We start from the raw sequence: 57,671 nt of genomic DNA on the forward strand, positions 1-57,671 counted from the left end.
TCGTTAGCTCAGTTGGTAGAGCAGTTGACTTTTAATCAATTGGTCGCAGGTTCGAATCCCGCACGACCCACCATTATATCAAGTACCTCTGAACATCCCCCAAGCTCAGAAATCACAGACTACCCGATGCGTGTGGGTGAGACCCTGCGTTCAGGTTCGAGCCGAGCGAAGCGAGACAGCAACGCGCGAGCGTTGACCCGAAGGGCGAGTCCGCAGGACGAGTCATCCCGCACGACCCACCATTTATCAAGTACCTCAGCACATCCCCAAGCTCAGAAATCACAGACTACCCGATGCGTGTGGGTGAGACCCTGCGTTCAGGTTCGAGCCGAGGATGCGAGACAGCAACGCGCGAGCGTTGACCCGAAGGGCGAGTCCGCAGGACGAGTCATCCCGCACGACCTATTATTATGCTTTCAGTTAACATTCCTTCTCAGATTTGTCCGCTTCAATAATCCTTTCTTCTTGTTCTGAATATAAACCCTATAATCTTCTAATATCTCTCTTGTCATTCCGTTTTTTAGCTGAGTTTTAACTCTATTAAACATTTTTGCCATTATCAGACGAATTCTGGCGACTTTTTGCTAAATATTGAGTATTTTGTTTAGGATAAAAAACAAACCAACTTTACTGGCAGCCTAAGGCATACCGTGGCTCCAGAATAACTGGCAATTAGAGACGTGAGCGATGAGCGAAATTTTTGATGTGAATGCGGCTATTTATCCTTTCCCTCCGCGACCAGTCCCGTTGGATGTGGATCAAAAAGCCTTTTACCGTGAGAAAATCAAAACACTGTTGAAGCAACGTGATGCCGTGCTGGTCGCTCACTACTATACTGACCCCGAAATTCAAGCATTGGCCGAAGAGACTGGCGGCTGTGTCGCTGACTCCCTTGAAATGGCGCGATTTGGTAACAACCACCCCGCATCGACGCTGCTGGTTGCTGGTGTGCGCTTTATGGGAGAAACCGCCAAAATACTGAATCCAGAGAAACAAGTATTGATGCCAACGCTCAATGCCGAATGCTCATTGGATTTAGGTTGCCCAGTGGATGAGTTTGCTGCTTTTTGCGATAGCCACCCAGATCGTACTGTCGTGGTCTACGCCAATACGTCGGCAGCAGTCAAAGCCAGAGCGGATTGGGTGGTCACCTCCAGTATTGCGGTTGAGCTGATTGAACATCTTGATAGCTTGGGCGAGAAAATAATTTGGGCGCCAGATCGCCACCTTGGCAGCTATGTACAGAAGAAGAGTGGTGCGGATGTGTTGTGCTGGCAAGGGGCTTGTATTGTCCATGACGAGTTTAAAACCCAAGCACTGGCCCGGATGAAAGCATTACACCCAGATGCTGCCGTATTGGTTCACCCGGAATCACCGCAGGCGGTTGTTGATATGGCTGATGCCGTTGGTTCAACCAGCCAACTGATTCAGGCTGCCAAAACGCTGCCGCAGAAAAAACTGATTGTAGCCACCGATCGGGGCATTTTTTATAAGATGCAGCAAGCTTGCCCTGATAAAGAATTATTTGAAGCACCCACGGCCGGTGAAGGGGCGACATGTCGAAGTTGCGCTCATTGCCCGTGGATGGCGATGAATGGCCTTAAGGCCATTGCTGAGGGGCTAGAACAGGGTGGAGTGATGCATGAGATACATGTTGATGAAGAATTGCGTCAGCAGGCGCTGATCCCCCTAAATCGCATGTTGGATTTTGCCAACCAGCTTAAATTGCAGATCAAAGGCAACGCTTGAGCGGTAAATGGCACGTAGCGACCTAATATTTATTCTCTCTTGAAAAGGACTGGCAGATGGATTTCTTCAGTACAAGCAACATATTGGTGCATATTCCTCTGGGGGCAGGGGGCTATGACCTTTCATGGATAGAGGCTATAGGGACACTGTTCGGGTTATTGTGCATCTGGTTTGCCAGCAAAGAGAAGATTATCAACTACCTGTTTGGTTTGATTAACGTGACCTTATTTGCGGTTATTTTTTTCCAAATCCAACTTTATGCCAGCTTGCTATTACAGTTGTTCTTCTTCGTGGCCAATATTTACGGTTGGTACGCTTGGAGCAAACAAACTCCCGATAACCAAATTGAATTGAAAATTCGGTGGTTGTCTTTGCCTAAAGCATTGGCATGGGGGGCGGTTAGCGTGGCCGGTATCGCCTTAATGACTCTGCATATTGATACAGTATTTGCCTGGCTTACCCGTGTGGCGGTGACTGTAATGCAAAGCTTGGGAGCGACGGTACAAATGCCAGAGTTGCAACCCGATGCCTTCCCATTCTGGGACTCCACCATGATGGTGTTGTCAATTGTTGCGATGATCCTGATGACTCGTAAGTATGTGGAAAACTGGCTGATTTGGGTAGTCATTGATGTCATCAGTGTCGCTATTTTTGCTTATCAGGGTGTTTATGCCATGGCGCTGGAATACGTATTACTGACGTTGATTGCCCTGAATGGTTCTTGGCTATGGATTAAGAGTGCGGCTCGAAATCATTCGCGCCCGCTGTCTACCCAAGGTCATTAATAACTCAGTTAAATAGCTTTTGATTGGAAACCGGAGTCAGGGGCGATTCTGTGGATAATTCGCAACAGAGCCTCCCCGCCTCCCCTGATGGTGCCCGTTATTTATTAGTGATGGTGATGATGGTGCTCTCCGGCACTGCTAGCCTGATTGATACCACAGTCCGGTGCGTTACAGTGCTGATATTCCATCTGAACAGTGGCATGACCAATGTTGTAATGGTGTAGTAGGTGGTGCTGAATACGTTGCAATAACTCATCATTATCTCGCGGTGGAATGACTTGCACGTGCAGAGTCATTACCCGCTGGTCACCCACTTGCCATAAGTGTACGTGATGGGCATCGCGTACTTCATATATATTGGTGCATAAATCTTTGCGCAATTTCTCGATATCAATTTCCTGCGGTGCGCCTTCCAATAGTTCGTGGAAACTTTCTTTCAATAGCCGCCAGGCACTGCGCAGCACCAAGACCGAAACCAAAACAGATAAAATTGGGTCAATGGGGGTCCAACCGGTTGTCAGGATCACCACCGCGGCCACAATAGCCCCGACAGACCCCAATAAGTCACCTAGCACATGTAAGGCTGCAGCTCGCACATTGATATTCTTTTCTTCCTCTCCTCGATGAAGTATCCAGAAGCAGAAAATATTCGCGAATAACCCGATGACAGCGATGATTAACATCGGGATTCCCATGACTTCATGGGGAGAAAAAAAGCGTCGAATGGCTTCCCAAACAATCAATACCACAATCAGCAGTAATGCAGCCGCATTAACAAAAGCCGCCAGAGTGGTCAGGCGTAAATAGCCAAAAGTGTGGCGAGAGTCTGGTTTTCTCTGCGAAAAATGTACGGCCATTAATGCGATAAATAGTGCAGCAGAATCCGTCAGCATATGCCCAGCATCCGCCAACAGTGCCAATGAGCCAGATAACCAACCTCCAATGGCTTCTGCCACCATAAAAACAGTGGTGACGGCGAAAGCGATTAGCAAGCGCTTACTGTTGCTGTCTTGCGGAAAAAATGATGATGCAGCCATATTTATCCTTGTAACCCGAAATGTGAGCGCAGAACCTGAACTGTCTGTCTATGTTAACCCTGATAGGATTTCATTCAATAATTGATCCACATTATAGATTGATGCTTAGGTTGCTGTTTATCTGCGCTGAACCCCCAATGCAATAAAGTAGATTTACAGCGGTCAATTCACCAGCTAGATTGGTTGAGATATACGTTGTGCGATGATCGTCACAAGACTTAATGGAAGAGCTATGAATTACCTGAATGATGACCTACGGATTAATGAAATTAAGGAACTCCTGCCACCTGTTGCTCTGTTAGAGAAGTTCCCCGCCAGTAACAATGCAGCAGAAACCGTCGCCAAGGCCCGAACCGCCATCCACAAAATTTTGCGAGCTCAGGATGATCGTTTGCTGGTGGTGATTGGTCCATGTTCGATTCACGACACTCAGGCGGCCAAAGAGTATGCCACTCGTTTGCTGAAATTACGTGAAGAACTAAATGGTGAGCTTGAAGTGGTAATGCGGGTTTATTTTGAAAAACCGCGCACGACAGTAGGTTGGAAAGGTCTGATTAACGATCCGCACATGGATGGCAGCTACGACATCAATGATGGTCTGCGTATTGCACGTAAGTTGCTATTGGACATTAATGACAGCGGCTTACCGGCTGCGGGTGAATTCTTGGATATGATTACCCCGCAATATTTGGCTGACCTGATGAGCTGGGGAGCGATTGGCGCACGAACGACAGAATCTCAGGTTCACCGTGAGCTGGCTTCTGGTTTATCTTGCCCGGTTGGTTTTAAAAATGGTACTGATGGCACAATCAAAGTGGCTATCGATGCAATTAATGCAGCCAGCGCGCCACACTGTTTCCTGTCGGTGACCAAATGGGGCCACTCTGCGATTGTCAACACGGCGGGTAATGATGATTGCCATATTATTCTGCGTGGCGGTAAAGAGCCGAATTACAGCAGTGAGCATGTTGCAGCAGTCAAAGATGGGCTAAGTAAAGCAGGTCTGGACCCGCAAATCATGATTGATTTCAGTCATGCTAACAGCAGCAAACAATTCCAAAAGCAGATGGAAGTCGGCACCGATGTTTGCCGCCAGATTGCTCAGGGCGAAAAATCCATTATGGGCGTGATGATTGAAAGCCATTTGGTGGAAGGCAATCAGAATCTGGAAAGTGGCGAACCACTGACTTACGGCCAGAGTGTCACCGATGCTTGTATTGGCTGGGAAGATACTGAAGTGCTGTTACGTCAGTTGTCGAACGCGGTGAAAGCGCGTCGCCAATAAGTTATCGAGCTTGTCATGTTGAACAGGCGGATAACTAAAAACCCCCGACATCAGCTATGTTCGGGGGTTTTTTAATGGTGCTAATCAGGTGTAATTACTTGGCCTTACCCTGATTGGCAACCGCTGCTGCTTTTGCAGCGATTTCATCAGCATCGCCCAGATAGTAGTGTTTGACCGGTTTGAAGTTTTCATCAAACTCATACACCAATGGCACGCCAGTTGGGATGTTCAGTTCAAGAATAGCTTCTTCGCTAATGTCATCCAGATATTTTACCAGGGCACGCAGAGAGTTACCGTGGGCTGCGATAATCACACGCTCACCGCTCTTAATGCGAGGTAAAATCACCTCGTTCCAGTAAGGAACAACACGATCAATGGTCAGAGCCAGGCTTTCAGTCGTTGGCAGCTCGGCATCAGTCAATTTTGCATAGCGTGGGTCATGGCCAGGGAAACGCTCATCGCTTTTATCCAGCGCTGGAGGGGTGACAGCAAAGCCACGACGCCACTGTTTCACTTGCTCATCACCGTATTTCGCCGCAGTTTCTGATTTATCCAGACCTTGCAAAGCACCATAATGACGCTCATTCAGTTTCCAGGATTTTTCAGTTGGTAGCCAAGCTTGATCCAACTCATCCAGAATGTTCCACAAGGTGTGGATTGCGCGTTTCAATACAGAGGTGTAAGCGAAATCAAAAGTGAAGCCTTCGTCTTTTAACAGCTTACCCGCTGCTTTTGCTTCAGTACGGCCTTTTTCTGACAAGTCAACATCATACCAACCGGTGAAGCGGTTTTCGTTGTTCCATTGACTTTCGCCGTGACGTACCAGAACCAGCTTTGTTACTGCCATAGTTCGAACTCCTCAGATAACTCATTTGTTCAATGATAATTATTATCATTATATTGCGTGATTGCCGCAGACATCAATCGTTTGTGTTTAACCATAGCCAATTTTTTACGTTAGCGTAAGACTGGAAGTCGAATCGATTCTGCAAAATCTGTAACTAATTAATATATGAGGGCTTATATGGGGTATTAAATACCCCATAGAGATGAAATGTGGATACTGTCTAGCGAGGTTTAAGCCGCTTTTTTCAGGCACGTGCTCATGAAGGTTTTTCGTTCATCACCTTTTAACGCTTTAGTTGCCGCTTCTGCGTTGCAGCTTTTCATTTTTTGCTGCTGCGGTGTCAGCGCCTTCTCATCCGGATGTACCTGCGCCTTTAGGCACTGACTCATAAATTTTTTCCGATCATCACCTTTCAGCGATTGAGTCGTCGCCTGCTGATTACAATCGGTCATTTTTTTCTGCTGAGCCGCCTGAGCGGGTGAGGGTGTTTTCGCGGTGTCTGCTGCCATCACATTGGCACTCAGCAACAATCCTGCTGAGAGCAGCCATAAGGTAGTTAGACGCATAGGAGTTCCTTTATTTAAGCTTTGTTTATATCAGCCAAATTGGAATCTGAAAGGCATGAATACGGCTGCCTGACAGATGCTTTTAAGCGTAGTCGGCAGCCGTAAATAAAAACAGTCACAGCGCGATAAAGTGGTAAACGGTGGTCGCGTGGTAGGTTTTCCCCGGTTTTAGCCAGCAATCGGGTTGTGGCCATTCAGGGTGATTGGGGCTATCGGGGAGAAATTCACTTTCTAGCGCGACGCCCGTGTAGCTGGCATAAGTTTCGCCATTACGCGAAGGCGTTCCGCCTAGGAAGTTGCCACTATACAGTTGTAATGCCGGGGCAGTGGTGTAAACGCTCATTTGGACTTGATTGTCAGATGACCATAAATGTGCTGCTGGGCTTTCTGTAGCACCACAAGTACGATGCAGCAGATAAGCATGGTCATAACCTTTAACACGCTGCTGGCAGCGGTCTTGTAAGAAATCGCGAGCCAGTGTTTTTGCCTGACGAAAATCCATACCGGTTTTTTCGACACTCTTAAGCCCATCGGTTGGAATACCGTCACTGTCGACTGGCAAATATTTGTCGGCAAACAATTGTAACCGGTGAGCACGGACATCGTGCCCCTCGCCATCAAGATTAAAATAGGCGTGATTCGTCAGATTTACCGGGCAGGTTTTGTCAACTTGGGCCTGATAGTGAATTTCCAGTCGATTATCTTCGGTCAATAGATATTGGACTTCGGCGGTCAACGTGCCGGGAAAACCCTGATCGCCATCGGGAGAGTGCAGTTGGTAGGTCACCTGCTTTTCATCCTGCTTCACTTTTTGCCAACGCCGGGCATGGAACCCTTCAGGGCCGCCATGCAGCTGGTGAACACCTTGATTGGGTATCAGATGAAGAATTTCCCCCTCTACCGTGATTTGCGCGTTAGCAATGCGGTTAGCGTAACGACCAACGGTAGCCCCGAGATAGGCTCCCTGATGCAGATAATCCGCGGGGGTTTGGCAGCCCAGCAGTAACTCGCGTTTTTCTCCCTCTTTAAGCGGTAATATTGCAGATAACCAAGTTGCGCCCCAATCCATCAGCGTCACACTCATACCTGCTTTATTATGTAGCTCGGTCAATTCAAAAGGGTGACCATCCGGTGCTAACTGGTCAACACTGCCTAATGATGCAGCGTCGTTTTTCAGCATAAACCCGCTCCTTGTGAAGCCTGACAGACGTAGAAAGTTTCTGTTCGGCCATCGCTGTACTTCGGATATTCCTGAGCCACGACAGCACGAACTTGCTCGACCAGTGACGTTGGCATCAGTGCAACAATACAGCCGCCAAAACCGCCACCTGTCATTCGAACCCCACCTTGCTCCCCAATCACCGATTTCACAATATCTACAAGACTGTCGATCGGCGGAACTGTGATCTCGAAATCATCACGCATTGAAATATGAGACTCGTGCATCAATTGCCCCATTAATTTCAAGTCCCCAGAAGCCAGTGCATCTGCCGCCGCCAACGTCCGTTCATTCTCGGTAATGACATGGCGAGCGCGTTTCGCTACCACAGGGTCCAACTCATCTTGAATGGAGAAAAACAGATTAGGATCAACATCACGTAGGGCTTTGACACCAAAGAAACGCGCCGCAGTTTCGCATTGCTGGCGGCGGGTGTTGTACTCGCTATCTACCAAGCCGCGTTTCACATTGGAATTAATTATCACCACTGCCACGTTTTCTGGCATCGGTACCGCGCGTGTTTCCAATGTTCTGCAATCGATAAGCAACGCACTATCTTGCTCACCCAGTGCTGAAATAAGTTGATCCATAATGCCGCAGTTACAGCCGACAAATTGGTTCTCGGCTTCTTGGCCATTTAGCGCCAGCTCCACACCATTGAGAGGAAGCTGATAGAGTGATTGTAATGCTTGGCCGACCGCCACTTCCAAGGAAGCTGAAGAACTCAGACCCGCGCCTTGTGGCACATTGCCACTGATAACCAAATCAGCACCGCCAAAATCGGCATGACGTAATTGCAAATGCTTCACCACACCGCGGACATAATCGGCCCAGCGATACTCTGGATGTGGAACAATGGGCATATCTAGCGAGAATATGTCTTGCTGATTTTCATAGTCAGCGGCAATCACACGAATCTGTCGATCAGCACGTGTGCCGCAACTGATAACGGTTTCGTAATCAATGGCACAGGGCAGCACAAAACCATCATTATAATCAGTATGTTCACCAATAAGATTGACGCGACCCGGCGCTTTAATGGTGATGTCAGGCTCATGACTAAACTGTTGGCGGAAAATAGCCTGGGTATGCTGTTTTAAACTCATTAGTTGACTCCTGCTTCTCGATAATGAACATCACTTACTGCCCGCAGGTGTTCAGCCGCCTGTTCTGCTGTAAGGTCTCGCTGGGTTTCAGCCAGCATTTCATAACCCACCATAAATTTCCGCACTGATGCCGAGCGCAGTAATGGTGGGTAAAAATGTGCGTGTAGTTGCCAATGTGTGTTGTCATTACCGTTATAAGGCGCGCCGTGCCATCCCATTGAGTAAGGGAATGAGCATGAGAATAAATTGTCGTAGCGGCTGGTCAGTTTTTTTAGCGCAATCGCCAAATCACTGCGCTGCGCATTCGATAATGCTTCTAATCGTAGGATATGGGCTTTCGGCAACAACAAGGTTTCAAATGGCCATGCCGCCCAGTAGGGCACCACCGCCAGCCAGTGCTCGGTTTCAACCACGGTTCGGCTACCGTCGCGGCACTCACGTTCAGCATAATCGAGCAACATAGGCGACTGATGTTGTTGAAAATATTGTTGCTGTAAGCGGTCCTCTCGTGCAGCTTCATTTGGCAGGAAACTATTCGCCCAAATTTGCCCATGAGGATGCGGATTAGAGCACCCCATTGCCGCCCCTTTATTCTCAAACACTTGTACCCACGGATACACTTTACCCAGCTCGGCACCCTGTTGCTGCCAGGTTTGGATAACGTGTTCCAACGCTGGTAAGGTCAGTTGCGGTAAGGTTTTGCTGTGATCCGGAGAGAAGCAAATAACTCGGCTGGTACCGCGCGCACTTTGGCTGCGCATCAGTGGATCATCACTTTGCGGTGCATCAGGCGTGTCAGGCATCAATGCAGCAAAGTCATTGGTAAACACATAGGTTGACGAGTAGTCGGGATTCACATCACCAGTCACCCGTGTATTGCCGGGGCATAAGAAGCAATCAGGGTCATGCGCCGGTAGGCTCTCGGTGGCCGGGGCTTCTTGCTGGCCTTGCCAAGGGCGTTTGGCTCGATGAGGCGAGACCAGGACCCACTGGTCACTTAACGGATTGTATCTGCGATGTGGATGATCCACAGGGTTAAAATCAGTCATGAAAATACCTTAATCGGGATAGCCCTGAGGATTATTGGATTGCCAGCGCCAGGTATCTGCCGCCATGTCATTAAGTGTGCGGCTGACGCGCCAGCCTAATTGCTCTGCTGCCTTAATTGGGTCTGCCCAGTAAGCTGGAAGGTCACCCTCACGGCGTGGGGCAAAATAGTAGGCCAGTGGCTTACCACAAGCTTTACTGAAGGCTTCAACCACTTGTAAAACACTGTGACCGACACCAGCACCAAGATTGAAAATATGTACGCCGGGCTGGTTGTGCAGTTTTTTCATCGCGGCAACGTGGCCGTCAGCCAAGTCAACCACATGAATATAATCACGCACCCCGGTGCCATCGGGGGTGGGGTAATCATTACCGAAAATGGCTAATGATTCACGACGACCCACAGCGACCTGCGCGATGAATGGCATCAAGTTATTGGGGATGCCCTGTGGATCTTCCCCCATCAGTCCTGACGGGTGTGCACCAACCGGGTTGAAGTAACGTAAAATAGTCATATTCCATTGAGGATCAGCTAGTTGCACATCTCGCAAAATTTGCTCAACCATCAATTTACTCTGGCCATATGGGCTGGATGGCGTGCCCGTAGGGAAGCTTTCTTTATACGGGATTTGTGGTTGATCACCATAGACTGTAGCCGAAGAGCTGAAGATAAAGTTTTTGACCTGTGCGGCGCGCATGGCCTCCAGTAAGACTAAGGTGCCATAAACATTATTATTGTAATATTCCAAAGGCTTACTGACAGATTCACCCACAGCTTTTAGGCCAGCAAAATGAATGACTGCATGAATAGGATGGGCGGCAAATATTTTGTCGAGTAGCGCGCGATCACGGACGTCACCCTGATAAAGTTCAGGTGTGTAGCCAGTCAAATGGTTGATTCGGGCTAATACGCTGGATTTGCTGTTGCAAAGGTTGTCGAGGATAACCGGCTTGTAGCCCGCTTCAATCAATTGCACACAAGTATGGCTACCTATGTAACCGCTACCACCTGTTACCAGAACGTACATAAAAGACTCCTCGAATGACTATCGTCTATAAAAGATAGCACGCCATTATCTGAGAAAAGGTGATCTACGCTCAATAATGGAATCGCTTACATTTAAATTTTTCTCAGCTTCATATCTGTGGGAGCATAAATACAGGGGAATGAATAAGAATAGGCAAAAAAATGAAGAAATCTCAGGTATGGCAAAGATAACTGAGGTGGTAGCGTTCTCATCCATCAATTTAGCAGGAATGTCCTCCCCCCCTTCGTCCTTGGCGCTACAGCGTTGTTAGCTGCTCTCACACCCCCGAATCACTGACGTGGGTCAGCTCATCGGGATGCGTTCGTTTATCGGCTACCAACAATATCAATGGCTTTGAGGATAGGCAGTCATTAAAAATTAATGCGCCACATACAACGGATAGGTAAAGAACAGCAGGTGCATCAAATTCAGGCCGAAATGGAAGGCGACCGCCACCCACAAACGACCACTCCACAGCCATGCAAGACCATAAATTATCCCAGCCAGCGCGGCAAACACCATCAGCAGTGGGCCGCCAGCAATATGTGCGGCACCAAAAAGCAGGGCAGTGAGCAGCAGAGCTGGGTAATTGCCAAGGCATTGGCTTAGGCGTTGTTGCAAATAACCACGGAATAGCGCCTCTTCAGCTAAACAGACAAAGAAGACATTTGCGATAACAAAAGAGCCAATCCATGCCGGGGTATGCATCTCAATTTTCAAGCCACCTAAGGCGACAGCCAGCAGCAGTAAAGCCGGTACGCTGACAATCAACCCCACCCAACCCAGCCGACTAATAGATAGATGCTTCTTGGCGACAAATAAGGTGGGTAAGCAGGCGAGCAAGATAAAGGGGATGAGCGCCTTATCCAGATTGTAGTACATGCTAAAGGTGGCACTAAGTGGCCCCACGTCCACTTTATCCAATACTTTCAGGTTGTTGAAACCGGGGATGAGATGCAGGAACAGAGCAATGGAGGCGAATACCAAGAGCAATTCCAGCCCAACAGCCAGCCATTTTCGCTGACGATATTTTTGCAGCAGCAGTGCAACCACCAGCGTGAACAGTAAAAACGCCGCTGACGGTAATGTGAGAACACCGTGATAAAGCGCAATTGATAAGGAAAGCGCCAAGAGAAACAGGGAGAGTACCCGGTTAATTGATAAGAAAAGCAGCGATGCAGCAAGTATGCCCCACATAAATCATCCTTTTACTATTAAGTCCATATTCTGAGTCAGATAGTAGCATAGGTTAATGTGAATAAACGCTGCGTCACTTGGGTGCTACTCTCATTATTTCTCAGGATAATATAATGAGATGTCAGTTTTAATCATGTTTAGCAGGATAATTTCTCTTGCGTGTAGCGATAAATTTCGCCATCAGCAACAAAAGTTAGACGATGAGTAATACATTGTGGTGCGTCTTCTGCGTGGTGAGAAACGAACAGTAATTGAGTGTCGCCTTCGCCGATCATCACATCAATAAAACGGCGTACTAATAAACGGTTAAGTGGATCTAAACCTTGCAAAGGCTCATCAAGAATCAATAGCGCGGGGTGTTTTACCAGCGCTCTGGCGATCAGTGCCAGCCTTTGCTGGCCCCAGGATAAACTATGGAAAGGCTGATTAGCGGCATCAGCAGAGAATCCAAGTAATGCGAGCCATTGATCTGCAAGCTGTTGTTGGCGATCAGAGACGGCCTGATAAATCCCAATTGAATCGAAAAATCCGGACAAAATCACGGTGCGCAAATTAGAGCTGACGCGATAATCCAAATGCAGGCTGCTGCTGACATAACCTATATGACGTTTGATGTCCCAGATGGTTTCACCACTTCCTCTACGGCGACCAAACAGCGTTAAATCATTGCTATAACCTTGCGGGTGATCGCCAGTAATCAGGCTAAGTAAAGTTGATTTACCCGCCCCATTCTGGCCGATAATCTGCCAGTGTTCACCGGGGTTAACTTGCCAGCTCAGATTGTGCAGGATGGGGCGATCGTTGTACTCAACTACGCCATTTCGCAGAGTAATCAATGGTTTGTCTTGTGGTAAACGGGCCTGCTGTTGCGGGTTTTCTGTTTCCGGCAGTGATAAACCATCAAGATTTTCACTGTGTGCCAATTGAGCAATCAGGGCTTCGGAAAGAACTTGCTGGCGTGGACCGGTGTGGCTCAGATGGCAATCCGCTAGCACGCCAACATGCTGTACAAAATCAGGAATATCATCAAAACGATTGAGGACTAAAACCAGTGTGACGCCTTGAGCAGAAAGCGTCGATAACATTTCTGCCAACTGAGCACGTGCAGAAACATCCAGACCATCAAATGGCTCATCCAGAATCAACAGGTCGGGCTGTGGCATTAATGCCCGACATAACAATGTCTTGCGTGTTTCACCGGTAGAAAGGTATTTAAAACGGCGTGGCAGTAAGTGGCTGATGCCAAACTGTGCTGCCAGGTTCTGGCACCGCAGTGGGTTGCTCACTTCTTCCTGAATAATTTCGGCGGTAGTGCGGCCGGTATCATCTTCATCAGCGCTGAGTAAATCGGTGTTATTACGCTGCCACTCTTCACTTATCAACTGTTGAAGTTGCTCGAATGACAGTCGCACAATATGGATGAAATTGCTCTGACGGCTACCGTTAAGGAGGGTCAGTTCCCCAGATAATGCTTTAGCGAGTGCAGATTTTCCGCTGCCGTTGGCCCCGACAAACGCCCAGCTATCTCCCGACAAAACCTGTAGTGCTGGCAGGGTGAGTATCCGTGTGTCACTCAGGCGAAAACAACCTTGCGATATTTGCAACTCAGACATTATCTTTTCCATAATCTGCAACACAATAAGGTGTTAGGGATATGCGGAAAGGGCAAAAATGTCAACAGGTAATAGGTTGCTAACAGTTAATAACTTTACTAAATAAATTAGCAAAGTGTTGCGATAATGACGCGATCTGAATTGAATTGTGCAATAACATTACTGCCAACTCGTAAATTCAGTTTATGCAGCTCGCTATTGTTTTGTGTCGAACAAAGCGTGGCTCCCCCTGTCAGTGTCACAATAACTTCGCTGTGCTCATTACCCGGTTCAATACTGGTGACAGTGCCTGGCAATGAGTTATCCGCGGCACCTGCCAATGCTTGATCAGTGACCAGTTTTATCCAGGGTGCCTTAATCAGAGCTAATACTTCTTTGCCTGTCGAAAGTTGCAGCCGATCGGCACTCTGCTGGGTCAGGGCCGCAGATAAGCGGGTTTTGCCATCAGCCAGTAGAATATTGACGTGTTGCTGAACTTGCTGATGGTCGCGCTCAATCACTGTGCCGAAAAATTGATTACGGGCGCTGGTTTGCAGTGAGAAACGGGAAATTGCGGCCAGTAAACTATCCAATGGCATTGAATCGTCTTTTAGGGTGTCGAAGGCTTTTTGCTGAATTTTCGCCAGTAAATCATAAAGCTGAATAAGGCGTTCGCCATAGCGGGTCAGCGAAGCACCGCCACCGCCTTTGCCGCCAGTTGCCCGCTCGACCAGTATCTCTTCTGCCAATATATTCATTTCATTAATGGCATCCCAAGCACTTTTATAGCTAATGCCTGCCAGTTTCGCCCCCTGACTGATAGAGCCAGTATTCTTTATTTGTTTCAGAAGTGAAATACGGCGAGGGTCGGCAAACAGTCGCTGCTGAAGTTTTAGAGTGAGTAAGATTTCGGCCTGCATGTTTTTTGCTCCAGCGGGAAACGGTTAGTGTGACTCGACAGTCGGTGTATATCCAATGAACGCCATGTATGTAGGGTAGTGGCTCAAACCGCACGTTTGGCAGGTTACATTTTTTTATTGTTGGTTAGAATAACTCGATTCATTCACTGTCTGTATAATTTACAGTGAATACATATTGGTTATTGTGATAACGTGAGTTATCGCTCTATTGTCGTCATTTGAGAGGCTGGCATGTTAGAACTATTGAAAAGTCTGCTCTTTGCTGTGGTCATGGTTCCGGTAGTGATGGCAGTGATTCTGGGTATGATCTACGGGCTGGGTGAAGTGTTTAACATCATTTCTAAGACCGGTCACGGGAAAGAACGCTCTTAATGAATCTTTCTTGCGGAAAGTCACATTAAGTAGAGTGGTTGCATCTGATTTCTGAATGCCTGGCGTGTAAACGCTGGGCATTTTCGTTTTTGTCTTTTGTTTCATTTCACTGCGCGATTCCGATAACTCAAGAAAGCTCACATCTTGCCGATAAACTGCATGACCTGCCTATGATGTTACGTTATATTTCCAAGTATATAGCGATTTCATTAACGCGGAGAACAACATGAAGAATCAATACGGAAAAGTGGGCAAGTGGGTAGCTGGTGCAACGTTGCTGGCCGCTTTTTCTAGCCCGAGCATGGCAGATGACAATATTACGGTTTTTGCTGCGGCCTCACTGACCAATGCACTACAAGATATTGCCGCGCAGTATAAAAAAGAGAAGCAAGTGGATGTTGTTTCTTCTTTTGCCTCATCTTCAACACTGGCACGTCAGATAGAGCAGGGCGCGCCGGCAGATCTGTTTATCTCTGCTGACCAGCAATGGATGGACTATGCGATTGATAAACAGCAAATAGTGACTAATACGCGCTATACCTTACTAGGTAATGAGTTAGTATTGATTGCGCCGCTAGACAGCAAAATAACTAAAGTTGAGATTGATAAAAAAACCGACTGGAAGAAATTGCTTGATGGTGGTCGTCTGGCTGTCGGCGATCCTGACCATGTTCCTGCGGGGATTTATGCTAAAGAGGCTCTGGAGTATTTAGGTGCTTGGGAAACGTTAGCACCGGTAATGGCGCGTGCTGATAACGTACGTAATGCTATGACTCTGGTTGAGCGGGCTGAAGCACCGCTGGGTATTGTTTATGGTTCAGATGCGGTAGCCAGTAAGAAAGTTAAGGTTGTTGGGATGTTCCCGGAAGCGAGTCACAAACCGGTTGAATACCCAATGGCAATTGTTAAGGGCCACGAAAATCCGACCGTTACTGCTTTTTATGATTATCTGAAAACCCCAGCCGCGGCGGCTATTTTCAAAAATTATGGATTTACCCCACGCTAATGATTTTGAGCGAGTATGAGTGGCAGGCTATTATTCTTAGCCTGAAAGTTTCTGGTGTCGCGGTGGTGTGGAGTCTGCCATTAGGTATCCTAATGGCATGGATTCTGGTGCGCTGTCGCTTCCCCGGTAAGTCGTTGTTAGACAGTATTATTCACCTGCCGTTAGTGCTGCCCCCTGTGGTCATTGGTTATCTATTACTGGTGAGTATGGGCCGGCGTGGTTTTATTGGTGAATGGCTGTATAGCTGGTTTGGTATTAACTTCAGTTTCAGTTGGCGCGGTGCGGCGCTGGCTTCGGCGGTGGTTGCTTTTCCGCTGATGGTCAGGGCTATTCGTTTGGCTCTGGAGGCGGTTGATACTCGTCTGGAACTTGCGGCGCGCACATTAGGTGCGAACCCGTGGCGAGTTTTTTTCACCATTACGCTACCACTTTCTTTGCCTGGCGTGATTGCCGGCACTGTTTTGTCTTTTGCTCGTTCACTGGGGGAGTTTGGCGCGACTATCACGTTTGTGTCGAATATTCCCGGTGAAACCCGCACTATTCCTCTAGCGATGTATACCCTGATTCAAACACCAGGAGCAGAAGCCGCAGCGGGGCGTCTGTGCATTATTGCCATCATTCTTTCATTGGTTTCTTTGCTGCTGTCTGAATGGTTGGCCCGCTGGGGCAAAAAACGCATGGGGGCGCCATGCTAGAGTTGGATTTCAGTCAACAATTGGGAGCGTTGCATTTGCACGTCTCCACAACGCTACCGGCGCAAGGCATTACCGCTATTTTTGGTTTATCGGGTGCAGGCAAGACCTCGCTTATTAATGTTATTGGGGGGTTGACCCGTCCACAACAAGGCAAAGTCGTGCTAAATGGCCGAGTGCTGGTGGATGCCGAGCGGCAGATTTATCTGCCACCGGAAAAACGGCGGGTGGGCTATGTGTTTCAAGATGCCCGTCTGTTCCCTCATTACAGCGTGATTGGCAATTTGCAGTACGGTATGAACCCGTCAATGCGCGGGCAGTTTGAGACTATTGTGGGGTTGCTGGGGATAGAGCCGCTGTTAAAGCGTTTTCCACTGACGCTTTCCGGTGGTGAGAAACAGCGAGTGGCCATTGGCCGTGCGCTGTTGACTGCGCCGGAGCTGTTGCTGATGGATGAACCATTAGCCTCACTGGATTTACCGCGTAAGCGCGAACTGCTGCCTTATTTGGAGCGGCTGGGGAAAGACGTCAATACGCCTATTTTGTACGTCAGCCATAGTATGGATGAAATCTTGCGTTTGGCTGATCAAGTCGTGGTGATGGATGCCGGTAAAGTTCGTGCTGTCGGTGGGTTGGAAGAGGTATGGGCCAGTAGTGCACTGCGTCCGTGGCTGCAACGGGAGGAACCGAGCAGCATATTGCGGGTGAATGTGATTGGTCACCATGATCGCTATGCAATGACGGCGCTGGCCTTAGGTGATCAGCGTTTGTGGGTTGGCAAGCTGGATGCGCAGGAGGAAGACTCAATGCGTATCCGCATTAATGCGGCGGATGTTTCATTGGTATTGCAGCCGCCGCAAAACAGCAGTATCCGCAATATCTTGCCGGTGAAAATAGCCGAGTGCCTTGAAGTTGATGGGCAAATTGATGTCAAATTGGCTATTGGCGAGCAATGGTTATGGGCGCGGATTACACCATGGGCGCGGGATGAGTTAGGGCTGAAACCAGGCCAGTGGGTCTATGCGCAGATAAAAAGCGTATCGTTTAATCGCAAGAACTAACCGCGGCCTCCGATTATCAACAAAGCAAAAAAGCGCCCTTAATAGAGGCGCGTTTTATTTATTGCTAGCATCGTTACAACGCAATAATGATGGGGATCAAGCCAAAATATGTTGATGGATAACCGCGGCAATCCCGGGCTGTTCATTATCGGCAATCACCAAATCGGCCCGCTGCTTGATAGCATCGGCGCTATTACCCATAGCCACCCCTAAACCTGCACTTTCTAGCATACTGAGGTCGTTAAAGTTATCACCAAACGCGACCACATCCTTCATGCTCAGACCTTGAGACTCTACCCATTGTTGCAAGCGGTGACCTTTACTGTTCCCCACTTGTGCAATATCCACCTGATCATGCCATGACCACTCGCAAGCCAGCCCCATTTCGTCTTCAACCATGGTGGCAAATGCTTTTAGCTGATTGATATCAGCATGGGAGGTGGCAAATTTCCAGATAGCGTTGGCACTATGGGCTGCATCGAACAGGCTATCGACATGGAGGAGTGTCGGGCGTTGTGCCGGAGGTAATGACTCTGCCCAATTTAGGGAGCGAACAACATGCCCGTTAGTGTGCTGATACAGCATCGCATCATCTACGTACATCAGCCCATGGATATGAGTTTGTTCTAGTAACTGTAAGACTTGAACTGCCTGCTGAGGCCGTAATGGATTGGAATCCAAAACTTTTTTAGCATGATAATCATAAATATAGGTGCCATTACAACAAATCGCCGGCGTATCTATCTCTAATGCTTGATAAAACGGGTGAATCGCTACATGGTGGCGGCCAGTGACCACCACAACTTTCACGCCCTCAGCGCGTGCTTGCGCTAATGCGGATAAGGATTCCGGCAGAATACGTTTCTTACTGTCTAACAGTGTCCCGTCCAAATCCAATGCAATTATACGGTATGTCATAGCAGCCCTAATTCTAAGTATGAGAATAATATGTCCGTGCAGTATTTTCTGATAATACACCGGATAGGGGGCTGATTAAACCAGAGTGAGGTGAGTGAGCATGATTTACCCATGACAATCCAGAAAACAGATAATGTCATTGTCTTCATACTCATATAATACTAATGGGGGTTAAAATGTTATTTTCTCCCGTAAAAATCATAAATAACCCACTCAAGTGGTAGGTTAGCTTTTAAATGATCTTAATCAAATAATCTTCATATTTATTATTTTTCATCATTCGCCTTATTAGGTCAATTGATTGAATTTAAATTAAATATTTTAGTGTGCATTTCCTTGTAGGAATATTCACACATTGCAGGGTCTTTCTTCCTAAATTATTGAGTGATACGGACATGGTATATTTTACTCAGAATTTATCTATTTAAAAATATATCTCTTCAAGCTTTTTATAAAAAAATAGACGTGATTCTAATAAAAATAAAGTGTTGATGAAAATGGCAAGTTTTCAATTTTTTGATTTTTGTACGGACCAACCAGGACATTAATATGAATATTTCCCCGGCTAAAATTTTCGAAAAGAAAAGAATTGCTATTGTTGTTTCATTGGCTATGGGTCTGTTGACCGCTCAAAGTTATGCTGGGTGTAATTTAACGATATGCACTGATACGACATTCTGGGACGGTATCTATGGTGACAATTATTCTATTACCAATACATTTGATTTAGTCTCAAGCCCAACGAATGCGGTTGTTGGATTGTATAAAAATCAGGCCGGGGAGATGAAGTTTGGTCATAATCTGTTTATCAGTGTCTCGGGTAACAAAGCTGATGCAATACAAATAAAATCAGGTGCGCCAGCGAATAATCCGGCCATCATTACTATTGGTGATAATGCTATCATTTCAGCATTAGGGGCTTCTGGGGATGGTATTAATGCGGGAAATAACACGGGGTCAAGTCTCATTACACTTGGCAGTGATGCCGTAATATCTGCTAAATATGGAATTGGTGTCCGTGCCAACCTCACCAATACCGCCGGGCAGTACAATAATATTGTCCTGGGCGATAGAGCTCGTATTACGACCGAAGGCTCGGGGGCAAATCTTGTCGACGGTCTGGGCTACGGAGTCTATGCCGGTAACCGTGAAATGGGGGATTCGGGGCAAACAGGGTCTGCCAGTGTGACGCTCGGTAAGGAGAGTCGCATTACCACCTCAGGCAGCGCTGCGGATGGGGTTTTTGCCAATAAAAGAGGTGTCGTCAATTTAGGTGATGGCACTACGGTGATGACGACGGGTAATAATGCGAATGGCTTAAAAGCCGCAGTGGGGCTTTATACCAATACTAATGGCGGCATTATCAATATATTAGGTGGTTTAACCATTAATGTGAGTGGCACTAATTCAAATGCCATTTATGCGACAGGCGTAGGTTCAGAAATAAAGTCTTATAATGCGGATAATAATCTCTCTACTACCGGTATTTTCCATATTGATGGCAACGTGTTGGCAGAGAAAAGTGGTTTAATTGACTTGAGACTTGCTGATGGTTCTGTTTTTAATGGGGTCACCAAAAGTCTTGCTAGCACTAGTAGCAATGATGGAGTGATTAATTTGGCCATCAATGGCGACTCCAGTATCTGGAATATGTCCGGTGATTCAAATTTAACCTCGTTGAATTTATCTAACGGTGCCATTGTTAATTATCTTGATAATAGTTCGACGTTCAAAACGCTGACCGTTACCGGGAATTATCACAGTGACGGAGGGTATATCTATTTTAATACCGCACTCAATGATGATACTTCAGAGACGGATAAGCTCTTAGTCGAGGGCAACACCTCCGGAACCACTTACGTCGTGGTGAGAAATGCTGGAGGGTTAGGTAATGAAACATTGGAGGGTATTGAGCTGATTCGGGTTAATGGTGATTCCGAGGGGGAATTTATCCAGTCGGGGCGTATTGTCGCTGGTGCTTACGATTACAGTCTGAATCGCGGACATGATAGCAGTGTAGACCGAACTCAAAACGGTAATAGCAACCACTGGTATTTGACCAATGCCTCTACGCCGATCATTACGCCGATCGATCCGCCTGAGATTATTGACCCAGTTGACCCAGTTGACCCAGTTGACCCGGTTGACCCGGTTGACCCGGTTGACCCGGTTGACCCGGTTGACCCGGTTGACCCGGTTGACCCAGTAGACCCAGTAGACCCAGTAGACCCAGTAGACCCAGTAGACCCAGTAGACCCAGTTGATCCGGTTAACCCAGTAGACCCTGTTAACCCAGTTGACCCCGTCGACCCAACCGCTCCCTCTGAGGTTCATCCCGGTCAAAAACAGAAAATTGAGCGCCCAGAAGCCAGTGGTTACTCCGCCAATCTGGCGGCAGCAAATAATATGTTTGTCATGCGCTTGCATGATCGTTTAGGCGAAACTCAATATATTGATGCATTAACAGGCGAACGGAAAGTAACCAGTATGTGGATGCGCAATGCTGGGGGGCATACTCGTGTTAGGGACAGTGATGACCAATTGGGCACCCAGAGCAATCGCTATGTGTTGCAGCTAGGAGGCGATATTGCTCAGTGGAGCACTAATAATTTAAATCGTTTCCACTTGGGTGTCATGGCTGGCTACGGTAATAGTAAAAGTCGCAGCGAATCTCGCTTATCCGGATACAGTGCCCGTTCTTCAGTCGATGGCTATAGCCTTGGCATGTATGGCACGTGGTATGCCAATGAAGCCGACAAGTCAGGTTTATATGTGGACAGTTGGGCGCAATACAGTTGGTTTAATAACCGGGTTGAAGGACAGAGTCTGGCGGCAGAAAGTTATAAATCTCGTGGTGTGACGGCCTCTGTTGAGACCGGCTATACCTTTAAGGTCGGCGAAAGTCTAAATAGTAGCTACTTTATACAGCCTAAAGCTCAAGCCGTCTGGATGGGGGTGAAAGCGGACTCTCATAAAGAAGATAACGGTACTCACGTTTCAGGTGTGGGAGATGGCAATATCCAAACCCGCCTTGGGGTGAAAGCTTTTATGCACGGTTATAGTCAGCAAGATAAAGATAATGATCGGGTATTCCAACCATTTGTTGAAGCCAATTGGATTCACAATACTAAAGATTTTGGCACAATAATGGACAATGTCACCGTTAAGCAAACCGGTACAGCTAATATTGCTGAGTTGAAATTGGGTGTTGAGGGCCAGGTTAATAAGCGGCTCAACCTTTGGGGTAATATTGGTCAGCAGTTAGGGAATAAAGGCTACAGCGACACCAGCGCAATGCTGGGTGTGAAATACAACTTCTGATTACTTTCATTTAAGGGAGCAATAGTAACAATTGCTCCCTTTTTATACTGATTTCTCCCTCTCTTGCCTTATCGTTCCCTCAAATATTAATCAAAAAGTAGGATAAGTTTGAGCCACAGAGTGGCGGACTGTTGTTATGTCTGTTCAGTCAGGTAAGCTAGGCTAAAATGATGAGTTAATGAAAAAACATTTGGCTAAGGAGTAAAGATGAAGCAAGTGGTTTACGTGGCAAGCCCAGACAGTCAGCAGATTCACGTCTGGCAATTAGATTCCGCCGGTGAATTAACCTTACTGCAAACAGTCGAGGTGCCGGGTCAGGTACAGCCAATGACAATCAACCCGAACCAGCGTCATCTCTATGTTGGGGTGCGCCCTGATTTCGGTATTGTCAGCTACAATATTAGCGATGAGGGGACGTTGACCGCAGCCGGTATGGCGCCACTTCCTGGTAGCCCGACACATATTGGTACGGATTTGCAAGGCCGCTTCTTGTTCTCTGCTTCTTATAGTTTCAACTGCGTGAGCATCAGCCCTATTGATGAACATGGCGTGGTGCAGGCACCTATTCAGCAATTAGACGGCTTACCTGCGCCTCATTCGGCAAATATTGACCCAACTAATCAGATTCTGTTGGTGCCTTGTCTGAAAGAAGACAAAGTGCGGCTATTTGATTTGAGTGTTGATGGCAAACTGGCCCCACATGCACAAACAGATATCACTGTTGCTACCGGAGCGGGTCCACGTCATATGGATTTCCATCCAAATCATCACGTTGCATACTGTGTCAATGAACTGAATAGCTCGGTTGATGTTTATCAGATCAGTAATAACGGGCAGGAATATCAGTTAATTCAAACTGTGAATGCGATGCCAACTGACTTTACCGATACCTGCTGGGCGGCTGATATCCATATCACCCCAAATGGTCGCCATTTATATATCAGTGACCGTACAGCCAGCTTGCTCAGCATTTTCAGTGTCTCTGACGATGGGCGTGAAATTTCGTTGGTGGGGCATCATCCGACAGAAGCACAACCGCGCGGTTTCAATATCGACCACAGCGGTCATTTCCTGATCTCCTCCGGGCAAAAATCTGATCATATTGCCGTGTACCGAATCGATCAGAACAGTGGCCAACTGACAACCTTAGGCCGTTATCCGGTAGGTAAAGGCCCAATGTGGGTAAGTATCCTGGCGCGATAGGCTATTTTACTTGTCATTTTGAATTTGGGCAGTGCCTGTCGTCCTCACGTATTCTGTGTAGATTCCGGTTACTGTGCGCTGCCCGCATTCCGACTGACATCGACAATTACACCTATTAAATTATGTTATTAGCGCTTATTTACTGCGTCAGCTACAGCATCTGTGAGCTGGGTTAGCGCCTCTGGCGAGATAATATAAGGTGGCATCAGGTAAATTAGCTTACCGAAAGGCCGTATCCACACCCCACGTTCGACAAAACTGCGTTGCAAGCGAGCAACATTAACCGCTTCTTTCATTTCAACAACCCCAATGGCCCCCAGCACCCGTACATCTGCGACGTTTTGGCGCTCTACTAGTGGGAGTAATGCCTGTTTTAATTGGTTTTCTATCGACATAACCTGCTGCTGCCAGTGATTTTCAGCCAACAAATTCAGGCTAGCGGAGGCAACAGCACAAGCCAGTGGGTTGGCCATAAATGTCGGCCCATGCATAAAGCAGCCAGCCTCACCGTTACTGATAATTTCAGCCACCTTACGGGTAGTCAGTGTGGCGGATAACGTCAGATATCCCCCCGTAAGCGCCTTACCCAAACAGAGAATATCCGGCACGATTTGCGCATGCTCACAGGCAAATAATTTACCGGTACGGCCAAAACCCGTGGCAATTTCATCGGCAATCAACAAAATATTGTGTTGATTGCACAATGCTCGTACCTCGCGTAAATAATCAGGGTGATAGATACGCATCCCACCGGCACCTTGCACCACTGGCTCCAGAATTACTGCAGCAATCTCATGGGCGTGTTTACCTAGCATCGCGGCAAAATCTGTGATGTCTTCAGGATCCCACGGCTGATCAAATCGGCATTGTGGGGCCGTGGCAAACAGATTTTCTGCCAGATAACCCTGATACAAGCTGTGCATGGAATTTTGAGGATCACAAACCGACATTGCGCCGAAAGTATCGCCATGGTAACCATGGCGTAGTGTCAAAATTCGCTGCCGCCGTTCCCCTTTCGCCTGCCAATATTGCAACGCCATTTTTAGTGCCACTTCCACCGCGACTGAACCAGAATCGGCTAAAAACACACATTCCAGCTCTGTCGGGGTCATATCGACTAATTGCCGACACACTTTGACCGCCGGTGGATGGGTAATTCCGCCAAACATAACATGCGACATCTCATCTAACTGCTGATGTGCAGCATGATTTAGTGCCGGATGATTATAGCCATGAATAGCTGCCCACCATGACGACATGCCATCAATCAGGCGTCGACCATCAGCCAACTGCAACTCAACGCCTTCGGCTGCCACAACGGGATAGCAGGGGAGCGGGTCGGTCATTGAAGTGTAGGGATGCCAGATATGGCGTTGGTCGAAGGCTAGGTCAGAAGGTGTCATGGGGATTTGTTGTAAACCAAATTGATGCAAGAATGGTTGACAGTATATCGAGTTTATTTACACTGGCGACACTTTTTTCTCTTCCTTGGAGAAGCTGTAATGGCAAATTATATTCGCTGGACAGTCGGGCAAGCCCAGGCCCTGTTTGAAAAACCGCTGCTGGATTTGTTGTTTGAAGCACAGCAAATTCATCGTCAACATTTTGACCCTCGTCAGGTACAAGTCAGCACGCTGTTGTCAATTAAAACCGGCGCTTGTCCGGAAGATTGCAAATATTGTCCACAAAGTTCCCGCTATAAAACCGGATTAGAAAGCGAACGCTTAATGCAGGTTGAGCAAGTGCTGGAGTCCGCTAAAAAAGCCAAAGCTGCCGGCTCGACCCGTTTTTGTATGGGCGCTGCCTGGAAAAATCCCCATGAGCGCGATATGCCTTATTTGGAAAAAATGGTGGAAGGGGTTAAAGCGATGGGGATGGAAACCTGCATGACCCTTGGCACACTGGATAAGCAACAAGCCCACCGTTTGGCCGAGGCCGGGTTGGATTATTACAACCACAATTTAGATACCTCGCCAGAATTCTACGGCAGCATCATAACCACCCGCAGCTACCAGGAGCGGCTCGATACGTTAAGTGAAGTTCGCGATGCCGGAATCAAAGTGTGCTCCGGTGGAATTGTTGGATTGGGCGAAACCGTGCGTGACCGAGCCGGATTATTGGTAGAACTGGCAAACTTGCCCAAACCACCGGAAAGCGTGCCGATCAACATGCTGGTCAAAGTAAAAGGGACGCCGCTCGAAAATAACGAAGATGTCGATGCGTTTGAGTTTATTCGCACCATCGCGGTAGCCCGCATCATGATGCCAACATCCTATGTGCGACTCTCTGCCGGGCGTGAGCAAATGAACGAGCAAACGCAAGCGATGTGCTTTATGGCGGGCGCTAACTCCATCTTCTACGGCTGCAAACTACTGACAACGCCGAACCCTGAAGAAGATAAAGATTTGCAGCTATTTCGTAAACTGGGGTTGAACCCGCAACAGACAGCGACAGAGCAGGGTATTCATGAACAGCAACAAGCATTAACCAAGCAATTGCTGCACGCAGACAGTGCTCAATTTTATAACGCGGCAGTCTGATGAGCTGGCACAACAAGATTGAAATCGGGCTGCAACAGCGGCGCGAAGCATTGGCCTATCGTACCCGCCAAGTCAACAATAGCGTCAACGGGCGCTGGTTGCAGCGAGGCGATCAAGAATATCTTAACTTTTCCAGCAATGACTATTTGGGGCTAAGTCAGGACCCAGAAGTGATTGCCGCTTGGCAGCAAGGGGCGTCGCGCTATGGTGTAGGCAGTGGTGGTTCCGGCCATGTGACGGGCTATAGCCAACCTCATGCTCAACTAGAGCAGCAATTAGCTGAGTGGTTGGGATATCCGCGCGCCTTATTATTCATCTCTGGCTATGCTGCGAACCAAGGGGTATTGGCGGCGTTGGCGGGCGCTGATGATCGGATATTGGCGGATAAACTCAGCCATGCATCTTTGTTGGAAGCCGCGGCGCACTCTCCGGCTCAATTACGGCGCTTTGCCCATAATCAAGCCGATTCATTGCAAAATCTGTTGAATAAGCCTTGCTCCGGTCAAACTTTGGTGGTGACTGAAGGGGTTTTCAGCATGGATGGTGACAGTGCACCGTTGGCCGAGTTGCAACGGCAGAGCGCATCAGCCGGGGGCTGGTTATTAGTGGACGATGCGCATGGCATTGGTGTGCGAGGTGAGGCGGGGAGGGGCAGTTGCTGGGCGCAAGGGGTGAAACCTGAGCTGCTGGTGGTCACTTTTGGTAAAGCATTTGGTTTAAGTGGCGCAGCGGTGTTGTGTCAGGAGCCGGTAGCCGAATATTTGCTGCAATATGCTCGTCATCTGATTTACAGCACCATGATGCCTCCAGCACAGGCAGTTGCTTTGCAAGCGGCATTAAAACGTATTCAGCAAGGTGATGATTTACGCCAGCGGCTTCAACAGCGCATTGCACAATTTCGTCGTGGTGTAGCAGAGTTACCATTGTCATTAGGGGAATCTGAAACAGCCATCCAGCCATTGCGGGTAGGGGATAATCAGCAAGTGTTAGCATTGGCAGATCAACTGCGCACCGCAGGATTATGGGTTACGGCGATTCGGCCACCGACCGTTCCACCGGGAGGAGCCAGGCTGCGCATTACACTAAGTGCCGCCCACCGCCGTGAGGATATTGACCGGTTATTGGAGGTGCTTTATGGCATTTGCCACTGAAAACCTACGGTCAACATGGGCTGAGAATAAATCAACAGTGAATAAACAGGCAATTGCGGCAGCCTTTAGCCGAGCGGCGGGTAGCTACGATACTGCGGCTGATATGCAGCGCCAAACAGGTGAAATCTTACTGGCACTTGGCGCGCAATATTCTGGACATTCAGTGTTGGACGCCGGATGTGGCACCGGGCATTTTAGCCGCCGCTGGCGTGAACTCGGCAAGCATGTCATTGCGCTGGATCTGGCTGCAGGCATGTTGGCGCACGCGCAGCAGCAGCAGCAGGCTGATGACTATCTACTCGGTGATATCGAATCTATTCCTCTGTCTAATCAATCCGTTGATATCTGTTTTAGTCATTTAGCGGTGCAGTGGTGTGCTGATTTACCGCTCGCACTGGCTGAGTTGCACCGAGTCACGCGCCCGGGTGGAATCATTTTATTCTCTACTCTGGCGAAGGGGTCTCTTGATGAGTTAGGGCAGGCGTGGCAACAAGTTGATGGTAAACGACATGTGAACGATTTTCTTTCATTTCAGCATATTAGTGCCGCTTGCCAAGACTATCGACATACCCTGACACCGCAGTTGTATCAGCAGCAATTTCCAGACGTCATTGCTCTTATGCGCTCGCTACAGGGTATTGGGGCCACGCATTTGCATCAGGGGCGTGAGGCCGGGTTAAGTGGCCGTCAACGCTTGATGGCGTTGCAACGCGCCTATAACACGCAATCTGGCTACTGCCCGTTGAGTTACCATTTGGTTTATGGGGTAATTTATCGTGATTAAACGTTGGTTTATCACCGGCACAGATACCGATGTCGGTAAAACTGTCGCCAGTTGTGCATTACTGCAAGCCGCAGAAATGATGGGTTACCGCACCGCAGGGTATAAACCAGTGGCCTCGGGCAGCCAGATGACGGTTGACGGATTACGCAACAGTGATGCTTTGGCACTACAGGCTAACAGTACTGAGATGTTGAGTTACGCGCAGGTTAATCCACTGACCTTGCGGGAGGCCACCTCACCACATATTGCCAGCATAAGCGAAGGGCGTGAGATTCATTTGCCTGCTTTATCGCATGGCTTACGCCAACTTGAGCAAACTGCGGATTGGGTACTGGTAGAAGGGGCTGGAGGTTGGTTTACGCCACTTTCTGCACAAGCAACTTTTGCCGATTGGGTACAGCAAGAGCAATTGCCAGTCATTATGGTTGTTGGGGTTAAGTTGGGGTGCATCAATCATGCATTGCTGACAGCTTTGGCTATCGAGCAAGCGGGATTGACGCTGGCCGGCTGGGTCGCCAATGAGGTGATACCCGCAGGTACGCGGCAATCGGAATATTTGGCAACATTAACGCAGATGATAAAGGCACCATTACTGGGTGTTATCCCTCATTTGACGGATTTGAAGACTTTACCCGCGATGACATGCTGCAATCTGGGGGAGTATCTGGATTTGGGATTGCTGGCACACCCCATGATTAGGAAGAATGTACCGACGGGGGTGTAGCGGCCTCTTGGATGTCAACAACCTCAGGGCTAATAGAAGATTAGCCCTGTTACCGGAACCAAACAGGACAAGCGAAAAATATCCATAGCCCAATCAACTGGCTAAATGCTCGATAATCATCTTTTCATCCAATTGCTCTAATGTCCCTTGTGCCACATTTCGCCCTCCCGCCATCAAACAGAACCGATCAGCAACATGTTGAATAAAAGGCAATCGATGTTCAACCAGTAACACGGTCATACCAAGGCTACGGCTGAGTTGATGCAAAATATTGCCGATATCTTCACTTAGTGGGGGTAATGTGCCGCTTCCCGGTTCATCAAGGATCAGCAATTCTGGTTCGGCAACTAAGGCTCTGGCGATAGCCAATTGTTGCTGCTGATGGCGAGTGAGTTCTCCGCCACGCTGGAGGCGTTTATCATGTAACTGGGGGAATAAATCAAAAACCCAGCTTGGAATCGGGTGTGACTTATGCCGACCTGCTAACACGGCGATCAACATATTTTCCTCAACACTCAGTTGAGAGAATATCTGCTGCCCTTGCGGAACATAGCCGATGCCCAGCGCGGTGCGCCCCTCGACCGGTTGCTGTAGTAAATTCTGTGGTGGTTCGTGGTTAGGTTGCCAAGTCATGGTGCCACTCTTAATCGGTAAATGCCCCATGATGCAATTAATTAACGTGGTTTTACCCACGCCATTGCGGCCAATCAGACAAGTGCATTGGCCACGAGGAAGCTCTAGATTGATATCCCATAAGATATGATTCTGACCATAGTATTGATTTACAGCGGTTAAACTCAGCATCAGTGCTTCTCCTCAGTCGATCTCAGTAGTTCACAGGTGTCCCGGTGTTCTGTAACGGCTAGTGAAGAATTAACCAGCAAATCTGCATACTTGATAGCGGCATTGCAGCATAAAACACCACATCTCTAGTGGGTGGTTGTGAGTGTAAATTGATGTAAAGTCAGCTGATAGCGGCATAAAATGACATCAATGGGGTATTTTCACCCTTTATCACCCTATTTATGAGAGCTTCTTGGTCAATTGATGTTATGCACTGCTTTAGCGCATTCCTCCTTTCATTTCTTCGTTTCGTAGAGATATAAAGCAACTCTTGGGCCAAGTTGACAGAGTCCGAATGAAAACTCGCATGTTAACGAGCTGTAAATGGTTTTAATGCATAAATAGGGTTAAGAAGGGCCGAGGCGACGACGGGGAACAGCGATGAACAGTGCTTCATTGCACTCAAGCAGTGCCAAGGCGAAAATAATGGTGCAGTAACAATTTTGGGGGAGAGAACTGTCTACATGGCGATAGCAGAAGACGAACTTTATAGAATTAGCAAATAGTTTACTTAGTACTAATTGAAATATGCGGCGAAATAAAAATGTAAAAAAAACACTAAAAAAGTCAGTTTGTCTCTATTTCATCGCTAACCTTCGCTTTTCGCCAACACGCGGCCCTTATGGGGTGGAATGAGTTATCCACCATTCCTGTGGATAACCTTGTGCATGAGCGATAGAAAACTGGTGGCAAGCGAGAGCCGGCGCGGCTTTGGCTCCAGTTGTCCGGATTCTCGACTTTTTAATAAAAATTTGTTTTTTCAATGAGTTAGTTAAAATCAAGCACTCAAAAAAGATAACCTTGATGGATGGATGATCTTTAATCAATTAACTATGAATAATGTGTTTATGTTAATGGCTGGGGATAAAAACACTTTTAGTGTGCAAACGAGAGCAACATGTCACTGTAACGATGCAAACAATATGGTGGTTAGGCAAATTAAGGCATTTTACTGTTTTAAGCTGGTTTTATATCCAGTATCATAGCGGTGGCAAAAATCCATGGGGCTTTCATAATTAGCCTCCTGACAGTGTGCAATTCTCCGGCGGGTAGCAAATTCATGAGTAAACCATTCAAACTACATTCTGAGTTTAAGCCAGCAGGCGATCAGCCTGAGGCCATCCGTAAATTGGAAGAAGGGTTAGAAAATGGTCTGGCCCATCAGACACTGTTGGGGGTAACGGGATCCGGTAAGACTTTTACCGTCGCAAATGTTATTGCTGATTTGAACCGCCCAACGATGGTCTTAGCGCCAAATAAAACATTGGCCGCCCAGCTTTATGGCGAGATGAAAGAGTTCTTTCCCGAGAATGCGGTGGAATATTTCGTCTCTTACTATGATTACTACCAGCCTGAAGCTTATGTCCCAAGCTCTGACACCTTTATCGAGAAAGATGCTTCTGTAAACGAACATATCGAGCAGATGCGGCTATCTGCAACCAAAGCATTGTTAGAACGACGGGATGTGGTCGTGGTCGCCTCGGTCTCTGCCATTTATGGCTTGGGTGACCCAGATTTGTATCTGAAAATGATGTTGCATTTGACCAAGGGGATGATTATTGACCAGCGCTCAATTCTACGTCGCTTATCAGAGCTGCAATACAGCCGTAATGATCAAGTCTTTCAGCGCGGGACTTTCCGTGTGCGGGGTGAGGTCATTGACATCTTCCCGGCAGAATCCGATGAGTGGGCATTGCGGGTAGAGTTGTTTGATGAAGAGGTTGAGCGGTTATCCATATTTGACCCGCTAACAGGGCAGCTACAGCACGAAGTTCCACGTTTTACGGTTTATCCTAAAACACACTATGTTACCCCGCGAGAACGTATCTTGCAGGCGATGGAAGAGATTAAAGTTGAATTGGCCGAGCGGCGTCAGGTGCTCTTAGCGAACAATAAATTGCTGGAAGAACAGCGTATTACCCAGCGCACTCAATTTGATCTTGAAATGATGAATGAGCTGGGTTACTGCTCTGGTATTGAAAACTATTCTCGCTATCTTTCTGGCCGTGGGCCGGGTGAGCCACCTCCAACCTTATTTGATTATCTGCCCGCCGATGGCTTATTGATTGTGGATGAATCCCACGTCACCATCCCGCAAATTGGTGGGATGTACAAAGGTGACCGGTCACGTAAAGAAACATTAGTGGAATATGGCTTCCGGCTGCCATCAGCGTTGGATAACCGTCCAATGCGTTTTGAAGAATTTGAGGCGTTAGCCCCACAGACCATCTATGTTTCAGCCACACCGGGTAAATATGAGTTGGAGAAATCTGGCGGCGAGGTGGTTGATCAAGTGGTGCGGCCAACGGGCTTGCTTGACCCCGTGATTGAAGTTCGTCCAGTGGCCACTCAGGTAGATGACTTGCTGTCGGAGATCCGTATTCGGGCCGCTATTAACGAGCGGGTGCTGGTTACCACACTGACTAAACGTATGGCCGAAGATCTCACGGAATATCTGGAAGAGCATGGCGCTCGTGTGCGTTATCTGCATTCGGATATTGATACTGTTGAGCGGGTGGAGATTATTCGTGATTTACGCCTAGGCGAATTTGATGTGCTGGTGGGCATCAACTTGCTGCGGGAAGGGTTGGATATGCCAGAAGTTTCCTTAGTTGCCATTTTGGATGCCGACAAAGAAGGCTTCTTGCGTTCTGAGCGTTCCTTAATCCAGACGATTGGCCGTGCGGCGCGTAATCTCAATGGTAAAGCGATTCTCTATGGTGACCGAATTACTGCGTCAATGGAGAAAGCCATTGGTGAAACTGAACGGCGTCGGGCTAAACAGCAAGCATACAATGAAGAGCGCGGCATTATCCCTCAAGGGTTGAATAAAAAAATTGGCGATATCTTGCAATTAGGCCAGCCTTCGACCCGTGGTAAAGGGAAGGGGCGGGGTAGCAAAGTGGCTGATACTGACAATTATCAATCATTGCCACCTAAAGCACTCGATCAGAAAATCCGTGAGTTGGAAGCGAAGATGTATACGCACGCACAAAATCTTGAGTTTGAGCAGGCGGCGGAGTTACGTGATCAGGTTCATCAACTGCGCCAACAGTTTATTGCAATATCTTGATGTTCAGGGGATCACCCCGTGATATGTAAAATAGCGGGGTGATAAATTGGGAATTTTGCTTGTCGCATCAACCGATCCTGATTAAGGTGTGCGGCTGATAAAATCGTCATCATAAAAGCGCGAGATAAATCATGAGCGACCACTCATCCAAAGATCCACTACACGGCATTACTCTGGAACAGTTACTGACTAAGCTGGTAGATCATTATGGCTGGGAAGAGCTGGCATACCGTATTCGAATCAATTGTTTCACCAGTGACCCCAGCATTAAATCGAGCTTGAAGTTTTTACGCCGTACCCCATGGGCACGGGCTAAAGTAGAAGCGCTTTATATCCATATGAATGCTAACGCTGCTTTGCAGGAGCAGATCAGAAAATAACGTTCTCAGCTCAACGGTGTTGGGCTTGCGCCACCCAATTGCTGTAACGTGGTTTCCAGTGCCTGACGCAGCAATTCACGGTCATGGCGGTAAGGGATATCTTTGGCTTCCAACGGCTGCTGAACAATAATTCTGTCCGTAACACCGCTAATATCGATACGCGGGCTAACGATTGCTGCATCAATTATTTTTCGGCCAATCTTTTCTTCCATGATAGCCAGTTTTTCATGCAACGACAGTTCTGCAGCAGCCACACTGAGCTCTCGCCCTAGGTTGCCAATATAAATCATGCTGGCAGAACTGCGCCGCAAAGCTTGCGTTAGGTCATCTAGCAGCAAAAGTGGCATCAAACTGGTTAAAAAGCTGCCCGGCCCGATTAAGATGACATCGGCCTGACTGATCGCTTCAATCGCTTCCTTTGTTGCATGGACATGGGGCGATAGCAGCATCTCTTGTGGCATATGTGCTAGTTGGTCAATATTCACTTCGCCGTATACCGGATGCCCTTCATGATCGATAGCCAGTAAATCTACCGGTTGTTCTGACATTGGGATTAACCAAGCATCGACTTTCAGCAAGCTGCGTACCAAATTGATGGCTTCAATTGGCCGGATGCTCAGATGATCCAGTGCTTTGAGCATTAAATTGCCCAAATTATGGCCCGCCAATTCGCCATTACCAGTAAAGCGATATTCAAACATAGCAGAGGCAACACTTGGCTCGGTTATTAACTGATTCAGGCAATTACGCGTATCCCCCCAAGCGATTCCGCCTTCAGAACGACGTATACGGCCGGTTGAACCGCCATTATCGGTGGTGGTAACAATACCGGTCAGACGCGAGCCTAATGGGGAAAGTGCTGACATAACTCTCCCTAGACCGTGTCCTCCGCCTAATGCAACCACCCGGTCAAGATCCGCTAATGTGCGATTTCGCATATGTTTCCTGTCAAAAATAGTGTTGCCTAGCTCTTACAGCGTAGCTAATAGTGAAATTGCTGCATACGTTAATGGATTTGACGTTAAAACGCGATAAAAGCCATGATTTTCGTGATTTTAAACAAAGTATTAGCCACCGATTAAAATAAGCTCAATAACAAGGTGTTTTGTTGTATAAGTCGTTGTATATAAAAATATATAGCGAAAAACAGCAATTGGCTATCCTGCCGTTTTAGCGTTAGAATCTCTAGGAAAAGTGAGGTTTTTAGCGATTAACAGTCGTGATGAGTTTTGCTTTTTTAACCATGGTTCGCTCACTGCTTAAAGCAGTGACTGAACGCAAACTCCTAGCCTTAGCGTCTACGTTGTTTCTCTTACCGACAATATGATGTTCTGGCCGTGGCGATAAGCCACCAGGGTGCGAGGTAGAAATGCCTGCATCTCCCGTATTTGGAAAGGTGTTATGGTACAACTGACTGACGCATTTGCGCGCAAGTTTTATTACTTGCGCCTATCGATTACCGATGTGTGCAATTTTCGTTGCACGTATTGTCTGCCTGATGGCTATCGTCCGGACGGATTGAAAAGTTTTCTAAGCCTTGACGAGATAAGCCGGGTTAGCCGTGCTTTTGCCTTGTTGGGCACGGAGAAAATTCGTCTAACTGGCGGCGAGCCGTCTATGCGACGCGATTTCACCGATATCATTGCCACTATCCGGCAAAACCCAGCGATCCGTACTTTGGCGGTAACCACTAATGGCTATCGTTTAGCGCGTGATGCCGCCCAATGGCGTGAGGCAGGGTTGACAGCCATTAATGTCAGCGTTGATAGCCTCGATCCTCGGCAGTTCCATGCCATTACTGGGCAAGATAAATTTCAACAGGTTATGCAAGGCATTGATGCCGCCTTTGATGCTGGTTTTGAGAAAGTCAAAATCAATGCTGTGCTGATGCGAGATGTCAATGATCGTAATCTGGCGGCATTCCTTCATTGGATAAAATCCAGACCTATTCAGTTGCGATTTATTGAACTGATGGAAACTGGAGAGGGTGGCAATCTATTCCGTAAACACCATGTTTCCGGTGACATCATTCGTCAGCAGTTACTCCAACAAGGTTGGCAACAGCAAGAGCGCGCACGCAGCGATGGCCCGGCTCAGGTGTTTCACCACCCAGACTATCTGGGTGAGGTGGGGCTTATCATGCCATATGAGAAAGATTTCTGTGCCAGTTGCAACCGCCTGCGTGTTTCAGCGCTGGGAAATCTGCATTTATGCTTATTTGGTGAGCAAGGTATTACGCTACGCGACTTGCTGAGCAGCGATGATCAACAATATGAATTAATGGCGCGGATTCAGAGTGCATTGCAAACCAAGAAACAAACCCATTTCTTGCATCAAGGCAATAGCGGCATCACACAGAATTTATCGTTTATTGGTGGCTGATTGTCTGCAACGTCAAGAACGTAGCGAACACCCCTGCAACGTCAAGAACGAAGGGATAATGAATATGACCCAACTGACTCACATTAATGCCGCTGGTGAAGCACATATGGTGGATGTTTCAGCCAAAGCTGAAACTGTACGTGAAGCGCGAGCGGAAGCTTTTGTTGAGATGCATACCGCGACATTGGCGATGATTATTGAGGGCAGCCATCATAAAGGCGATGTCTTCGCCACCGCGCGCATTGCCGGGATTCAGGCGGCGAAACGCACCTGGGAATTGATTCCATTGTGCCATCCGTTGTTGCTCACCAAGGTGGAAGTCCAACTGGAGGCGCAGCCGGAACACAATCGGGTTCGCATTGAATCTTGCTGCCGTTTAACCGGTAAAACTGGGGTGGAAATGGAAGCCTTGACGGCGGCATCCGTTGCAGCATTAACAATTTACGATATGTGCAAGGCTGTACAAAAAGACATGATAATTGGCCCGGTTCGCCTGCTTGCAAAAAGTGGCGGTAAATCAGGTGATTTTAAGGTGAACACATGATTGAGATTCTATTTTTTGCTCAAGTCCGTGAGCTGGTAGGGACTGACCGCCTGCAACTGGCGGCAGAGTTCCCTACCGTCGATGCTCTGCGACAATCTTTGTGTCAACGTGGTGAGCGCTGGCAGTTAGCGCTGGAAGAGGGCAAATTGCTCACGGCGGTGAATCAATCGCTGGTCAATGCTCAACACCCATTAGTTGCGGGCGATGAAGTGGCATTCTTCCCACCGGTTACCGGAGGTTGATCATGGAAAATACCCGTATCCGTGTTGGATCGGAGCCATTCAATGTTGGCGATGAATATCAGTGGCTATCACAGTGTGATGAAGATGGGGCGGTAGTGACTTTTACTGGCAAAGTGCGTAACCATAATCTTGGTGCCAATGTCAGTGCTCTGACGCTGGAGCATTATCCCGGCATGACAGAAAAGGCACTGGGTGAAATTATTGCCCAAGCGCGTAGTCGCTGGCCACTGCAGCGGGTCTCGGTGATCCATCGGGTAGGGCCGCTATTTCCCGGTGACGAAATTGTTTTTGTGGGTGTGACCAGCGCCCACCGCAGTATGGCGTTTGAGTCGGCAGAATTCATTATGGACTATCTAAAAACGCGAGCACCTTTCTGGAAACGGGAAGCCACTGCTGAGGGTGAGCGTTGGGTCGAATCGCGAGACAGTGATCATGCGGCGGCCAAGCGCTGGTAAACTGTACGTAAACCCGTGTAAAGATTAGCCTTAAATACCTATTTTTACTCCCTTGTTTGCCCTATTTCTGTGATACCCTTAAAGAGTCGGTGGGCTGTCAGCTGATAGCCTGTATCATTATTTATATGCATAAGGTAACTACCATGGATCGCTATCCACGCTCTAATGGTTCAATTGTCGAACGTGCCAACTCTGGCATTCAGGCATATATGGCGCAGGTATACGGCTGGATGACCTGTGGTCTGTTATTAACGGCGGTTGTCGCCTGGTACGCAGCGAATACGCCTGCGGTATTGAATTTTATCTTCTCCAGCCAGATCACCTTTTTCGGGCTGATTATTGCTCAGTTAGGTTTGGTGTTTGTGATTTCTGGCATGGTCAATCGCTTAAGCGGTTCAATGGCAACCAGCCTATTTATGTTGTATTCGGCACTGACGGGCCTGACACTTTCTAGCATTCTTATCATGTACACCGGCGCTTCTATTGCTAGCACTTTTATTATTTGTGCCGGGATGTTTGGTGCGATGAGTGTGTACGGCTATACCACTAAACGTGATTTGAGTGGTATGGGGAGCATGCTGTTTATGGGGTTGATCGGTATTGTGTTGGCTTCTATCGTTAATATCTGGCTGAAAAGCCCGGCATTGATGTGGGCTGTCACTTATATCGGTGTGTTGGTGTTTGTTGGTCTGACTGCTTATGATACCCAGAAGCTAAAAAATATGGGCGCACAGTTGGATTCTAATGATAGAGATAATTTCCGTAAATATTCTATCGTCGGCGCATTGACCCTGTATCTTGATTTCATCAACTTGTTCTTGATGTTATTGCGGATTTTCGGCAACCGCCGTTAACTCTGATCCAGCTTAAGCTGGTAGTTTAAGACTTTGATGAAGGGCACCAAGTTGGTGCCCTTTTTGTTTTTTAAGAATTGAGGTCTGCCTGCTTGTTAAAGTAGCGGATAAGGTTTCGGTTAATATTCATTCACTCTTCGCCGTCTTACTTATGAACAGAGCTAAATCAACGAGTTAACATTTAAGCTATTTTCCGCCTAAACATCGCATACGCCATACTCCCCGTGGTCGCTGTAATGACCAGCAGTGGCCATAAACTGCTCCAGATAATATCGAAGCTGGCATCTTTGAGGTAAATCTGTTTAGTAATATCAGTAAAGTGGCGAATAGGATTGATCCAAGTAATATTTTGCAGCCAGATTGGCATGTTCTCCACCGGCGAGACGTAACCCGAAAGCAGAATGGCGGGCATCATAAAGACAAACACGCCGATAAACGCTTGCTGCTGAGTTGAGCATAATGATGAAATCAATAAGCCGAAGCCAACCAGCGACAGGCCGTAAAGCAGCATGGTGCCGTAAAAGAGTGCCAGCGATCCTGCGAAGGGGATTTGGTAGAAAAAGATACCAATAAACAACACGATAGTGGCTTGAAAAGTAGCAACAATCAGTGCTGGTACTGCTTTACCGATAAAAATTTGCCACGTTGTTAACGGTGAAACCAATAACTGTTCCAGCGTACCCTGCTCCCGTTCACGTGCCACTGACAATGACGTCACAATCAGCACGCCAATCGTCGTAATCATCGCAATCAATGATGGCACAACGAACCATTTGTAATCCAAATTCGGGTTATACCAATTTCGGATAACCAACTCGCTGTTATTGGGTTTGATTTGACCGTGGGTTAATTCCTGTTGGTACTCTTGGACTATTTGCTGAATGTAATTTGCGGCTATCTGGGCGCTGTTGGAATTGCGTCCATCCAGCACCAGCTGCAATTGGGTGGTTTTACCATTGGCCAAATCGGCACTGAACTGTTCCGGGAAGCGGATCAGTAGCAGCGCTTTCTGGTTATCAATTACGGGCTTAATCTCTTGCGGACTATGCAGCAGCAACACATTAGAAAATGCTTCGGCTTTAGCAAAGCGCTGTGTCAGCTCTACCGAGGCTTTTCCACTGTCTTCGCTGTAAATGGCAATTGTGGCATTGGTGACTTCTAGCGTGGCGGCAAATGGGAATAAGATCACTTGCAATATCACCGGCATGATTAATATCGCACGGGTCTGCGGTTCACGCAGCAGCGACTGTAACTCTTTAATAATCAATGTATAGAGGCGATGAAACATATTCTCTTCCTTTAATCTAACCTGCGATGCGTTTTCCATGCAGTCAGGCCAATAAATACCGCGGCTGATGCTATTAAAAACAGCAGATTAACCACCAGAACCGTCCCGATATTTCCCGCTAGAAATAGGGTTTGCAAGCTGCTGACAAAATAGCGGGCAGGGATGATATAGGTCACAGCACGAACAATTGCGGGCATACTATCAATTTCAAAAATAAAGCCCGAGAGCATGACTGCCGGTAGGAAGGCGGCATTCAGCGCTATCATGGCGGCATTAAATTGATTGCGCGTAATCGTTGAGATTAACAGCCCCATCCCTAGTGTGCTGGCTAAAAACAGGCTGGTGATAACAAATAATATCCACAAGGAGCCTCGATAAGGCACGCCTAGGATAAATACTGACACCGCCATACAAAGGGCCATCGCAATCATGCCCAGAACGTAATAGGGGACGAGTTTCGACAACAGTAATTCACTGCGGGTGACTTGTGTGGAGAGCAGCGCTTCCATGGTGCCGCGTTCCCACTCGCGCGCAATGACAAGCGAAGTTAAGATTGCACCAATTACCGTCATAATAATGGTGATGGCACCGGGAATAATAAAGTGTCGGCTGATGGCGGCTGGGTTAAACCAATAGCGCACTTGTATCTCAATCAGTGGATCATTTTTTTGCCCTAGATTTTGTGCCTGCTGTTGTTGCCAGATTTGCCATACCCCTTGCGCATAACCTTGCACAAAGTTGGCAGTATTGGGTTCACTACCGTCGGTAATCACCTGAATGGGAGCTTTGCTTTCTGGCCGTGCCAGTTGTTCGGCAAAATCATTAGGAATGACGATTAATCCACGAATTTTACCAGCTTGCATCGCCTGAATCAGGGCATGGCGGTTATCACTGATTTGTGGAGAAATATACGGCGAACTGGCAAAAGCATTAGCGAGATCTTGCGCAGGTTTGCTCTGTTGCTCCATCAAAATGCCGACATGCAGTTTGCTGGAATCCAGATTGATACCATAGCCAAAAATAAACAGTAACAACAACGGGATGACAAAGGCGATCAAGCCACTGCTTGGGTCTCGCAGAATTTGTCGGGTCTCTTTACGACATAATGCACGCAGGCGACGCCAGGAAAATCCGGTATCCTGATAAGTCTCTCCCTTATTTGCCGGCAGTGTATTTGCGGAGGATGACTGTGGTTCAGTCATGGCTGTTGCTCCTTATCATTTTGCTGGTCATAGCGCTGAACCAGCCCGATAAATGCTTCTTCCATCGATGGGTTAAGATTCTCATCAGTAGCAACTTGCTGCTTTAGCTCGTCTGGCGTACCCGCCGCAATAATTTTACCGCGATAAACCAGCCCGATGCGGTCACAGTACTCCGCTTCATCCATAAAGTGGGTGGTGACCATGACAGTGACACCTTTATCTACCATTCCATTAATATGTAGCCAGAACTCACGGCGAGTGAGTGGGTCGACACCGGAGGTCGGTTCATCAAGAAACAGAATGTCGGGTTCATGCATTAAGGCACAAGCCAGTGCCAGACGCTGTTTAAAACCCAGCGGCAGTGAGTCCGGGGTTTGCCTAAGAATCGGGGTGAAATTAAAGGCCGAGATCATGTCTGTTATTTTGTCGCGCTGGGTACTGCCTTGTAGCCCATAAACACCGGAGAAAAACTTTAGATTTTGCTCAACAGTCAGGTTGCCATACAGGGAGAATTTCTGTGCCATATACCCTAAATGTTGCCGTGCTTTACCTGAACTGGTTTTTAAGTCCATTCCCAGCACTAATGCTTTGCCTGAACTGGGCACCAATAACCCACACATCATTTTAAAAGTGGTTGATTTCCCCGCTCCGTTTGGGCCGAGTAAGCCGAATATTTCGCCGCGTTTAACCTGAAAGTTAACGTGGTCAGTTGCGGCAAAATCACCAAATTTTTTCGTTAACTCTTGGGCTTCAATCACCGTCTCATCGTGGCTGCCTTCAACCTTGGGCATTATCTTTGCCAGTGCAGATTCACTGGCTGGGCCACCACCTAACAGGTCGATAAAAGCATCTTCAAAGCGCGGTTCTGCCTCCATCATCTCGGCATTGGGTTGATTTAAAAGTGACAAAATTTGGCGGTGATCCACATCCGGCTTAAGGATTAGCCGCACATATTTTCCTTGAATAACACCATCGCTGACTTGAGGCATTGTTAGTGCATGTTGCAGTAATTTACGGTTAGTTCCCGTTCGGGTAGCGACCAGAATTGTGCGCCCACTCATGCGTTGTGTCAGATTTTGAGGCGCGCCGCTATACAGTAATTTACCTTCATTGAGCAGTAAGACTTCGCGGCACTGCTCTGCTTCATCCAGATAGGATGTGCTCCACAAGATAAGCATTCCGTCACTGGCCAACTCATGAACCATGCGCCATAACTCTCGGCGCGAGATAGGGTCAACACCCACCCCCGGTTCATCCAATAGTAAAACTTTGGGTTGACCGACCAAGGTACAGGCTAATCCAAGTTTCTGTTTCATCCCGCCAGAGAGTTTGCCAGCCAGCCGCTCTGTGAATCGAGTCAAATCAGTAAATGTCAGCAGGCGTTCGAAGGTCTGGCGCCGCTCTTCTCCGGTCACGCCACGCAGGTCAGCATACAGCGTCAGGTTCTCCATGACCGTCAAATCTTCGTATAAACCAAACTTTTGCGGCATATAACCAAGAATTGAATGTAACTGGCGATCATTTTCCAGTGGATCTAGGCCGACAACGGTTATCTTTCCAAGGCTTGGTTTTAGCAGCCCTGCCAGCATGCGGAGCAATGTGGTCTTACCCGCACCATCCGGCCCAACCAAACCAGTGACCGCTCCGCTGCGAATTTCCGTGGTCAGACTGGCAACGGCAGGTCTATCCAATTCGGGGAAAGACTTTTCGACCCCTTCCAGAGTAATAAGATGCTGGACTCCATTCATAACTCATACCGCCTTAAGGTTGCACAAAACGGACGGTAACGGGCATACCTTGTCGCAGTGACTCATCAGCATCGGTGATGATAATTCGCAAGCGATAAACTAAGTCGGTACGCAAGTCCGGTGTTTCAACGCTTTTAGGGGTAAATTCAGCTGTCGGTGAAACAAACCCTATTTTGCCGTGATAAGGTTTGTTTGGGCGGCCATCAGTAAAGATCTCTACCTCTGTCCCCGGAATCGCTTGACCCAAATGGCGTTCACTGACATAGGCTCGTACCCAGACGGGATCGGTGAGCGAGAGGGTAAATACCGTATTGCTGGCAGATAAAATTGTGCCCGGCTCTACTGCGCGAGTTAGTACAGTGCCTAAGGATGGTGAGAGTAGAATGGTGTCTTGTAAATTCAATTGAGCTTGCGCCAGTTCGGCTTCACTCTGGGCGAGATTGGCCTCGGCTTGGGCTATTTCCTGCGGGCGATTGCCACTCAAATATTGAGCGAGTTTGTCTTTTGACGCTTGTAGATTTGCTTGTGCCTGATTACGCGCCGTACGGGCATTTTCTAATTCGTTGGCAGAAGTGGCTTTATTTGCCCACAATCCTTGCTGGCGTTTTAGGAAGCTATCGGCATAACTGAATGCGGCTTCACGTTGAGAAACTTCAGATTTTACCTGAGCAATTTCTTCTTCTCGATACCCGGCTTTCAGTAAAGCCAACTGCGCCTGAGCACTTTGCACATTGGCCTGTGCCTGTTTGAGTGCATTGAGATAAGGGCCATCATCCAGTTTTCCTAGCGCCTGTCCCGGTTGGATTTTATCTCCCTCATCAACGGATAATGACGCCAGACGGCCACCCACCCGAAAACCGAGATTCACTGTGCGGATATCAACATTGCCGTATAACGTTAATGCTGCGTCCTGTTGCTGACGATAATAATGCCATCCATAACCTAGCGCCGCCAACAGCGCAACAATAACGACGGCCACTATAATCTTCTTGCGATTCATAATGCTCCCTATCTGTTACTGATTCTATTACCACAAGTTTCATTAAAAAAATGATGAGTTATTTCACCCTAAATTTTTGGCCCGTAAGCCATGAAGAAGCAGGTCAATATGCTCGATAAGTACCTGATTAATCATTTCACTTTCTGCATAACCAATGTCCAGCCATCCGGCTTGCCGACGGATAGTTTCACGTCCCATACGAAAAGCCAGAACCTCACCGATCAATGCATGAGTATGAAGAATAGTTTTAGTGGCATTAGCATCAGCGCCAATAAATGCGGCCAGCAGCAAATTCAATTTTTGGTGTAATGGCGCAATGACTTGTGTGTGTATCAGCAGATAGGCATCGCTGGGAGAAAGCTGCTCGCGTGCCATTATTTTGCTGATATTCAGGGTTTCAGGCTGTGTCATCAAATGGCTGAATTCCAGCAGTCCTCGGCGAATATAATGTAATTGCTGCTCAGGATGTTGCTCTTGGGAAGGCAGTAAGAGGAACTGCTCAATTTCCTGTGCCAAGGGTGCGAAGGCTTGCTTGATAAAATCGGCAATTTGCTGCGCAACTGCCAGATATAGACCTTCTTTGGAATTGAAATAGTAGGTTATTGCAGCAATATTCTGACCCGCACGCTGGGCGATATCACGCGTGGTGGCGCCTTTCAAACCCAGCTCACCGAACAATTCGGTCGCTGCTTGTATCAACTGCTGGCGGGCTTGCTCACCGCGGGCCGTCATAGGCATTGGTGGTATTGATGAATTGGGCATGGGCTTCATACTCAGTGAATATTATTTTTACAAATATTAATAGATAGCTAAATAATAAATCAATCATATGATTAACTTTAGGCCGCTCTTGTGGTTCTGTAAAGTTATGTCGGCCAAAAGCCCCATTTTTGTTTTCTAAGTTGTAGCAATCGCCAGCCATAAATCAATTTTTCTGATGTTTAAACTAATAAAAATCTTAAGAAACGTGTAAATATCCCTTTTCTTGCTAAACATCTGTTATAATCAGCCGCAATGGTGCACTGCAGTTTGTGCCAATCCTCGTGGTAATGCCTCAATTCATACCTCGTCTGATAATCTTCCCTTGAAACTGCACCTGACGATATCGTCGGGATTGGGAAGATCTGGAGCTTCTCGTAATATGTCATTTGATTCTCTCGGCCTAAACGCCGACATCCTGCGTGCTGTTGAAGAGCAGGGCTACCTTGTGCCGACGCCAATTCAACGTCAGGCAATCCCTGTGGTACTGGAAGGCCGCGATTTAATGGCCAGTGCGCAAACCGGTACAGGTAAAACCGCTGGTTTCACCTTGCCATTGTTGCAACTATTGAGTCAGAACCAACAGCCCATTAAAGGCCGTCGTCCTGTCCGTGCGTTGATTTTGACGCCGACCCGTGAACTGGCTGCGCAGATTGATGAAAACGTACAAAGTTACAGCAAATATTTGAAGCTGCGTTCGCTGGTAGTATTTGGCGGCGTGAGCATCAATCCACAGATGATGAAATTGCGTGGTGGCGTTGATATTTTGGTCGCAACGCCTGGTCGTTTACTGGATCTGGAACATCAGAACGCAGTTGACTTGTCCAAGATTGAGATTTTGGTATTGGACGAAGCCGACCGCATGCTGGATATGGGCTTTATTCATGATATCCGTCGTGTATTGGCGAAACTGCCCGCTAAACGCCAGAATCTGCTGTTCTCCGCGACGTTCTCTGATGAAATTAAAGGATTGGCGAGCAAACTGCTGCACAATCCAGCGTCAGTTGAAGTGGCTCGTCGCAATACCGCATCTGAGCAAATTGCGCAAAGCGTTCATTTTGTGGATAAAAACCGCAAACGTGAATTGCTGTCCCAGATGATTGGCGAAGGTAATTGGCAGCAAGTCTTGGTGTTTAACCGTACCAAGCACGGCGCTAACCATTTAGCTGAACAGTTGAATAAAGACGGCATTACTGCCGCGGCAATTCACGGTAATAAGAGCCAAGGGGCGCGTACTCGTGCATTGGCCGATTTTAAAGACGGCAAAATCCGTGTCTTGGTGGCGACGGATATCGCTGCCCGTGGTTTGGACATCGATCAGTTACCGCATGTGGTTAACTATGAATTGCCAAACGTACCGGAAGATTACGTACACCGTATTGGTCGTACTGGCCGCGCGGAACGTACTGGTGAAGCAATTTCTTTAGTCTGTGTAGATGAGCATAAATTGCTGCGTGATATCGAGCGCTTACTGAAGCGTGAAATTCCACGTATTGCGCTGGATGGTTATGAGCCGGACCCGAGCATCAAAGCAGATCCGATTCAAAATGGCCGTCAAGGCCGTGGAGCACAACGTCCGGGTATGGGGCGTGGTAGCAACGCGGGCCGTTCGCAAAATGGGGGTGGCGCAGCAGGTCGCGGTGATAGCCGTAACAGCCGCCCACGCAGCCAGGCTGATGGTCAACGCCGCCCGGCAGGCCCATCTTCACGTGGTCGTAGCCGTAATCCCGGCGAATAAGTCACAAGATATTCGCTGATCAAACCGCTTCTATGGAGGCGGTTTTTTTTCATCTAAGCCCATCATTACAGGGCTATCACTTGTTTTAAACCGCGCTTCGCCCGTATCATTGCGGGTCTTTTTTATCATTATATTGTATAGAATTTATCGCCACTGGGCGGGGATGTTATGACACAGATAAGAGGTCAGGGTAATTAGCATGCGGGTAATACTGGCACCGATGGAAGGTGTATTAGATTCACTGGTACGCGAGCTTCTCAGTGAGGTCAATGATTATGATCTTTGTATCACCGAATTTTTACGGGTGGTCGACCAACTATTGCCAGCGAAATCCTTCTACCGGTTGTGCCCTGAGCTTTACCAACAGAGCCGAACATCATCGGGTACACAGGTACGTATCCAATTGTTAGGCCAGTACCCACAGTGGCTAGCGGAAAACGCCGCTCGTGCGGTTGAATTGGGATCTTACGGCGTTGATTTAAACTGTGGCTGCCCTTCTAAATTGGTTAACGGCAGTGGTGGTGGGGCGACATTGCTAAAAGACCCTGAATTGATTTATCAGGGTGCTAAAGCTATGCGCGAAGCCGTACCGGCTCATCTCCCTGTTACAGTAAAAATTCGCTTAGGTTGGGATTCTGGCGCTCGTCAATTTGAAATTGCTGATGCGGTACAACAGGCCGGAGCGACTGAACTGGCAGTGCATGGCCGTACGAAAGAAGATGGTTATCAGGCTGAACGGATAAACTGGCAGGCGATAGGTGAGATTCGTCAGCGGCTCACCATACCGGTCATCGCCAACGGTGAAATCTGGGATTACCACAGTGCGCAGGAGTGCATGAAAGTAACGGGGTGCAATGCAATTATGCTTGGGCGAGGGGCGCTGAATGTGCCGAATTTGAGCCGAGTTGTTAAGTATAACGAACCGCGTATGCCGTGGCCGGAAGTCATAAAATTGCTACAAAAATACGTACAGCTAGAAAAACAGGGGGATACTGGTTTATATCATGTTGCCCGCATCAAACAGTGGCTTGGTTATTTGCGTAAAGAATATACCGAAGCGACTAACTTATTCAGTGAAATCCGCGCGTTAAAAACCTCGAAAGATATTGCAGCAGCTATTTTACGAGTGTGAACTAGCCGCTTTTTAATAGAACGACATAAAAATCCGAACTCTCAATATACCTTAAACAAGAATGGTTATTCTTTTGATTTGGTTTAAGTATCGCGTTTATAGTGTACTCGCATTTTAAATGCAGTATCTCGTTAGGCGAGGCTCCTATACAAACACAGGTTACTGATCTGACGACGTCCAGAGACGCCCAAGGTTAGGACAGGTTATATCGGATTAAGGTATAACCCAAAGTAACTTCTGAGAAATCAGATACGTTGTATAGTGCTAAAACTTAGACACGGAGATAGCCATAGAGCACTCTCTAATCTGGTTACGCCCCTATGTGAGGACTGTTTAGCTAATTGATAACAGTAATAGGGTCATTTATGAGTTCACATTTCGACTTAGCATTACCAAAACAAAATCCATTCAATCCAGGCGAAGATAAAGAGTCTACTATAGGCGCTTATATGAGCGATGCTTATATTACGGTGTCGGCTGATATGTCTGTCGCAGAAGCTAAAGCTTATTTTTTACAAAATATCTCAGACAATGAAATACCGACGCAATTGCTGGTAACGAATAATAATCGGCACTTGCTCGGGTTGCTCTCAGTTAAGAGTTTACTGACAGAAGAGCAGCAAGATATAAACGTCTTTCAGATTATCAATCAAAGTTATTTCTCGGTATCCCCAGACCAAGACCGTCATGAGGCCGTCAGCTTAATGGCAAAATGTGGTTTGGATCTTGTTCCAGTATTAAGCCACGGAAAGTTAATGGGGGTATTACGGGCGCAAGATATTGCCGAATTAATTGAAGACGAAAATACTGAGGATGCTCAACGACAGGGAGCCAGTTTGCCTCTTGATGAGCCTTATTTACAAACCAGCCCAGTGACATTATGGCGTAAGCGGGTCGTTTGGTTATTACTGCTGTTTGTTGCGGAGGCCTATACTGGAACAGTATTAAAAGCTTTTGAGGAACAACTGGAAGCGGCTATTGCGCTAGCGTTTTTTATCCCACTATTAATTGGTACGGGAGGAAACAGCGGCACGCAAATTACATCGACCCTTGTACGAGCTATGGCGCTTGGCGAAGTAAGCCTGCGAAATGTTGGTGCCGTATTGCGTAAAGAAGTTTCCACTTCTCTTATGGTTGCCATAACCATTGGTCTGGCTGCCTGGATTCGAGCGTGGTTCTTGGGCGTTGGGATGGAAGTAACTATCGTGGTGAGTTTGACGGTAGTGGCTATCACCGTGTGGAGTGCTATTGTTTCTTCTGTTATTCCGATGGTGCTAAAGCGGATGTCTATTGACCCGGCTGTGGTATCGGCCCCCTTTATTGCTACCTTTATCGATGGTACCGGTTTGATTATCTATTTCGAAATAGCCCAGTTAGTGATGACTGATTTGGTATAAGAACAAGGATTATAGATAATAAAAAGGCGCATTAAGCGCCTTTTTAATGGGGACTCACCGATTACTTTCTTTTGCGACCAATAAACTTTGCAATACCCAATAGGAAGACGGCTCCAACAAAAATCAACAATGCGTCAACCCAAAAAGTCAGTGAGGCGAGGTTTTCATCATGAATATCAGCCAAACCTGCGGCGATTAAAAATACCCCGAAGAGAATCCCAAAGATTGTTGTTCCCATATAAACACCTGTAAATTAGTTTTATCATAAAATTTATGTTGGCAATTATAGAATAATATTTAATCGGTGGCTTTGTTTTCTTTGGTAAATGTTTACTGCTGAATAGCAATTAGGCAGTTTTAATCTTTGTAACAATCATTTTTAGAATGAGTGGTGCGCAATACATTACTGTAATTTATAATGCGCCGGAACAACCACAATGTCTTCCGACAACCTATCTAAGCTGACGCATATGCATGTGAAAATCCGTTCTGCACTATTAAGTTTCTTGCTTTTATCCACCAGTATCAGTGTTGCTCCTTTAGCCGTGGCCAGTGGTGGGTCAGGTGAGATGCAAGGGAAAGCCCCTCTGGAGCTGGCATCGGGTAGTGCGATGGTGATTGATTTACAAACAAATAAAGTCATTTATGCCAATAATGCGGATGAAGTGGTGCCGATTGCATCAATTACCAAATTAATGACAGCAATGGTGGTATTGGATGCCAAATTACCGCTTGATGAAATTATTTCTGTCGATATTCATCAAACAAAAGAAATGAAAGGGGTCTTTTCACGGGTAAGGGTAAACAGCGAGATCAGCCGCAAAGATATGCTGTTACTGGCTCTTATGTCGTCGGAAAACCGTGCGGCGGCGAGCTTGGCTCACCATTATCCTGGTGGCTATAATGCATTTATTAAAGCAATGAATGCGAAAGCAAAATCATTGGGAATGACAAAAACGCGGTATGTTGAACCGACAGGGTTGTCGATAAATAATGTTTCTACAGCCCGCGACCTGACCAAATTATTGGTAGCAACTAAGCAATATCCATTGATTGGTCAGTTGAGTACTACGACAGAGAAAATGGCCACGTTCCGAGATCCTAATTACACTTTGCCATTTAGAAATACTAACCATTTGGTTTATAACGATAAATGGAATATTCAGTTGACGAAAACCGGTTTTACCAACCAAGCAGGGCATTGTCTGGCAATGCGGACTGTCATAGGTCATCGCCCTGTCGCGTTGGTCGTGTTGGATGCTTTTGGTAAATATACGCATTTTGCTGATGCAAATCGCCTACGTAGCTGGATAGAAACGGGTAAGGCAGCGCCAATTCCGGGGGCGGCAAAAAGTTATCGTCAGCAGAAGGACTCTCAGGGTCGCTTGGCTCAACTTTCAGAGTAAATATAATCTTTGCTCTTGAAGTTGCAGGGGCTGCATTCACTCACCCGAATCACTTACTTGAACAAGTGATTCGGGATTTGTACTCTTGCTCTTCACCCGTCACTCCAAGTTCTTCGAGTCTAAAGGTTACTAAGTGACAGAATTTGCAGATGATCTGTAAGTTCTGCTTATTAGTGTCGGATGGACAATTATTATTTCACTAAAAAATTAATTTAAATACGCCAGTAATGGTCAGTAATCCGACAATAAAAATTATCGCAATAATCCACAGTATTATCTTCATTTTATCTCCCGAATTCAGTATCAAAAAATATTTGTCAGTTGTATTAACCTATGATGGTGCCAGACTTTGACTATAGTTTGTCTGACAAGATTTAGGTGATTTTCAGCCGAAATTCGGATAATACCTAGTTGGTTTCGATACTGGCAATCTCATGTCGAGAGAGTCATTTTTTCTGCCAGTATTTCAGCTTTGACGTTTTACCAATGCCAGGATTAAAACTATTAGTAGGATCTATCTGCTGATAAAACATTTTCAATGCGGGTTTTGCAATATAGAGATGGCCGACATTATGTTCGGCTGGATACTCTGCTCCTTTGTTATTTAACAGTGCCAACATTTTTTCTTTGAGTGCATGTGTATCAACCCCTTTCTTCACAATATAATCTTGGTGAAAAACGTGACAGAGAAAATGGCCGTAGTAAAGTTTGGCCACCATACAGTTATCTATTTCTGGTGGTAGAGTTTCAAACCACTGCTCCTCATTGCGGCGCAGGGCAATATCTAGTGGCAAAATATCCTCTACTTTATCAGCATGAACTGCGTGATATCGTACCGCCGCACCTGCTGCGGCAAAGCGATGTAAAAATGCTTTTTTCCCTTCATCCGCTGTACAAGTAATAAAATTACCTTCCGCAGAGGCAAAAAATTCTTTCAAGAATCGCTGTGCTTCAGAAATTCCTTCCCCTGACATTTTCAGCATCAGATGATGCTCATATTTGTCACGATAGCTTTTTAGTCTTTTAGGCAAATGGTTGGGTAAAATTTGGCTAAAACCCTGCATAATACGATCAGTTAAGTGATCAACGAGAAAAGGAACTTTACTTAGACGAGCATCAATCTTGCCTTTTAAAGTAAAGAAGCGTGGCATGTTATTGGTGCCCATACTGTTGATCATCACAAATGTATCTTTGCCATATACTTCGGCAATATCGAAAATATCGCGGTGCATGTATTCACCGGCTATCGGTAAATATTTGAAGTCACGCAAAATAGCCCGGCGTAATTGTGTTAATACCTGAGTCTGATTAGTGCCGATATAAAATACTTGCTGTTGTTTTTCACTGGGAAATGTATCCAGTCGAACGGCAAATACTGCCAATTTTCCAGCACATCCTGAAGCTTCAAATAGACGCCGCGGATCGGCATTGAAACGTGATGGTGTTGGCGCATCAATATCTCTTACTCGTGTTGCATATTCGTGATCAGAGGCTTGCTGCATACCTTGGTCAATATCGCTGGCACGATATTGACCTCGTTCTAAGCGTTTTAAAATTTCCTCCGGCGTATTACCTAAATTAATACCCAAATGATTAATGAGCTGTAATTCACCTTGAGCGTCAATTTGTGCAAACAATGCCATCTCGGTATATGCTGGCCCTCGTTGCACCAACGATCCACCTGAGTTATTGCAAATACCGCCAACAACAGAGGCTCCAATACACGAGGATCCAATGACAGAGTGGGGTTCACGGTCATAAGGTTTTAAGCGTTTTTCCAGTTGATTCAAAGTGCTGCCCGGAAAGCCAATCACTTGCTTACCATCATTCAATAATTGAATCTGATTAAGACGCAAAGTATTTAATATGACGATGGGGCGATCATAATCATCCCCGCTAGGGGTCGAACCCTCCGTCAGCCCAGTATTCGCTGCTTGCATAATAACAATCGTATCAGCAGCTACGCAGGCTTGTAGTAATTGCCACTGCTGCAATAGCGTGGAAGGAAATACTACCGCTAAGGCAGAACCCGTCCCAGAGCGAAAACCAGTGCGATAGCGTTCCGTCTGCCGTTCACCCGTGAGTAAGTAGCGCGCACCTACTATATGCCGCAATTGGGTCAGCAAGGTTTGCATTTTCTCATCATTGAATTGATTCATCTGTGCGGCTTCCTCTCATTGCAATTACTTCTATACGTTGGCTCTACACCCACATTCAAACTTATTGGTGATAGTTATTTTGGTGCAATGAGTAAACATGAGGGACGTCAGGCTTTCTCGATAAATCGTTTGTTTTGTGAACACCCTCACATTATTCCTGCTCTCATCGTACTCAAACACCAAGAAATTGAGGTTTAAACATAACTAACGCTAATGATTAAAATAGGTTGCTCTTCGGCAATGTGTGCCGTCAGTCTGTAAAGTGTCGATAATGATTTTGATCATTGCACGATGGAGTATAGGATCGAGCATCATAATAACGCTGGTTAGTAAGGTCTTTCATGAGTGAGCATTTTGTCGGCAAATATGAAGTTGAGTTAAAGTTCCATGTATCGGACATCATTCAATTACATGAGCAGTTAGCAATACAAAAGGCAACGCCATTTGCGATCAATAATTATGAAAAAGATATCTATTTGGAAGCGAACAGCGGTGATTTGGCCGCAAAAAAGATCAGTATGGTTTTACGTGAAATGAATCCCTCGGGTATTCGTTTATGGATAGTTAAGGGACCTGAAATAGAGCGTTGCGAAGCCAGTAAAATTGAAGATATAAATAAAGTGCAAAGTATGCTGGCAACGTTAGGATATCAGCCAGCCTTTATACTGGAAAAACAGCGTAGTATTTATTTTGTTGGGAAGTTTCACGTTACTGTTGATTGTTTAGCTGGGCTGGGGGATTTTGCTGAAATAGCCATCATGACCGATGATGCTACAGCTTTAGATTATCTTAAGGTTGAATGTCGTGATTTAGCGGACAAACTCGGATTATTGCCAGAAGAACAAGAGAGCCGCTCATACCGGCAGTTACTTGGTTTTTAACTATGTTGTGATGATAAGGTACTGGCCGTCATAGGTTCTACGGCCAGATAGACTTATTTCTTCATCAAAGATTTCAAATTTGCGAATGGGTTATGGGTAGCGACACCTTGCTCATTCTGTGCATCATCGCCGGCGATCACGGTTGAACCATAGAGATCCGCTTCAGTGTATTTTGAATGTTCATGATCATGACAAAAGAGACATAACATCTCCCAATTACTGCCATCTTCGGGGTTATTGCTATGATCGTGATCAATATGGTGAACTGTTAGCTCCCGCAGGTTGGAATAGACAAACTCCCGTGAGCATTTACCGCAAACCCACGGAAAAATCTTCAGGGCTTTCTCTCTATAGCCGCTTTCCAAACGGGCGTAATTCTTCGGTATATATGCCATATGTGAACCTTCAATTCTGCAATGAATAATTGTTTTATTTTAGCGTGAAAGTGGATGGCAGACTATCAACTGTTTGTGATTAATATCTATGTGATATCCCATTATTTGACAGCGGCTCAGTAGAAACATATTGAATCAATTATAGAAATACTTCATTCAGATATTTATACAGATACAAGGTTTTTTGAGACTTTTGGTGATGATTTAAAGGGATAAGTCGTTTTACACTATCGTTATGTTTTAGTCTTCGCATGTTTTACATTATTCAGCATACAGTGATTAGCGTGGGATTATGCGTATCCCGATAACAAACTTATTTTACAATAGGCAATGCGGTGTGTTTAGCCTGAAATCCTATGCCGATACAGTTGAGGCGATATGAAAGAATCCGAGGTACTGGCTGAAGTCAGTAATGAAAACCAGACACTCGTGGCAGTGGTACAACAAGACCAACGGGTTGTATATTTCTATATTTATCCACAAGAGGCGTTTGAAGAGCGTTTTCCGGTACGCGCTTGTTGGGTAAGAAATTTGGTTGCTGCTCCTTTATCGGCTGATAACGCTGCCCTCGAACAGGGGTTGGCTCCGCGGTTGGCGGCAGAGTTTTGCCGCAATGTTGCAGGTGAGGCTGAACTTGATGCGCAGTTTATTTCAATAGTCTGGTCAGAAAGCGATGATGGGGCTGCATTATGGTATCAGGGACAATTGTTGGCAATTATTCCTGGCTGGAGTTTATATATTGATCACTCCGTTTGTTATTCAGCCAGTTGTATTAAAGATAACCCTCTGACTTTACCTTTGGGGTCAGCCTCAACCAATACACAATATGCTCAGGCTCAAAAAACACGCCAGTTCTGGCGTGTTTGGCAACAGGAAGAGGGGAATCCTTGGCCTGCATTACAGTCTGAATATATTCAATGCTATGAACAACATTTTGGCCCGTCGGTGAAATATTATGCCATCGATCAAGGAAAGTGGCCGCCTATGGCTATCTCTCAGCATGAAAAAGCAGGAATCTATTATTTTCTGACATTGGGGGTGAGTATTCGCCCTCAACCTTGGGTTGAAATATTATTCAATGATGATGCGGCCAAATACCGGCATCTGGAAATGGCTATAGCGATTGATAGCCAATATGTTAATGAAGAGAACGCTATCCAGATGGCGAGTGCACTCGCCGGATTTGCCCATGTTCCTTGGAGCAAAATAACGTGGCTGGGTGAAGGACATACATTGGAATCAACTGCCGCTCCTCAAGGATATGAAGGCTATATTTTATCATCAGAGCTTTATGCTGATGCTGACAATCTTATATTACCTCTTCAGCAAGGTGAACCGGTCAATATATATTGGGCTAGCCCTATTTTTGCCAATGAAAGAGAGGCTGCTCATGCTGTGCCAAACGGTGGGCATGATTTGCTGAAAAAACTGCAACAACGGGATGTTAATCATATTTTTACACCCCGTGAGCCTATTATTTAATTTGTGCGGAACATGGCTGGTTTGATTTGCAGATTTTGTTATTCAGGTCTTAACTTAATGATGATAGGGGTTATGAGTCAGTCAGGTTGAGACTGTAATGTTTGCTTGAGATGCTGCGTTTTAACACTAAAAGCAAAATGGAAAGTGGCTGTCATTAACCGGGTAGTCAAATCAGCTATCAGTGAAAATTAATTTATGGAGGTTGTATGGGCATACTATCTTGGATTATTTTTGGTCTTATTGCCGGTATTCTGGCTAAATGGATTATGCCTGGAGAAGATGGTGGTGGTTTTATCATGACCATCATCCTTGGTGTGGTGGGTGCACTAGTCGGTGGCTATATTAGTACCTTCTTTGGTATGGGTAAGGTTGATGGATTTAACCTTGGCAGCTTCGTTGTTGCCGTCATCGGCTCACTGGTAGTCCTGTTTGTCTACCGAAAATTAAGAAGTTAGATGAGATGAATATACAGATGACAATGGTTTTAAATGCTCATTGGTCACTGATATAGGCATGAATCAAAAGAGACGTATTTGCCAAAATACGTATTCAATAAAATAGAGAAGGGTGGCAAATTTTTGTCACCTTTTTCTCATAAAACTATCATCAATATGCAATAGAAATATTCGTTAATGGCTCATGATTACAGGCAATCTGAGAGACATGATATGGGCCAGGCATTGCGTAAATTCACTGTGGCTGAATATCCAGTTACGGTGCAAGAACCACGTAAAAAGCTACTTACTGTCAAAGGGTTAGTTAAAGCATACAAATCGCAGCACCGAGTTTTGGATGATGTTAATTTTGAACTTCATGCCGGTGAGTTTGTAGCAATAATTGGCCGTTCTGGTGCCGGGAAATCTACTTTGCTACATGTTTTGAACGGCACTATTCCCAGCAGTGCTGGTGAAATCATTAATTATCATGACAATGGTGACACACAAAATATCGCTGCATTAACGACAAAACAGATGAGAAAGTGGCGGGCTACGTGTGGCATGATCTTTCAAGATTTCTGCCTGGTTCCCCGGCTTGATGTTATTACCAATGTTTTATTGGGCCGCCTCAGTTATACCTCGACACTAAAATCATTTTTTAAAATATTTGCTGAACAGGATAGGGCCAGAGCAATTGAGTTGTTGCAATGGCTTAATATGTTACCCCACGCTTTACAGCGAGCAGAAAATCTTTCTGGTGGCCAAATGCAACGTGTTGCTATTTGTCGTGCCATGATGCAAAACCCAAAAATATTATTGGCAGATGAGCCCGTGGCATCTCTAGATCCCAAAAACACTACTCGTATAATGAATACATTACAGAAAATAAGTGAAAATGATATAGCAGTTGTCGTCAATTTGCACTCTGTCGATTTAGTTAAAGATTATTGTACAAGAGTAATTGGTATTGCTCATGGACGGATTATTTTTGATGGGCATCCATCAATGCTGAACGATACTGTTATTCAGGATATATATAGCGACGAATCAACAGACCTTTTGCATTAATTCCCACTTATCCCCTTATCAGAATAGGTTAATCTAATGAAAAAAGTACTTTGTCTTACCTCATTAGTGGCAAGTATGATGGTATTTAATGCCACTGCAGCGGATGCACCAAAAGAAATTAATCTGGGTATTCTTGGCGGGCAAAATGCAACGCAGCAAATTGGTGATAATATGTGTGTCAAAGAATTCTTGGATAAAGAATTAAACGTAAAAACAAATCTGCATAATGCATCTGACTACTCAGGTGTTATTCAAGGGTTATTAGGCGGAAAGATTGACTTAGTCTTAAGTATGTCTCCTTCTTCCTTTGCATCTGTTTATATCAAAGATCCTAAAGCTGTAGATATTGTAGGTATTGCAATTGACGATACTGATAAATCACGCGGTTATCACTCCGTCGTGGTGGTAAAGGCAGATAGTCCATATCAGAAAATTGAAGATTTAAAAGGCAAAGCATTTGGTTTTGCTGATCCAGATTCAACGTCAGGATTCTTGATCCCTAATCAGAGTTTTAAACAGAAATTTGGTGGAACACCAGATAATAAATATAACGATTTCTTCTCTAGTGTCACATTCTCTGGTGGTCATGAGCAAGATATTCTGGGTGTTATTAATGGTCAATTTGATGGCGCAGTGACTTGGGCCTCCATGATTGGTGATTACAATACCGGCTATACCAGTGGCGCATTCACTCGCATGATTCGTATGGATCATCCTGATTTAATGAAACAAATTCGTATCATTTGGCAGTCCCCACTTATTCCTAATGGCCCAATATTGGTGCGTAGCGCATTACCACCTGAATTTAAAGCCCAATTAGTCGCTGCGGTAAAAAAACTCGATAAAGAAGATCATGGTTGCTTCATTAAAGCTATGGGTGGCAAACAGCATATTGGTGAAACATCATTGAGCGAATATCAAACGATTATTGATATGAAGCGCGAACTCACTAAAGGCGACCGTTAAATCGGTTCTGCGGACAAAAATATACCCTGCATACCTGACGTAGCAGGGTATCGCTCCGGTAATCCGGAGCTATTGCTTTTAGGTGGTAGCTAATTTTGAATACAGACTTTAACCATTACTATCAGCAGATTCGCTCTAAACAAAAACGTGAAACGTTGATTTGGTCATTGATGCTGGCAATTATCTATCTTGGTGCGGGGAGTATTGCTGAGTTTAATTTACATACTGTTTTTGTTTCTATTCCGAGTTTTTTTGATTATCTGGGCGAAACGATACCCATACTCCACTGGCACTCTCTATTTGCAGATGGTCGTACGGAAGGCTCTTTGGCTTATTGGGGGTATCGTCTGCCAATTCAGTTACCCCTGATTTGGGAAACGCTGCAATTGGCAGTAGCCTCAACTATTTTATCGGTTATTGTTGCCACTATTCTTGCTTTTTTGGCTGCAAGTAATACCCAAAGCCCAGCGTGGTTGCGATTATCTATTCGCACATTTGTCGCGTTTTTACGTACCATGCCAGAATTAGCTTGGGCAGTAATGTTTGTAATGGCTTTTGGCATCGGGGCTATTCCCGGCTTTTTAGCTTTGGCTTTGCATACTATTGGCAGTTTAACCAAGCTGTTTTATGAATCATTAGAAACAGCATCGGATAAACCTGTACGTGGTCTGGCAGCTTGTGGGGCAGGTCAATTACAACGAATGCGCTTTGCACTTTGGCCACAAGTAAAACCTATATTTCTCTCCTATAGCTTTATGCGTCTGGAAATTAATTTTCGTCAATCGACAATTTTAGGATTGGTGGGAGCGGGCGGTATAGGGCAAGAATTAATGACCTCAATAAAATTAGATCGCTATGACCAAGTCAGTATGACGTTACTACTGATTATTATTGTGGTTTCATTACTGGATTACACATCTGGTAAATTACGTAAGCGAGTTGTGGAAGGAGTTTCATAATGTTGACCCATCATTTGAGTGCGGATCAGCTTTCAATGCTAAAACAGCAGCATCCACACATTTTCTTACAACAGAGGCGCTATCTTCGGTGGGTCGCAATCATCGCTATAGGTATTTTTTTATACTATCTTTTTTTCTTCAAGACTTTTGGTATTTCCTGGCAAGCATTCGTTAATGGTAGTCAGCAAATAAGCCGCTACTTTTTACGCATGTTTGTTTGGCATGATTTTATTAATTGGCCATTTAAATATTATTTTGGTCAGATCTTTATTACCTTGGCGATTGTTTTTGCTGGTACTCTCACAGCAACCTTAATGGCTTTACCGTTGTCATTTCTGGCAGCACGAAATGTGATGTCGGCTCCGGGCTTGCGTATTATCTCATTTATAGTTCGTCGTTTTTTGGATATTTTCCGAGGTATCGACATGGCTATTTGGGGGCTGATATTTGTGCGTGCAGTGGGGATGGGCCCACTGGCGGGGGTACTCGCAATAATTATGCAAGATATGGGGCTGCTAGGAAAACTTTATGCTGAAGGGCATGAGGCTGTCGATAAATCACCTAACCGCGGCCTAACCGCAATGGGAGCCAATGCCTTACAAAAACAGCGCTTTGGTATTTTTACTCAATCCTTTCCAACCTTTTTGGCCCTTAGCCTTTATCAAATTGAATCCAATACCCGTTCAGCTGCCGTGCTTGGTTTCGTAGGAGCAGGAGGGATTGGTTTGGTT

Annotated in this window: 54 protein-coding genes, 2 other RNA genes and 2 riboswitches (1 of these 58 running past the window's edge); of the genes, 33 read left to right on the forward strand and 23 right to left on the reverse strand. The window is 46.5% G+C overall.

The genetic code is table 11. The features are described 5' to 3' along the window. Positions 1 to 116 precede the first annotated feature (116 nt). The 4 genes from HUZ92_RS14445 to pnuC all read left to right on the forward strand — a co-directional run bounded on the left by HUZ92_RS14445 (position 117) and on the right by pnuC (position 2,534). A non-coding RNA gene (locus HUZ92_RS14445) (RtT sRNA) lies at positions 117 to 242 on the forward strand. 41 nt (positions 243 to 283) lie between these two features. Further along, positions 284 to 408, forward strand: a non-coding RNA gene (locus tag HUZ92_RS14450) — RtT sRNA. Positions 409 to 687: 279 nt separating this feature from the next. Then, the gene (gene nadA / locus HUZ92_RS14455; RefSeq protein ID WP_050098863.1) at positions 688 to 1,749 is read left to right on the forward strand and encodes a quinolinate synthase NadA; all 1,062 of its coding nucleotides are present in this window, start codon (positions 688 to 690) and stop codon (positions 1,747 to 1,749) included. 56 nt (positions 1,750 to 1,805) lie between these two features. Beyond that, entirely contained in the window at positions 1,806 to 2,534 is a 729-nt protein-coding gene (gene pnuC / locus HUZ92_RS14460; protein WP_050141038.1) for a nicotinamide riboside transporter PnuC, read from the forward strand. A 104-nt stretch (positions 2,535 to 2,638) separates the two neighbouring features. Here the strand turns inward: pnuC and zitB are convergent, their stop codons facing one another. Further along, positions 2,639 to 3,571 carry a CDF family zinc transporter ZitB gene (zitB, locus tag HUZ92_RS14465; protein WP_050098861.1) on the reverse strand — a complete coding sequence of 311 codons (933 nt, stop codon included), beginning with the start codon at positions 3,569 to 3,571 and terminating at the stop codon, positions 2,639 to 2,641. Positions 3,572 to 3,803: 232 nt separating this feature from the next. Here zitB and aroG point away from each other — a divergent pair, with 232 nt between their 5' ends. Next, a complete protein-coding gene (gene aroG, locus HUZ92_RS14470) occupies positions 3,804 to 4,856 on the forward strand; it encodes a 3-deoxy-7-phosphoheptulonate synthase AroG (protein ID WP_050141037.1) in 1,053 nt (350 codons plus the stop codon). Between the two features lie 94 nt (positions 4,857 to 4,950). Here the strand turns inward: aroG and gpmA are convergent, their stop codons facing one another. From gpmA to modE, 9 genes are all read right to left on the reverse strand, one after another. Further along, positions 4,951 to 5,703 (reverse strand): 2,3-diphosphoglycerate-dependent phosphoglycerate mutase, encoded by a 753-nt coding sequence (gene gpmA, locus HUZ92_RS14475; protein WP_050098859.1) that lies wholly within the window; start codon positions 5,701 to 5,703, stop codon positions 4,951 to 4,953. A 230-nt stretch (positions 5,704 to 5,933) separates the two neighbouring features. Further along, positions 5,934 to 6,269: a PsiF family protein gene (locus HUZ92_RS14480; RefSeq protein WP_050098858.1), complete on the reverse strand. Its 336-nt coding sequence runs from the start codon at positions 6,267 to 6,269 to the stop codon at positions 5,934 to 5,936. Between the two features lie 115 nt (positions 6,270 to 6,384). Then, positions 6,385 to 7,449, reverse strand: a complete 1,065-nt coding sequence (gene galM / locus HUZ92_RS14485; protein ID WP_145579904.1) for a galactose-1-epimerase — start codon at positions 7,447 to 7,449, stop codon at positions 6,385 to 6,387. Continuing rightward, positions 7,443 to 8,594, reverse strand: a complete 1,152-nt coding sequence (gene galK, locus HUZ92_RS14490; protein WP_050098856.1) for a galactokinase — start codon at positions 8,592 to 8,594, stop codon at positions 7,443 to 7,445. The genes galM and galK overlap by 7 nt, the downstream gene beginning before the upstream one ends. Continuing rightward, positions 8,594 to 9,643 (reverse strand): galactose-1-phosphate uridylyltransferase, encoded by a 1,050-nt coding sequence (gene galT / locus HUZ92_RS14495; protein WP_050295438.1) that lies wholly within the window; start codon positions 9,641 to 9,643, stop codon positions 8,594 to 8,596. Before galT ends, galK begins: the two co-directional genes overlap by 1 nt. Positions 9,644 to 9,652: 9 nt before the next feature. Then, positions 9,653 to 10,669 carry a UDP-glucose 4-epimerase GalE gene (galE, locus tag HUZ92_RS14500; RefSeq protein WP_050141032.1) on the reverse strand — a complete coding sequence of 339 codons (1,017 nt, stop codon included), beginning with the start codon at positions 10,667 to 10,669 and terminating at the stop codon, positions 9,653 to 9,655. 378 nt (positions 10,670 to 11,047) lie between these two features. Continuing rightward, on the reverse strand, positions 11,048 to 11,866 hold the full coding sequence (locus HUZ92_RS14505; protein ID WP_145579903.1) for a CPBP family intramembrane glutamic endopeptidase: 819 nt from the start codon (positions 11,864 to 11,866) through the stop codon (positions 11,048 to 11,050). Between the two features lie 137 nt (positions 11,867 to 12,003). Then, positions 12,004 to 13,479 carry a molybdate ABC transporter ATP-binding protein ModF gene (gene modF, locus HUZ92_RS14510; protein ID WP_145579902.1) on the reverse strand — a complete coding sequence of 492 codons (1,476 nt, stop codon included), beginning with the start codon at positions 13,477 to 13,479 and terminating at the stop codon, positions 12,004 to 12,006. Positions 13,480 to 13,586: 107 nt separating this feature from the next. Next, the gene (gene modE / locus HUZ92_RS14515) at positions 13,587 to 14,378 is read right to left on the reverse strand and encodes a molybdenum-dependent transcriptional regulator (RefSeq protein WP_050098851.1); all 792 of its coding nucleotides are present in this window, start codon (positions 14,376 to 14,378) and stop codon (positions 13,587 to 13,589) included. 231 nt (positions 14,379 to 14,609) lie between these two features. Here modE and HUZ92_RS14520 point away from each other — a divergent pair, with 231 nt between their 5' ends. From HUZ92_RS14520 to modC, 4 genes are all read left to right on the forward strand, one after another. After that, on the forward strand, positions 14,610 to 14,750 hold the full coding sequence (locus HUZ92_RS14520; RefSeq protein ID WP_050098850.1) for an AcrZ family multidrug efflux pump-associated protein: 141 nt from the start codon (positions 14,610 to 14,612) through the stop codon (positions 14,748 to 14,750). A gap of 226 nt (positions 14,751 to 14,976) precedes the next feature. Beyond that, complete coding sequence (gene modA, locus HUZ92_RS14525; RefSeq protein ID WP_050098849.1) at positions 14,977 to 15,756, forward strand: molybdate ABC transporter substrate-binding protein; 780 nt, start codon at positions 14,977 to 14,979, stop codon at positions 15,754 to 15,756. After that, positions 15,756 to 16,451 carry a molybdate ABC transporter permease subunit gene (modB, locus tag HUZ92_RS14530; RefSeq protein ID WP_050098848.1) on the forward strand — a complete coding sequence of 232 codons (696 nt, stop codon included), beginning with the start codon at positions 15,756 to 15,758 and terminating at the stop codon, positions 16,449 to 16,451. Before modA ends, modB begins: the two co-directional genes overlap by 1 nt. Continuing rightward, entirely contained in the window at positions 16,445 to 17,509 is a 1,065-nt protein-coding gene (gene modC, locus HUZ92_RS14535) for a molybdenum ABC transporter ATP-binding protein ModC (RefSeq protein WP_050098846.1), read from the forward strand. The genes modB and modC overlap by 7 nt, the downstream gene beginning before the upstream one ends. A gap of 96 nt (positions 17,510 to 17,605) precedes the next feature. Here the strand turns inward: modC and HUZ92_RS14540 are convergent, their stop codons facing one another. After that, the gene (locus HUZ92_RS14540; RefSeq protein ID WP_050098844.1) at positions 17,606 to 18,427 is read right to left on the reverse strand and encodes a pyridoxal phosphatase; all 822 of its coding nucleotides are present in this window, start codon (positions 18,425 to 18,427) and stop codon (positions 17,606 to 17,608) included. Positions 18,428 to 19,039: 612 nt separating this feature from the next. Between HUZ92_RS14540 and HUZ92_RS20985 the strand changes: the two genes are divergently transcribed. Together HUZ92_RS20985 and pgl are read left to right on the forward strand one after the other, a co-directional pair. Further along, positions 19,040 to 21,748: an autotransporter outer membrane beta-barrel domain-containing protein gene (locus HUZ92_RS20985; RefSeq protein ID WP_145579908.1), complete on the forward strand. Its 2,709-nt coding sequence runs from the start codon at positions 19,040 to 19,042 to the stop codon at positions 21,746 to 21,748. Positions 21,749 to 21,955: 207 nt separating this feature from the next. Next, on the forward strand, positions 21,956 to 22,951 hold the full coding sequence (pgl, locus tag HUZ92_RS14550; protein WP_128451730.1) for a 6-phosphogluconolactonase: 996 nt from the start codon (positions 21,956 to 21,958) through the stop codon (positions 22,949 to 22,951). Positions 22,952 to 23,079: 128 nt separating this feature from the next. Here pgl and bioA read toward each other — a convergent pair whose 3' ends face one another. After that, positions 23,080 to 24,354: an adenosylmethionine--8-amino-7-oxononanoate transaminase gene (gene bioA, locus HUZ92_RS14555; RefSeq protein WP_050141024.1), complete on the reverse strand. Its 1,275-nt coding sequence runs from the start codon at positions 24,352 to 24,354 to the stop codon at positions 23,080 to 23,082. A 99-nt stretch (positions 24,355 to 24,453) separates the two neighbouring features. On the opposite strand from bioA, the gene bioB reads away from it, so the two are divergent. The 4 genes from bioB to bioD are packed head-to-tail and all read left to right on the forward strand — an operon-like array spanning position 24,454 to position 28,150. After that, a complete protein-coding gene (gene bioB, locus HUZ92_RS14560) occupies positions 24,454 to 25,491 on the forward strand; it encodes a biotin synthase BioB (protein ID WP_050098836.1) in 1,038 nt (345 codons plus the stop codon). Then, on the forward strand, positions 25,491 to 26,642 hold the full coding sequence (bioF, locus tag HUZ92_RS14565) for an 8-amino-7-oxononanoate synthase (protein ID WP_050098834.1): 1,152 nt from the start codon (positions 25,491 to 25,493) through the stop codon (positions 26,640 to 26,642). Before bioB ends, bioF begins: the two co-directional genes overlap by 1 nt. Beyond that, positions 26,626 to 27,426 (forward strand): malonyl-ACP O-methyltransferase BioC, encoded by an 801-nt coding sequence (bioC, locus tag HUZ92_RS14570; RefSeq protein WP_050098832.1) that lies wholly within the window; start codon positions 26,626 to 26,628, stop codon positions 27,424 to 27,426. The genes bioF and bioC overlap by 17 nt, the downstream gene beginning before the upstream one ends. After that, positions 27,419 to 28,150, forward strand: coding sequence for a dethiobiotin synthase (gene bioD, locus HUZ92_RS14575; protein ID WP_050141023.1), 732 nt, complete (start codon positions 27,419 to 27,421; stop codon positions 28,148 to 28,150). Before bioC ends, bioD begins: the two co-directional genes overlap by 8 nt. Positions 28,151 to 28,243: 93 nt before the next feature. On the opposite strand, the gene HUZ92_RS14580 is transcribed toward bioD, so the two are convergent. Next, entirely contained in the window at positions 28,244 to 28,954 is a 711-nt protein-coding gene (locus HUZ92_RS14580; protein WP_145579901.1) for a branched-chain amino acid ABC transporter ATP-binding protein, read from the reverse strand. Positions 28,955 to 30,053: 1,099 nt separating this feature from the next. Here HUZ92_RS14580 and uvrB point away from each other — a divergent pair. Both uvrB and HUZ92_RS14590 read left to right on the forward strand, forming a co-directional pair. Continuing rightward, positions 30,054 to 32,066 (forward strand): excinuclease ABC subunit UvrB, encoded by a 2,013-nt coding sequence (gene uvrB / locus HUZ92_RS14585; protein ID WP_050141022.1) that lies wholly within the window; start codon positions 30,054 to 30,056, stop codon positions 32,064 to 32,066. A 131-nt stretch (positions 32,067 to 32,197) separates the two neighbouring features. Then, positions 32,198 to 32,446, forward strand: a complete 249-nt coding sequence (locus HUZ92_RS14590) for a VF530 family protein (RefSeq protein WP_050098824.1) — start codon at positions 32,198 to 32,200, stop codon at positions 32,444 to 32,446. A gap of 5 nt (positions 32,447 to 32,451) precedes the next feature. Here HUZ92_RS14590 and HUZ92_RS14595 read toward each other — a convergent pair whose 3' ends face one another. Next, complete coding sequence (locus HUZ92_RS14595; protein ID WP_050098822.1) at positions 32,452 to 33,384, reverse strand: gluconeogenesis factor YvcK family protein; 933 nt, start codon at positions 33,382 to 33,384, stop codon at positions 32,452 to 32,454. Positions 33,385 to 33,716: 332 nt separating this feature from the next. Beyond that, a riboswitch (molybdenum cofactor riboswitch) is annotated at positions 33,717 to 33,861 on the forward strand. Between HUZ92_RS14595 and moaA the strand changes: the two genes are divergently transcribed. The 5 genes from moaA (at position 33,848) to HUZ92_RS14620 (ending at position 36,923) form a co-directional block, all read left to right on the forward strand. Then, positions 33,848 to 34,828, forward strand: a complete 981-nt coding sequence (gene moaA / locus HUZ92_RS14600; RefSeq protein ID WP_050098820.1) for a GTP 3',8-cyclase MoaA — start codon at positions 33,848 to 33,850, stop codon at positions 34,826 to 34,828. (Overlaps the previous riboswitch by 14 nt.) A 64-nt stretch (positions 34,829 to 34,892) precedes the next feature. Next, the gene (gene moaC / locus HUZ92_RS14605) at positions 34,893 to 35,372 is read left to right on the forward strand and encodes a cyclic pyranopterin monophosphate synthase MoaC (protein ID WP_050098817.1); all 480 of its coding nucleotides are present in this window, start codon (positions 34,893 to 34,895) and stop codon (positions 35,370 to 35,372) included. Continuing rightward, a complete protein-coding gene (gene moaD, locus HUZ92_RS14610; protein WP_050098815.1) occupies positions 35,369 to 35,614 on the forward strand; it encodes a molybdopterin synthase sulfur carrier subunit in 246 nt (81 codons plus the stop codon). Before moaC ends, moaD begins: the two co-directional genes overlap by 4 nt. A gap of 2 nt (positions 35,615 to 35,616) precedes the next feature. Next, positions 35,617 to 36,069: a molybdopterin synthase catalytic subunit MoaE gene (gene moaE, locus HUZ92_RS14615; RefSeq protein WP_050098813.1), complete on the forward strand. Its 453-nt coding sequence runs from the start codon at positions 35,617 to 35,619 to the stop codon at positions 36,067 to 36,069. A 143-nt stretch (positions 36,070 to 36,212) separates the two neighbouring features. Next, on the forward strand, positions 36,213 to 36,923 hold the full coding sequence (locus HUZ92_RS14620; protein ID WP_050098811.1) for a Bax inhibitor-1/YccA family protein: 711 nt from the start codon (positions 36,213 to 36,215) through the stop codon (positions 36,921 to 36,923). A gap of 181 nt (positions 36,924 to 37,104) precedes the next feature. Here HUZ92_RS14620 and HUZ92_RS14625 read toward each other — a convergent pair whose 3' ends face one another. The 5 genes from HUZ92_RS14625 to cecR all read right to left on the reverse strand — a co-directional run bounded on the left by HUZ92_RS14625 (position 37,105) and on the right by cecR (position 42,932). Further along, a complete protein-coding gene (locus tag HUZ92_RS14625; RefSeq protein ID WP_050098809.1) occupies positions 37,105 to 38,211 on the reverse strand; it encodes an ABC transporter permease in 1,107 nt (368 codons plus the stop codon). 11 nt (positions 38,212 to 38,222) lie between these two features. Next, complete coding sequence (locus HUZ92_RS14630; RefSeq protein WP_145579900.1) at positions 38,223 to 39,413, reverse strand: ABC transporter permease; 1,191 nt, start codon at positions 39,411 to 39,413, stop codon at positions 38,223 to 38,225. Beyond that, on the reverse strand, positions 39,410 to 41,161 hold the full coding sequence (locus HUZ92_RS14635) for an ATP-binding cassette domain-containing protein (RefSeq protein WP_050098805.1): 1,752 nt from the start codon (positions 41,159 to 41,161) through the stop codon (positions 39,410 to 39,412). Before HUZ92_RS14635 ends, HUZ92_RS14630 begins: the two co-directional genes overlap by 4 nt. Before the next feature lie 13 nt (positions 41,162 to 41,174). Further along, positions 41,175 to 42,161, reverse strand: a complete 987-nt coding sequence (gene hlyD, locus HUZ92_RS14640) for a secretion protein HlyD (RefSeq protein ID WP_050098804.1) — start codon at positions 42,159 to 42,161, stop codon at positions 41,175 to 41,177. A 63-nt stretch (positions 42,162 to 42,224) separates the two neighbouring features. Continuing rightward, positions 42,225 to 42,932, reverse strand: a complete 708-nt coding sequence (gene cecR, locus HUZ92_RS14645; protein WP_050098801.1) for a transcriptional regulator CecR — start codon at positions 42,930 to 42,932, stop codon at positions 42,225 to 42,227. A gap of 370 nt (positions 42,933 to 43,302) precedes the next feature. Between cecR and rhlE the strand changes: the two genes are divergently transcribed. From rhlE to HUZ92_RS14660, 3 genes are all read left to right on the forward strand, one after another. Then, a complete protein-coding gene (gene rhlE, locus HUZ92_RS14650; protein ID WP_050098800.1) occupies positions 43,303 to 44,658 on the forward strand; it encodes an ATP-dependent RNA helicase RhlE in 1,356 nt (451 codons plus the stop codon). A 199-nt stretch (positions 44,659 to 44,857) separates the two neighbouring features. Continuing rightward, positions 44,858 to 45,790, forward strand: a complete 933-nt coding sequence (gene dusC, locus HUZ92_RS14655; protein ID WP_050098797.1) for a tRNA dihydrouridine(16) synthase DusC — start codon at positions 44,858 to 44,860, stop codon at positions 45,788 to 45,790. A gap of 120 nt (positions 45,791 to 45,910) precedes the next feature. Next, positions 45,911 to 46,080: riboswitch (M-box (ykoK) riboswitch) on the forward strand. Between the two features lie 75 nt (positions 46,081 to 46,155). Further along, a complete protein-coding gene (locus HUZ92_RS14660; protein ID WP_145579899.1) occupies positions 46,156 to 47,187 on the forward strand; it encodes a magnesium transporter in 1,032 nt (343 codons plus the stop codon). 61 nt (positions 47,188 to 47,248) lie between these two features. On the opposite strand, the gene HUZ92_RS14665 is transcribed toward HUZ92_RS14660, so the two are convergent. Next, positions 47,249 to 47,425 carry a hypothetical protein gene (locus tag HUZ92_RS14665; protein WP_072086582.1) on the reverse strand — a complete coding sequence of 59 codons (177 nt, stop codon included), beginning with the start codon at positions 47,423 to 47,425 and terminating at the stop codon, positions 47,249 to 47,251. A gap of 232 nt (positions 47,426 to 47,657) precedes the next feature. On the opposite strand from HUZ92_RS14665, the gene pbpG reads away from it, so the two are divergent. After that, on the forward strand, positions 47,658 to 48,593 hold the full coding sequence (pbpG, locus tag HUZ92_RS14670) for a D-alanyl-D-alanine endopeptidase (protein ID WP_050295564.1): 936 nt from the start codon (positions 47,658 to 47,660) through the stop codon (positions 48,591 to 48,593). Positions 48,594 to 48,792: 199 nt separating this feature from the next. Here the strand turns inward: pbpG and HUZ92_RS21110 are convergent, their stop codons facing one another. Both HUZ92_RS21110 and dld read right to left on the reverse strand, forming a co-directional pair. Continuing rightward, positions 48,793 to 48,876, reverse strand: coding sequence for a small membrane protein YohP (locus tag HUZ92_RS21110; RefSeq protein WP_017346848.1), 84 nt, complete (start codon positions 48,874 to 48,876; stop codon positions 48,793 to 48,795). A 163-nt stretch (positions 48,877 to 49,039) separates the two neighbouring features. Next, positions 49,040 to 50,752 carry a D-lactate dehydrogenase gene (gene dld, locus HUZ92_RS14675; RefSeq protein WP_050098795.1) on the reverse strand — a complete coding sequence of 571 codons (1,713 nt, stop codon included), beginning with the start codon at positions 50,750 to 50,752 and terminating at the stop codon, positions 49,040 to 49,042. Between the two features lie 341 nt (positions 50,753 to 51,093). Here dld and cyaB point away from each other — a divergent pair, with 341 nt between their 5' ends. Further along, on the forward strand, positions 51,094 to 51,633 hold the full coding sequence (gene cyaB, locus HUZ92_RS14680) for a class IV adenylate cyclase (RefSeq protein WP_050098794.1): 540 nt from the start codon (positions 51,094 to 51,096) through the stop codon (positions 51,631 to 51,633). Positions 51,634 to 51,686: 53 nt separating this feature from the next. On the opposite strand, the gene yajD is transcribed toward cyaB, so the two are convergent. Next, positions 51,687 to 52,028: an HNH nuclease YajD gene (gene yajD / locus HUZ92_RS14685; protein WP_050098793.1), complete on the reverse strand. Its 342-nt coding sequence runs from the start codon at positions 52,026 to 52,028 to the stop codon at positions 51,687 to 51,689. 378 nt (positions 52,029 to 52,406) lie between these two features. Between yajD and HUZ92_RS14690 the strand changes: the two genes are divergently transcribed. The 6 genes from HUZ92_RS14690 to phnE (HUZ92_RS14715) form a co-directional block, all read left to right on the forward strand. Next, positions 52,407 to 53,510: a suppressor of fused domain protein gene (locus HUZ92_RS14690; protein WP_050141020.1), complete on the forward strand. Its 1,104-nt coding sequence runs from the start codon at positions 52,407 to 52,409 to the stop codon at positions 53,508 to 53,510. A 206-nt stretch (positions 53,511 to 53,716) separates the two neighbouring features. Further along, positions 53,717 to 53,965 carry a GlsB/YeaQ/YmgE family stress response membrane protein gene (locus tag HUZ92_RS14695; protein ID WP_050098790.1) on the forward strand — a complete coding sequence of 83 codons (249 nt, stop codon included), beginning with the start codon at positions 53,717 to 53,719 and terminating at the stop codon, positions 53,963 to 53,965. 213 nt (positions 53,966 to 54,178) lie between these two features. Continuing rightward, positions 54,179 to 55,015: a phosphonate ABC transporter ATP-binding protein gene (gene phnC / locus HUZ92_RS14700; RefSeq protein ID WP_050099224.1), complete on the forward strand. Its 837-nt coding sequence runs from the start codon at positions 54,179 to 54,181 to the stop codon at positions 55,013 to 55,015. Positions 55,016 to 55,051: 36 nt separating this feature from the next. Next, entirely contained in the window at positions 55,052 to 55,981 is a 930-nt protein-coding gene (gene phnD / locus HUZ92_RS14705; protein ID WP_050141018.1) for a phosphonate ABC transporter substrate-binding protein, read from the forward strand. Positions 55,982 to 56,076: 95 nt separating this feature from the next. Then, positions 56,077 to 56,940 (forward strand): phosphonate ABC transporter, permease protein PhnE, encoded by an 864-nt coding sequence (phnE, locus tag HUZ92_RS14710; protein ID WP_050098786.1) that lies wholly within the window; start codon positions 56,077 to 56,079, stop codon positions 56,938 to 56,940. Continuing rightward, positions 56,940 to 57,671 carry the 5' portion of a phosphonate ABC transporter, permease protein PhnE gene (phnE, locus tag HUZ92_RS14715; RefSeq protein WP_128451737.1) on the forward strand. It continues 174 nt past the right edge of the window, so 732 of the gene's 906 nt are visible here — the first part of the coding sequence; the start codon lies at positions 56,940 to 56,942; its stop codon lies beyond the right edge, outside the window. Before phnE (HUZ92_RS14710) ends, phnE (HUZ92_RS14715) begins: the two co-directional genes overlap by 1 nt.

It is taken from the genome of Yersinia vastinensis, from assembly GCF_902726565.1.
Lineage (GTDB): Bacteria > Pseudomonadota > Gammaproteobacteria > Enterobacterales > Enterobacteriaceae > Yersinia > Yersinia vastinensis.

Coding starts and splice junctions, on each gene's coding strand:
- nadA (WP_050098863.1), top strand. CDS start 688: ATGAGCGAAATTTTTGATGTGAATGCGGCTATTTATCCTTTCCCTCCG.
- pnuC (WP_050141038.1), top strand. CDS start 1,806: ATGGATTTCTTCAGTACAAGCAACATATTGGTGCATATTCCTCTGGGG.
- zitB (WP_050098861.1), bottom strand. CDS start 3,571: ATGGCTGCATCATCATTTTTTCCGCAAGACAGCAACAGTAAGCGCTTG.
- aroG (WP_050141037.1), top strand. CDS start 3,804: ATGAATTACCTGAATGATGACCTACGGATTAATGAAATTAAGGAACTC.
- gpmA (WP_050098859.1), bottom strand. CDS start 5,703: ATGGCAGTAACAAAGCTGGTTCTGGTACGTCACGGCGAAAGTCAATGG.
- HUZ92_RS14480 (WP_050098858.1), bottom strand. CDS start 6,269: ATGCGTCTAACTACCTTATGGCTGCTCTCAGCAGGATTGTTGCTGAGT.
- galM (WP_145579904.1), bottom strand. CDS start 7,449: ATGCTGAAAAACGACGCTGCATCATTAGGCAGTGTTGACCAGTTAGCA.
- galK (WP_050098856.1), bottom strand. CDS start 8,594: ATGAGTTTAAAACAGCATACCCAGGCTATTTTCCGCCAACAGTTTAGT.
- galT (WP_050295438.1), bottom strand. CDS start 9,643: ATGACTGATTTTAACCCTGTGGATCATCCACATCGCAGATACAATCCG.
- galE (WP_050141032.1), bottom strand. CDS start 10,669: ATGTACGTTCTGGTAACAGGTGGTAGCGGTTACATAGGTAGCCATACT.
- HUZ92_RS14505 (WP_145579903.1), bottom strand. CDS start 11,866: ATGTGGGGCATACTTGCTGCATCGCTGCTTTTCTTATCAATTAACCGG.
- modF (WP_145579902.1), bottom strand. CDS start 13,479: ATGTCTGAGTTGCAAATATCGCAAGGTTGTTTTCGCCTGAGTGACACA.
- modE (WP_050098851.1), bottom strand. CDS start 14,378: ATGCAGGCCGAAATCTTACTCACTCTAAAACTTCAGCAGCGACTGTTT.
- HUZ92_RS14520 (WP_050098850.1), top strand. CDS start 14,610: ATGTTAGAACTATTGAAAAGTCTGCTCTTTGCTGTGGTCATGGTTCCG.
- modA (WP_050098849.1), top strand. CDS start 14,977: ATGAAGAATCAATACGGAAAAGTGGGCAAGTGGGTAGCTGGTGCAACG.
- modB (WP_050098848.1), top strand. CDS start 15,756: ATGATTTTGAGCGAGTATGAGTGGCAGGCTATTATTCTTAGCCTGAAA.
- modC (WP_050098846.1), top strand. CDS start 16,445: ATGCTAGAGTTGGATTTCAGTCAACAATTGGGAGCGTTGCATTTGCAC.
- HUZ92_RS14540 (WP_050098844.1), bottom strand. CDS start 18,427: ATGACATACCGTATAATTGCATTGGATTTGGACGGGACACTGTTAGAC.
- HUZ92_RS20985 (WP_145579908.1), top strand. CDS start 19,040: ATGGGTCTGTTGACCGCTCAAAGTTATGCTGGGTGTAATTTAACGATA.
- pgl (WP_128451730.1), top strand. CDS start 21,956: ATGAAGCAAGTGGTTTACGTGGCAAGCCCAGACAGTCAGCAGATTCAC.
- bioA (WP_050141024.1), bottom strand. CDS start 24,354: ATGACACCTTCTGACCTAGCCTTCGACCAACGCCATATCTGGCATCCC.
- bioB (WP_050098836.1), top strand. CDS start 24,454: ATGGCAAATTATATTCGCTGGACAGTCGGGCAAGCCCAGGCCCTGTTT.
- bioF (WP_050098834.1), top strand. CDS start 25,491: ATGAGCTGGCACAACAAGATTGAAATCGGGCTGCAACAGCGGCGCGAA.
- bioC (WP_050098832.1), top strand. CDS start 26,626: ATGGCATTTGCCACTGAAAACCTACGGTCAACATGGGCTGAGAATAAA.
- HUZ92_RS14580 (WP_145579901.1), bottom strand. CDS start 28,954: ATGCTGAGTTTAACCGCTGTAAATCAATACTATGGTCAGAATCATATC.
- uvrB (WP_050141022.1), top strand. CDS start 30,054: ATGAGTAAACCATTCAAACTACATTCTGAGTTTAAGCCAGCAGGCGAT.
- HUZ92_RS14590 (WP_050098824.1), top strand. CDS start 32,198: ATGAGCGACCACTCATCCAAAGATCCACTACACGGCATTACTCTGGAA.
- HUZ92_RS14595 (WP_050098822.1), bottom strand. CDS start 33,384: ATGCGAAATCGCACATTAGCGGATCTTGACCGGGTGGTTGCATTAGGC.
- moaA (WP_050098820.1), top strand. CDS start 33,848: ATGGTACAACTGACTGACGCATTTGCGCGCAAGTTTTATTACTTGCGC.
- moaC (WP_050098817.1), top strand. CDS start 34,893: ATGACCCAACTGACTCACATTAATGCCGCTGGTGAAGCACATATGGTG.
- moaD (WP_050098815.1), top strand. CDS start 35,369: ATGATTGAGATTCTATTTTTTGCTCAAGTCCGTGAGCTGGTAGGGACT.
- moaE (WP_050098813.1), top strand. CDS start 35,617: ATGGAAAATACCCGTATCCGTGTTGGATCGGAGCCATTCAATGTTGGC.
- HUZ92_RS14620 (WP_050098811.1), top strand. CDS start 36,213: ATGGATCGCTATCCACGCTCTAATGGTTCAATTGTCGAACGTGCCAAC.
- HUZ92_RS14625 (WP_050098809.1), bottom strand. CDS start 38,211: ATGTTTCATCGCCTCTATACATTGATTATTAAAGAGTTACAGTCGCTG.
- HUZ92_RS14630 (WP_145579900.1), bottom strand. CDS start 39,413: ATGACTGAACCACAGTCATCCTCCGCAAATACACTGCCGGCAAATAAG.
- HUZ92_RS14635 (WP_050098805.1), bottom strand. CDS start 41,161: ATGAATGGAGTCCAGCATCTTATTACTCTGGAAGGGGTCGAAAAGTCT.
- hlyD (WP_050098804.1), bottom strand. CDS start 42,161: ATGAATCGCAAGAAGATTATAGTGGCCGTCGTTATTGTTGCGCTGTTG.
- cecR (WP_050098801.1), bottom strand. CDS start 42,932: ATGAAGCCCATGCCCAATTCATCAATACCACCAATGCCTATGACGGCC.
- rhlE (WP_050098800.1), top strand. CDS start 43,303: ATGTCATTTGATTCTCTCGGCCTAAACGCCGACATCCTGCGTGCTGTT.
- dusC (WP_050098797.1), top strand. CDS start 44,858: ATGCGGGTAATACTGGCACCGATGGAAGGTGTATTAGATTCACTGGTA.
- HUZ92_RS14660 (WP_145579899.1), top strand. CDS start 46,156: ATGAGTTCACATTTCGACTTAGCATTACCAAAACAAAATCCATTCAAT.
- HUZ92_RS14665 (WP_072086582.1), bottom strand. CDS start 47,425: ATGGGAACAACAATCTTTGGGATTCTCTTCGGGGTATTTTTAATCGCC.
- pbpG (WP_050295564.1), top strand. CDS start 47,658: ATGCATGTGAAAATCCGTTCTGCACTATTAAGTTTCTTGCTTTTATCC.
- HUZ92_RS21110 (WP_017346848.1), bottom strand. CDS start 48,876: ATGAAGATAATACTGTGGATTATTGCGATAATTTTTATTGTCGGATTA.
- dld (WP_050098795.1), bottom strand. CDS start 50,752: ATGAATCAATTCAATGATGAGAAAATGCAAACCTTGCTGACCCAATTG.
- cyaB (WP_050098794.1), top strand. CDS start 51,094: ATGAGTGAGCATTTTGTCGGCAAATATGAAGTTGAGTTAAAGTTCCAT.
- yajD (WP_050098793.1), bottom strand. CDS start 52,028: ATGGCATATATACCGAAGAATTACGCCCGTTTGGAAAGCGGCTATAGA.
- HUZ92_RS14690 (WP_050141020.1), top strand. CDS start 52,407: ATGAAAGAATCCGAGGTACTGGCTGAAGTCAGTAATGAAAACCAGACA.
- HUZ92_RS14695 (WP_050098790.1), top strand. CDS start 53,717: ATGGGCATACTATCTTGGATTATTTTTGGTCTTATTGCCGGTATTCTG.
- phnC (WP_050099224.1), top strand. CDS start 54,179: ATGGGCCAGGCATTGCGTAAATTCACTGTGGCTGAATATCCAGTTACG.
- phnD (WP_050141018.1), top strand. CDS start 55,052: ATGAAAAAAGTACTTTGTCTTACCTCATTAGTGGCAAGTATGATGGTA.